The 56,130-nt window shown below is 69.4% G+C and carries 58 protein-coding genes and 4 tRNA genes (2 of these 62 cut by a window edge); 31 read left to right on the forward strand and 31 right to left on the reverse strand.

Annotated features, from left to right (window positions below; translation table 11 throughout):
* The 7 genes in view from rplV to rpsJ are tightly spaced (at most 41 nt apart) and all read right to left on the reverse strand, a layout consistent with a single transcriptional unit that may run on beyond the window.
* Positions 1–92: the 5' portion of a 50S ribosomal protein L22 gene (gene rplV, locus ACZ6MA_RS30340; RefSeq protein ID WP_004571827.1), read on the reverse strand. 256 nt of this gene lie to the left of the window's left edge; only the first 92 of its 348 coding nucleotides appear in the window; the start codon lies at positions 90–92; the stop codon falls past the left edge of the window.
* Between the two features lie 41 nt (positions 93–133).
* Positions 134–415 carry a 30S ribosomal protein S19 gene (gene rpsS / locus ACZ6MA_RS30345; protein WP_030890751.1) on the reverse strand — a complete coding sequence of 94 codons (282 nt, stop codon included), beginning with the start codon at positions 413–415 and terminating at the stop codon, positions 134–136.
* A 12-nt stretch (positions 416–427) separates the two neighbouring features.
* Positions 428–1,264, reverse strand: coding sequence for a 50S ribosomal protein L2 (gene rplB / locus ACZ6MA_RS30350; RefSeq protein ID WP_184733898.1), 837 nt, complete (start codon positions 1,262–1,264; stop codon positions 428–430).
* A 40-nt stretch (positions 1,265–1,304) separates the two neighbouring features.
* Positions 1,305–1,637, reverse strand: a complete 333-nt coding sequence (gene rplW, locus ACZ6MA_RS30355) for a 50S ribosomal protein L23 (RefSeq protein ID WP_469437689.1) — start codon at positions 1,635–1,637, stop codon at positions 1,305–1,307.
* Entirely contained in the window at positions 1,637–2,311 is a 675-nt protein-coding gene (rplD, locus tag ACZ6MA_RS30360; RefSeq protein WP_418100846.1) for a 50S ribosomal protein L4, read from the reverse strand. The genes rplW and rplD overlap by 1 nt, the downstream gene beginning before the upstream one ends.
* 7 nt (positions 2,312–2,318) lie before the next feature.
* Positions 2,319–2,963, reverse strand: a complete 645-nt coding sequence (gene rplC, locus ACZ6MA_RS30365; RefSeq protein WP_086567349.1) for a 50S ribosomal protein L3 — start codon at positions 2,961–2,963, stop codon at positions 2,319–2,321.
* 13 nt (positions 2,964–2,976) lie between these two features.
* The gene (gene rpsJ, locus ACZ6MA_RS30370) at positions 2,977–3,285 is read right to left on the reverse strand and encodes a 30S ribosomal protein S10 (RefSeq protein WP_003948644.1); all 309 of its coding nucleotides are present in this window, start codon (positions 3,283–3,285) and stop codon (positions 2,977–2,979) included.
* 617 nt (positions 3,286–3,902) lie between these two features.
* On the opposite strand from rpsJ, the gene ACZ6MA_RS30375 reads away from it, so the two are divergent.
* Positions 3,903–6,038 (forward strand): PIG-L family deacetylase, encoded by a 2,136-nt coding sequence (locus ACZ6MA_RS30375; protein ID WP_469437692.1) that lies wholly within the window; start codon positions 3,903–3,905, stop codon positions 6,036–6,038.
* A 127-nt stretch (positions 6,039–6,165) separates the two neighbouring features.
* A complete protein-coding gene (locus ACZ6MA_RS30380) occupies positions 6,166–7,314 on the forward strand; it encodes an acyltransferase domain-containing protein (protein WP_469437694.1) in 1,149 nt (382 codons plus the stop codon).
* Between the two features lie 21 nt (positions 7,315–7,335).
* On the opposite strand, the gene ACZ6MA_RS30385 is transcribed toward ACZ6MA_RS30380, so the two are convergent.
* From ACZ6MA_RS30385 to ACZ6MA_RS30410, 6 genes are all read right to left on the reverse strand, one after another.
* Positions 7,336–8,889 carry an SDR family NAD(P)-dependent oxidoreductase gene (locus ACZ6MA_RS30385; protein WP_469437696.1) on the reverse strand — a complete coding sequence of 518 codons (1,554 nt, stop codon included), beginning with the start codon at positions 8,887–8,889 and terminating at the stop codon, positions 7,336–7,338.
* Between the two features lie 231 nt (positions 8,890–9,120).
* Complete coding sequence (tuf, locus tag ACZ6MA_RS30390; protein ID WP_130878980.1) at positions 9,121–10,314, reverse strand: elongation factor Tu; 1,194 nt, start codon at positions 10,312–10,314, stop codon at positions 9,121–9,123.
* 169 nt (positions 10,315–10,483) lie between these two features.
* Positions 10,484–12,607, reverse strand: coding sequence for an elongation factor G (gene fusA, locus ACZ6MA_RS30395; RefSeq protein ID WP_361701896.1), 2,124 nt, complete (start codon positions 12,605–12,607; stop codon positions 10,484–10,486).
* A gap of 38 nt (positions 12,608–12,645) precedes the next feature.
* Positions 12,646–13,116 (reverse strand): 30S ribosomal protein S7, encoded by a 471-nt coding sequence (gene rpsG, locus ACZ6MA_RS30400; protein ID WP_130878978.1) that lies wholly within the window; start codon positions 13,114–13,116, stop codon positions 12,646–12,648.
* Positions 13,117–13,118: 2 nt separating this feature from the next.
* The gene (gene rpsL, locus ACZ6MA_RS30405; RefSeq protein WP_003948652.1) at positions 13,119–13,490 is read right to left on the reverse strand and encodes a 30S ribosomal protein S12; all 372 of its coding nucleotides are present in this window, start codon (positions 13,488–13,490) and stop codon (positions 13,119–13,121) included.
* A gap of 647 nt (positions 13,491–14,137) precedes the next feature.
* Positions 14,138–14,590 (reverse strand): helix-turn-helix domain-containing protein, encoded by a 453-nt coding sequence (locus ACZ6MA_RS30410; protein WP_469437698.1) that lies wholly within the window; start codon positions 14,588–14,590, stop codon positions 14,138–14,140.
* Positions 14,591–14,880: 290 nt separating this feature from the next.
* Between ACZ6MA_RS30410 and ACZ6MA_RS30415 the strand changes: the two genes are divergently transcribed.
* The 3 genes from ACZ6MA_RS30415 to ACZ6MA_RS30425 are packed head-to-tail and all read left to right on the forward strand — an operon-like array spanning position 14,881 to position 16,275.
* Positions 14,881–15,180 carry a WhiB family transcriptional regulator gene (locus ACZ6MA_RS30415; protein ID WP_469437700.1) on the forward strand — a complete coding sequence of 100 codons (300 nt, stop codon included), beginning with the start codon at positions 14,881–14,883 and terminating at the stop codon, positions 15,178–15,180.
* Between the two features lie 58 nt (positions 15,181–15,238).
* Positions 15,239–16,054, forward strand: a complete 816-nt coding sequence (locus ACZ6MA_RS30420) for a hypothetical protein (RefSeq protein WP_469437702.1) — start codon at positions 15,239–15,241, stop codon at positions 16,052–16,054.
* Complete coding sequence (locus ACZ6MA_RS30425; protein WP_469437703.1) at positions 16,051–16,275, forward strand: hypothetical protein; 225 nt, start codon at positions 16,051–16,053, stop codon at positions 16,273–16,275. Before ACZ6MA_RS30420 ends, ACZ6MA_RS30425 begins: the two co-directional genes overlap by 4 nt.
* 133 nt (positions 16,276–16,408) lie before the next feature.
* Here ACZ6MA_RS30425 and ACZ6MA_RS30430 read toward each other — a convergent pair whose 3' ends face one another.
* A complete protein-coding gene (locus ACZ6MA_RS30430; RefSeq protein ID WP_469437705.1) occupies positions 16,409–16,768 on the reverse strand; it encodes a hypothetical protein in 360 nt (119 codons plus the stop codon).
* A gap of 292 nt (positions 16,769–17,060) precedes the next feature.
* Between ACZ6MA_RS30430 and ACZ6MA_RS30435 the strand changes: the two genes are divergently transcribed.
* Entirely contained in the window at positions 17,061–17,699 is a 639-nt protein-coding gene (locus ACZ6MA_RS30435; protein ID WP_469437707.1) for a hypothetical protein, read from the forward strand.
* Positions 17,700–17,957: 258 nt separating this feature from the next.
* The gene (locus ACZ6MA_RS30440) at positions 17,958–18,797 is read left to right on the forward strand and encodes a DUF3592 domain-containing protein (RefSeq protein WP_469437708.1); all 840 of its coding nucleotides are present in this window, start codon (positions 17,958–17,960) and stop codon (positions 18,795–18,797) included.
* A 59-nt stretch (positions 18,798–18,856) separates the two neighbouring features.
* Here ACZ6MA_RS30440 and ACZ6MA_RS30445 read toward each other — a convergent pair whose 3' ends face one another.
* On the reverse strand, positions 18,857–19,216 hold the full coding sequence (locus ACZ6MA_RS30445; RefSeq protein ID WP_469437710.1) for a cupin domain-containing protein: 360 nt from the start codon (positions 19,214–19,216) through the stop codon (positions 18,857–18,859).
* Positions 19,217–19,474: 258 nt separating this feature from the next.
* Between ACZ6MA_RS30445 and ACZ6MA_RS30450 the strand changes: the two genes are divergently transcribed.
* The 19 genes from ACZ6MA_RS30450 (at position 19,475) to ACZ6MA_RS30540 (ending at position 34,790) form a co-directional block, all read left to right on the forward strand.
* Entirely contained in the window at positions 19,475–20,449 is a 975-nt protein-coding gene (locus ACZ6MA_RS30450) for a peptidoglycan-binding domain-containing protein (protein WP_469437711.1), read from the forward strand.
* 257 nt (positions 20,450–20,706) lie between these two features.
* Positions 20,707–20,964, forward strand: coding sequence for a hypothetical protein (locus ACZ6MA_RS30455; RefSeq protein WP_469437713.1), 258 nt, complete (start codon positions 20,707–20,709; stop codon positions 20,962–20,964).
* Positions 20,961–21,341, forward strand: coding sequence for a PIN domain-containing protein (locus ACZ6MA_RS30460; RefSeq protein ID WP_469437715.1), 381 nt, complete (start codon positions 20,961–20,963; stop codon positions 21,339–21,341). Before ACZ6MA_RS30455 ends, ACZ6MA_RS30460 begins: the two co-directional genes overlap by 4 nt.
* A gap of 269 nt (positions 21,342–21,610) precedes the next feature.
* The gene (locus ACZ6MA_RS30465) at positions 21,611–22,018 is read left to right on the forward strand and encodes a hypothetical protein (RefSeq protein WP_469437716.1); all 408 of its coding nucleotides are present in this window, start codon (positions 21,611–21,613) and stop codon (positions 22,016–22,018) included.
* A 105-nt stretch (positions 22,019–22,123) separates the two neighbouring features.
* Positions 22,124–22,699 (forward strand): phage tail tube protein, encoded by a 576-nt coding sequence (locus ACZ6MA_RS30470; RefSeq protein WP_469437718.1) that lies wholly within the window; start codon positions 22,124–22,126, stop codon positions 22,697–22,699.
* 114 nt (positions 22,700–22,813) lie between these two features.
* Positions 22,814–23,104, forward strand: coding sequence for a hypothetical protein (locus ACZ6MA_RS30475; protein WP_469437719.1), 291 nt, complete (start codon positions 22,814–22,816; stop codon positions 23,102–23,104).
* 65 nt (positions 23,105–23,169) lie between these two features.
* Entirely contained in the window at positions 23,170–23,520 is a 351-nt protein-coding gene (locus tag ACZ6MA_RS30480; protein ID WP_469437721.1) for a hypothetical protein, read from the forward strand.
* Between the two features lie 605 nt (positions 23,521–24,125).
* A complete protein-coding gene (locus ACZ6MA_RS30485; RefSeq protein WP_469437723.1) occupies positions 24,126–24,896 on the forward strand; it encodes a hypothetical protein in 771 nt (256 codons plus the stop codon).
* Between the two features lie 20 nt (positions 24,897–24,916).
* A complete protein-coding gene (locus ACZ6MA_RS30490) occupies positions 24,917–25,990 on the forward strand; it encodes a phage tail protein (RefSeq protein WP_469437725.1) in 1,074 nt (357 codons plus the stop codon).
* Between the two features lie 42 nt (positions 25,991–26,032).
* Positions 26,033–27,211 (forward strand): phage tail family protein, encoded by a 1,179-nt coding sequence (locus ACZ6MA_RS30495; protein ID WP_469437727.1) that lies wholly within the window; start codon positions 26,033–26,035, stop codon positions 27,209–27,211.
* Positions 27,212–27,260: 49 nt separating this feature from the next.
* Entirely contained in the window at positions 27,261–28,187 is a 927-nt protein-coding gene (locus tag ACZ6MA_RS30500; protein ID WP_469437728.1) for a phage distal tail protein, read from the forward strand.
* 59 nt (positions 28,188–28,246) lie between these two features.
* A complete protein-coding gene (locus ACZ6MA_RS30505) occupies positions 28,247–29,365 on the forward strand; it encodes a hypothetical protein (protein WP_469437729.1) in 1,119 nt (372 codons plus the stop codon).
* The gene (locus ACZ6MA_RS30510) at positions 29,362–30,480 is read left to right on the forward strand and encodes a hypothetical protein (protein ID WP_469437731.1); all 1,119 of its coding nucleotides are present in this window, start codon (positions 29,362–29,364) and stop codon (positions 30,478–30,480) included. Before ACZ6MA_RS30505 ends, ACZ6MA_RS30510 begins: the two co-directional genes overlap by 4 nt.
* Positions 30,481–31,191 carry a hypothetical protein gene (locus ACZ6MA_RS30515; protein WP_469437732.1) on the forward strand — a complete coding sequence of 237 codons (711 nt, stop codon included), beginning with the start codon at positions 30,481–30,483 and terminating at the stop codon, positions 31,189–31,191.
* 37 nt (positions 31,192–31,228) lie between these two features.
* Positions 31,229–32,710 (forward strand): phage tail protein, encoded by a 1,482-nt coding sequence (locus tag ACZ6MA_RS30520; protein ID WP_469437734.1) that lies wholly within the window; start codon positions 31,229–31,231, stop codon positions 32,708–32,710.
* A 30-nt stretch (positions 32,711–32,740) separates the two neighbouring features.
* Positions 32,741–33,067 (forward strand): hypothetical protein, encoded by a 327-nt coding sequence (locus ACZ6MA_RS30525; RefSeq protein WP_469437736.1) that lies wholly within the window; start codon positions 32,741–32,743, stop codon positions 33,065–33,067.
* An 84-nt stretch (positions 33,068–33,151) separates the two neighbouring features.
* On the forward strand, positions 33,152–34,195 hold the full coding sequence (locus tag ACZ6MA_RS30530) for a peptidoglycan-binding protein (protein WP_469437737.1): 1,044 nt from the start codon (positions 33,152–33,154) through the stop codon (positions 34,193–34,195).
* A gap of 47 nt (positions 34,196–34,242) precedes the next feature.
* The gene (locus tag ACZ6MA_RS30535) at positions 34,243–34,521 is read left to right on the forward strand and encodes a hypothetical protein (RefSeq protein ID WP_469437739.1); all 279 of its coding nucleotides are present in this window, start codon (positions 34,243–34,245) and stop codon (positions 34,519–34,521) included.
* Positions 34,518–34,790 (forward strand): hypothetical protein, encoded by a 273-nt coding sequence (locus ACZ6MA_RS30540; protein WP_469437741.1) that lies wholly within the window; start codon positions 34,518–34,520, stop codon positions 34,788–34,790. The genes ACZ6MA_RS30535 and ACZ6MA_RS30540 overlap by 4 nt, the downstream gene beginning before the upstream one ends.
* 144 nt (positions 34,791–34,934) lie before the next feature.
* Here ACZ6MA_RS30540 and ACZ6MA_RS30545 read toward each other — a convergent pair whose 3' ends face one another.
* The 9 genes from ACZ6MA_RS30545 to ACZ6MA_RS30585 form a co-directional block, all read right to left on the reverse strand.
* Entirely contained in the window at positions 34,935–38,834 is a 3,900-nt protein-coding gene (locus tag ACZ6MA_RS30545; protein ID WP_130878955.1) for a DNA-directed RNA polymerase subunit beta', read from the reverse strand.
* 122 nt (positions 38,835–38,956) lie between these two features.
* Positions 38,957–42,439, reverse strand: a complete 3,483-nt coding sequence (gene rpoB, locus ACZ6MA_RS30550; protein ID WP_469437743.1) for a DNA-directed RNA polymerase subunit beta — start codon at positions 42,437–42,439, stop codon at positions 38,957–38,959.
* 605 nt (positions 42,440–43,044) lie between these two features.
* Positions 43,045–43,431: a 50S ribosomal protein L7/L12 gene (rplL, locus tag ACZ6MA_RS30555; protein WP_356449001.1), complete on the reverse strand. Its 387-nt coding sequence runs from the start codon at positions 43,429–43,431 to the stop codon at positions 43,045–43,047.
* Between the two features lie 108 nt (positions 43,432–43,539).
* Positions 43,540–44,100 (reverse strand): 50S ribosomal protein L10, encoded by a 561-nt coding sequence (gene rplJ, locus ACZ6MA_RS30560; protein ID WP_469437745.1) that lies wholly within the window; start codon positions 44,098–44,100, stop codon positions 43,540–43,542.
* Positions 44,101–44,579: 479 nt separating this feature from the next.
* Positions 44,580–45,296 (reverse strand): 50S ribosomal protein L1, encoded by a 717-nt coding sequence (gene rplA, locus ACZ6MA_RS30565; protein ID WP_130878951.1) that lies wholly within the window; start codon positions 45,294–45,296, stop codon positions 44,580–44,582.
* A 75-nt stretch (positions 45,297–45,371) separates the two neighbouring features.
* Entirely contained in the window at positions 45,372–45,806 is a 435-nt protein-coding gene (gene rplK / locus ACZ6MA_RS30570) for a 50S ribosomal protein L11 (RefSeq protein WP_130878950.1), read from the reverse strand.
* Between the two features lie 163 nt (positions 45,807–45,969).
* Positions 45,970–46,920, reverse strand: coding sequence for a transcription termination/antitermination protein NusG (nusG, locus tag ACZ6MA_RS30575; RefSeq protein WP_469437747.1), 951 nt, complete (start codon positions 46,918–46,920; stop codon positions 45,970–45,972).
* Positions 46,921–47,000: 80 nt separating this feature from the next.
* Positions 47,001–47,291 carry a preprotein translocase subunit SecE gene (gene secE, locus ACZ6MA_RS30580; RefSeq protein ID WP_469437794.1) on the reverse strand — a complete coding sequence of 97 codons (291 nt, stop codon included), beginning with the start codon at positions 47,289–47,291 and terminating at the stop codon, positions 47,001–47,003.
* Positions 47,292–47,399: 108 nt separating this feature from the next.
* Positions 47,400–47,472 (reverse strand) — tRNA-Trp (locus ACZ6MA_RS30585).
* Positions 47,473–47,734: 262 nt separating this feature from the next.
* Here ACZ6MA_RS30585 and ACZ6MA_RS30590 point away from each other — a divergent pair.
* Together ACZ6MA_RS30590 and ACZ6MA_RS30595 are read left to right on the forward strand one after the other, a co-directional pair.
* Positions 47,735–48,973, forward strand: a complete 1,239-nt coding sequence (locus ACZ6MA_RS30590) for a pyridoxal phosphate-dependent aminotransferase (RefSeq protein WP_469437748.1) — start codon at positions 47,735–47,737, stop codon at positions 48,971–48,973.
* Between the two features lie 184 nt (positions 48,974–49,157).
* A complete protein-coding gene (locus ACZ6MA_RS30595) occupies positions 49,158–50,213 on the forward strand; it encodes an adenosine deaminase (RefSeq protein ID WP_469437750.1) in 1,056 nt (351 codons plus the stop codon).
* Positions 50,214–50,317: 104 nt separating this feature from the next.
* Here the strand turns inward: ACZ6MA_RS30595 and ACZ6MA_RS30600 are convergent, their stop codons facing one another.
* The 6 genes from ACZ6MA_RS30600 to ACZ6MA_RS30625 form a co-directional block, all read right to left on the reverse strand.
* Positions 50,318–51,373, reverse strand: coding sequence for a UDP-N-acetylmuramate dehydrogenase (locus ACZ6MA_RS30600; protein WP_469437752.1), 1,056 nt, complete (start codon positions 51,371–51,373; stop codon positions 50,318–50,320).
* Positions 51,374–51,678: 305 nt separating this feature from the next.
* Positions 51,679–52,110, reverse strand: coding sequence for a MaoC family dehydratase (locus tag ACZ6MA_RS30605; RefSeq protein ID WP_469437754.1), 432 nt, complete (start codon positions 52,108–52,110; stop codon positions 51,679–51,681).
* Positions 52,110–52,562, reverse strand: a complete 453-nt coding sequence (locus tag ACZ6MA_RS30610) for an FAS1-like dehydratase domain-containing protein (RefSeq protein ID WP_469437755.1) — start codon at positions 52,560–52,562, stop codon at positions 52,110–52,112. The genes ACZ6MA_RS30605 and ACZ6MA_RS30610 overlap by 1 nt, the downstream gene beginning before the upstream one ends.
* Positions 52,563–52,651: 89 nt before the next feature.
* Positions 52,652–52,816, reverse strand: a complete 165-nt coding sequence (rpmG, locus tag ACZ6MA_RS30615; protein WP_087927546.1) for a 50S ribosomal protein L33 — start codon at positions 52,814–52,816, stop codon at positions 52,652–52,654.
* An 85-nt stretch (positions 52,817–52,901) separates the two neighbouring features.
* A tRNA-Met gene (locus ACZ6MA_RS30620) sits at positions 52,902–52,974 on the reverse strand.
* A gap of 51 nt (positions 52,975–53,025) precedes the next feature.
* Positions 53,026–53,098 (reverse strand) — tRNA-Thr (locus tag ACZ6MA_RS30625).
* A 216-nt stretch (positions 53,099–53,314) separates the two neighbouring features.
* On the opposite strand from ACZ6MA_RS30625, the gene ACZ6MA_RS30630 reads away from it, so the two are divergent.
* Both ACZ6MA_RS30630 and ACZ6MA_RS30635 read left to right on the forward strand, forming a co-directional pair.
* Positions 53,315–54,589 (forward strand): amidohydrolase family protein, encoded by a 1,275-nt coding sequence (locus ACZ6MA_RS30630; protein ID WP_469437757.1) that lies wholly within the window; start codon positions 53,315–53,317, stop codon positions 54,587–54,589.
* 101 nt (positions 54,590–54,690) lie between these two features.
* Positions 54,691–55,353, forward strand: coding sequence for an NAD(P)H-binding protein (locus tag ACZ6MA_RS30635; RefSeq protein ID WP_469437759.1), 663 nt, complete (start codon positions 54,691–54,693; stop codon positions 55,351–55,353).
* Between the two features lie 79 nt (positions 55,354–55,432).
* Here ACZ6MA_RS30635 and ACZ6MA_RS30640 read toward each other — a convergent pair.
* A tRNA-Tyr gene (locus ACZ6MA_RS30640) sits at positions 55,433–55,514 on the reverse strand.
* Between the two features lie 187 nt (positions 55,515–55,701).
* Between ACZ6MA_RS30640 and ACZ6MA_RS30645 the strand changes: the two genes are divergently transcribed.
* Positions 55,702–56,130, forward strand: partial view of a YajQ family cyclic di-GMP-binding protein gene (locus ACZ6MA_RS30645; protein ID WP_030368439.1) — the 5' portion only. Its footprint extends 60 nt past the window's final position; the window shows 429 of its 489 coding nt (coding positions 1–429); its start codon is at positions 55,702–55,704; its stop codon lies beyond the right edge, outside the window.

Genomic DNA, 56,130 nt, shown 5'->3' on the forward strand with positions numbered 1-56,130 from the left:
TCCGTGGCATCCATGCCACGGATAAGGTCCACCACGCGGCGGGCCTTCATGGGCGTGACGCGGATGTACCGCGCCTGGGCCCTGGCTTCCATGGTTGTCCCTTCGGTGTCGTTCATAGTCTTCGCACCCCGCCTTAGCGGCGCTTCGACTTGCGGTCGTCCTTGACGTGGCCGCGGAAGGTGCGGGTCGGCGCAAACTCGCCGAGCTTGTGGCCGACCATGGACTCGGTGACGAACACCGGGACATGCGTCTTGCCGTTGTGCACCGCGAGCGTGTGGCCGAGCATGGCCGGCACGATCATGGAGCGACGGGACCAGGTCTTGATGACGTTGTGGGTACCTGCTTCGTTCTGTGCGTCCACCTTCTTGATGAGGTGGTCGTCGACGAAGGGCCCCTTCTTGAGACTACGCGGCATCTAAACCCGCTCCTAGCGCTTCTTGTTCGTCTTGCGGCGGCGGACGATGTACTTGTTGGACGCCTTCTTCGGCGAACGAGTACGACCCTCCTTCTGACCCCACGGCGAGACCGGGTGGCGACCACCGGAAGTCTTGCCTTCACCACCACCGTGCGGGTGGTCAACCGGGTTCATCGCGACACCGCGGACGGTCGGGCGAACGCCCTTCCAGCGCATACGGCCGGCCTTGCCCCAGTTGATGTTCGACTGCTCGGCGTTGCCGACCTCGCCGACCGTGGCGCGGCAGCGGACGTCGACCAGGCGGACCTCGCCGGACGGCATGCGCAGGTGGGCGTAAGCGCCCTCCTTCGCCAGCAGCTGCACGGACGAACCGGCGGAGCGGGCGAACTTGGCGCCACCACCGGGACGGAGCTCGATCGCGTGGATCGTGGTACCGACCGGGATGTTGCGCAGCGGGAGGTTGTTGCCCGGCTTGATGTCGGCGCCAGGGCCGTTCTCAATCCGGTCGCCCTGGCTCAGCTTGGCCGGAGCGATGATGTAGCGCTTCTCGCCGTCTGCGTAGTGCAGGAGCGCGATGCGCGCGGTGCGGTTGGGGTCGTACTCGATGTGCGCGACCTTGGCCGGCACGCCGTCCTTGTCGTGACGACGGAAGTCGATCACTCGGTAGGCGCGCTTGTGGCCACCGCCCTGGTGGCGAACGGTCACACGACCGGCGTTGTTACGGCCGCCCTTGCTGTGCAGGGGGCGGACCAGCGACTTCTCCGGCGTGGACCGCGTGATCTCGACAAAGTCGGCGACGCTGGAGCCACGACGGCCCGGGGTCGTCGGCTTGTACTTGCGGATACCCATTTCTCAGTCCTCGTCCGATACTCGGACGACTCGGACTCCGTTAGGAGACCGGGCCGCCGAAGATGTCGATTCGGTCGCCCTCGCGGAGGGTCACGATGGCGCGCTTGGTGTTGGCGCGCTTGCCGAAACCGGTGCGGGTGCGCTTGCGCTTGCCCTGACGGTTGATCGTGTTGACCCCGGTGACCTTGACCGAGAAGACCGCCTCGACGGCCTGCTTGATCTGGGTCTTGTTGGCGCGCGGGTCGACGATGAACGTGTACTTGTTCTCGTCCAGCAGCGCGTAGCTCTTCTCGGAGACCACCGGCTTGACCAGGATGTCACGGGGGTCCGTGTAGGTCTTGCTGGTGATGACCGCTGCAGTCTGCTCGCTCATCAGGCGTCGCTCCCTTCGAGCTCAGCCTCGGAAGCGGTGGCCTTGGCGGCCGCGGCGGGACCCGCCACGAAGCGCTCGAAGGCAGCCTGCGTGAAGACCACGTCGTCGGAGACGAGCACGTCGTACGTGTTCAGCTGGCCCGGCTCCAGGATGTGGACCTGGGGCAGGTTGCGGGCGGACAGCCACGCGGCCTCGTCGGCGCGGTCGACGACCAGGAGCAGGTTCTTGCGCTCCGAGATCTTGCCGAACAGCGTCTTGGCGGCCTTGGTGGAGACCTCGCCCTCGACCACGCCGGTGACGACGTGGATACGGCTGTTGCGGGCCCGGTCGGTGAGGGCACCGCGCAGGGCGGCGGCCTTCATCTTCTTCGGGGTCCGCTGCGAGTAGTCACGCGGCACGGGACCGTGCACGACGCCACCACCGGCGAACTGCGGGGCGCGGGTCGAGCCCTGGCGCGCGCGGCCGGTGCCCTTCTGGCGGTAAGGCTTCCTGCCACCGCCGCGGACCTCGCCACGAGTCTTGGTCTTGTGCGTGCCCTGTCGGGCAGCGGCCAGCTGTGCGACGACGACCTGGTGGATCAGCGGAACGCTGACCTTCGCGTCGAAGATCTCCGTGGGGAGCTCGACGGTCCCGGCCTTGTCGCCTGCCGGCGAAAGGATGTCAATGGTGCTCATCGTTACCTCAGGCCCCCTTGGCCGCGGTACGGACCAGGACGAGGCCGCCGTTCGGACCAGGAACCGCGCCCTTGATGAGGAGCAGGCCCTTCTCCGCGTCAACGGCGTGGACGGTCAGGTTCTGGGTGGTGACCCGCTCGTTGCCCATACGGCCCGCCATGCGGAGGCCCTTGAACACGCGGCCCGGGGTGGCGCAGCCACCGATGGAACCGGGCGAGCGGTGCTTGCGCTGGGTGCCGTGACCGGCGCCGAGGCCCTTGAAGTTGTGACGCTTCATGACACCGGCGAAGCCCTTGCCCTTGCTCTTGCCGGTGACGTCGACCTTGACGCCCGACTCGAACACGGCAGCGGTGATCTCCTGGCCGAGCGTGTACTCGCTGGCGTCAGCGGTACGCAGCTCCACCAGGTGGCGGCGCGGGGTGACGTCGGCCTTGGCGAAGTGACCCTTGAGGGGCTTGTTCACCTTGCGCGGGTCGATCTCGCCGAAGGCGATCTGGACCGACTCGTAGCCGTCGCTGTCGTTGGTGCGGACCTGGGTGACGACGCAGGGCCCGGCCTTGACGACGGTCACCGGGACAACCCGGTTGTTCTCGTCCCAGACCTGGGTCATGCCGAGCTTCTCGCCCAGGACGCCCTTAATGTTCTTAGCCATCTCGCGCGTCACCTCAGAGCTTGATCTCGATGTCGACGCCCGCCGGCAGGTCGAGGCGCATGAGCGAGTCAACCGTCTTCGGCGTGGGGTCGAGGATGTCGATGAGGCGCTTGTGCGTGCGCATCTCGAAGTGCTCGCGCGAGTCCTTGTACTTGTGCGGCGACTTGATGACGCAGTACACGTTCTTCTCAGTGGGCAGCGGCACCGGGCCCGCGACCGACGCACCAGTGCGAGTCACCGTCTCGACGATCTTCTTCGCCGAAGAGTCGATGACCTCGTGGTCGTAGGCCTTGAGCCGGATGCGGATCTTCTGTCCCGCCATGGCTACTTCGTAGTCCTGTCTCTCGTAACGCTCTGGGACTCGGTGTGTCGCGCCTCTGCTGCAAGCGCCGCCCTCCTCCGACCCACGCGGTCGGGCGTGTCGCGCCCCTTCCAGTAAAATCTCCCGAAGGAAATTCCCTGATGAAGGGGGCTGTGGGGGAAGGGCACCCACCGAGCGCCTGGCCGGGGCCACGCTGACACTTCCCGGAAGATTCCCGTACTTCCACCCCTCAAGAGGGGTGACGAGTACTGCGGGACTCGCTTCCAGTCCTCCCGGCGGGAGGCGCGCAGCATTGGCACTCAACCGAGCAACCTGAACAGTGTGCCATACGTGCGGGAAGGTACGCCAATCGCAGCCGAAGAAGGTACCCCGACCGGCGCAGTTGTCAAACCACCCCGCCGACATACGGGACACTATGGGGCTTGAGTTTGCCGTAGCCCCGGCTGCCTCGTCCAGCTCGCCCGTATCGTCCGACGCGGCCGCTCGACCCGAAACCTTGCCCAATCCGTTAACAGGCATTGTCGGGACTTGGGCAACCGACGCGATTCCCTCGCCGTCCCCTAACACGCTGGGGCAGCCGGGGACCAGGCGCTGCACGACGGGACGGAGTCACGGAGTTGAAGATCTCACCGCGCTGGGCCATCTCCCGCAGGGCCGCGCTCACCGGTGTGGCGGCCACCACGCTGGTCACCGCGGTGGGCTGCAGCGCCGGCGACTCCCGGAAGAACAGGCCCGAGGGGAAGCCCACCCGGGCCGTCGACCCCCGGGCCACCCAGTCCTTCGACGACGGCAAGCAGCCGCTGCTCCTGCAGATCATGGCGCACCCCGACGACGACCTCTATTTCATGAACCCCGACGCGGAGAACATCGCGAGAGCCGGTGTCCCGGTCGTCTCCGTCTATGTGACGGCCGGCGAGGCGGTCGGGCGGAACTGGATCGAGGGGATGCCGAAGACCAAGCCGGACAAGGCCGCCTACGCCTCCGCCCGGCACCAGGGGCTGCGCCAGGCGTACGCCGAGATGATCGGCATGGACAAGTTCTCGGCCTGGAAGAAGTCCGTCATGGACCTCCCCGGCGGGGTGAAGGCCGAGACCAACGAGCTGGGTGACGGCAAGCGCCACGTCCGGCTGATCTTCTTGAACATCGCCATGCAGTCCGCGAACAACGTGCGCATCCCGCATCTGTGGGAGGACCCGCGCGCCGCCATGCAGAGCCTGGTCTCCACCGGCTCGCCCTGCACCACCACCAGCACCTACCGGCACGACACGCTGGTGGACGCACTGGCCGCGATCATGGACCGGTTCCGGCCGACGGTGATCCACACCCTGGATCCGGACCCCGACTACCAGGTCCACGACGCCACCCACCCCAAGGACAACGACTACGGGGCGTGCTCGGACCACCGCGACCACACCCCGACCGCGCTGTTCTCCTGGAAGGCCATGTCCCAGTGGACGGCCGACGCGACCAAGCGCGACGGGCGGGCGCCCCGTTTCACCACCACCGCCTTCCGCGGCTACTACAACCAGCGCTGGCCGCACAATCTGCCGCAGGACGTCGTGGACACCAAGCACCGCCTGGTCCAGGCGTACGGCGGGGACCCGTCCTGGGAGTGCTCCAACGCCGCCGGCTGCGGTGACTACGGCCAGGGCGGCGACCGCCCGCTGAAGAACCGCAAGGGCTGGATCCGCTCCACCCACTACCGCTACCCCGGCGCGATGCCCGTGGCCGACACCGACAAGGCCGGGCGTCTGGAGGCGTACGGCGTGCTGGGCACCCAGGCCGTGCACTGGCTGGAGACCTCCCCCGGCAGCGGCCGCTGGGGCGCCCCGCAGAACCTCGGCGGCGGCCCCCTCGCCCCCGCCCTGGCCTCGGTCAAGGACACCGCTGGGCGCCGGCTGCTGTTCGGCCTGCGGTTCTCCGCCCTCGACAGCCGGGCCAACACCCGCGAGATCGCCCTGCTGGAGCAGCGTGAGCCCGGCGGGGCCTTCAAGGCGTGGACGGGCCTCGGCAACCCCGAGCGCAAGCCCGACCGGGGCCGCCGCGTCGGCATGCCGGCCGCCGTCGCCACCCCCGACGGACGGGTCCACCTCTTCGTCCGCAACGCCGGCAAGGGCCTCTCCAGCCGGGTCCGTGAGGCCGACGGCCGGTGGGGGAAGTGGCAGAGCCTGCACGGCCAGGAGATCCAGGACGGGCTGACCGTCGTGCTGGACCGGGAACACCGCGTGCACGTCTTCGGCGCGGGCCGCGACACCGTGCACCACTGGGCCCAGGACGAGCCCTCCGGGCCGGTGCGGCACCAGCCGCTCACGGGCCTGCCGCAGCCCGGCGACCAGCCCGCCGCGGCCGTCGGCCCCGACGGCGGGCTGAACGTCGTCTACCGCACCCCGGCGGCCCGGGAGCCGGTCGTCTACCGCTTCGTCCCCGGCGGCGGCGGGGGGCAGCAGGTCTCGGCCGAGCAGGTCAGCGGCACCGGCCTGGAGAACTTCGCGGGCTACGGGCCGATCGTCGCGCGGGCCGTGGCCGCCCGCGGCAAGGACACCGTGATGGTCCTGGGCCGGGCCGTGAGCGGCGAGATACAGCTCCAGGACGCCTCGGACCCCGGCTCCGAGCCCCGGCGCGCGACGGGCGGGCTCGTGCCCGTGGGCACGCCCTCGCTGCTCACGGACTCGCAACAGCGGCTGTGCGCGGTGGCCCTCGGCCCGGACGCCACCCCCTGGGTCTGGCGCGCGGGCCCCGCCGCGGGCGGCTGACGGCCGCGCTCCCCCGGCCGGAGTGACCTCCCGGGGCCGCCGGCGGTTCTCGTCCGTGTACGCGCCGCCCGGCGGGGCACCGGGCGGCGCCCGGCCCGCCGGGCCCCCGGACGAGAGGTGCCCGGAGATGACCATGTCGCTCGATCCGGTGGCCGTGGGCACGGCTCCCGCCGCGCCCGCGCCGGGACGCGAGGAGGCCGGGCACGAGGGGGCCGGGCACGAGGGTGCCGGGTCCGGCGGCAAGCTCGCCCTCGTCTTCGCCGGGCAGGGGCACCAGTGGCCCGGCATGGGCCGGGAGCTGCTGCGCACGGAGGCGGTGTTCCGGGCGGCCGTGGAGCGCTGTGACGCCGCGATCGCCCCGCACACCGGCTGGTCGGTCGTGGACCGGCTCACCCGCGACGACACCGGGCCCCGGGCGCGCCGCACCGACGTCCTCCAGCCCACGCTGTTCACCGTGCAGGTGGCGCTCGCCGCGCTCTGGCGCTCCTGGGGCGTGGTGCCCGACGCGGTGGTCGGCCAGAGCATGGGCGAGGTCGCCGCGGCCCACGTGGCGGGCGCCCTGACCCTGGAGGACGCCGCGACGGTCCAGTGCCGGCGCGGCGCGCTGCTCCAGCGGATCGCCGGCAAGGGCACGATGGCCGTGGTGGAGCTGCCCGCCGCCGAGGCCGCCGCGCTGATCGCGGACACCGGCGAAAGGGCCGTCGTCGCCGGATACGCCGGCCCCACGACGACGGTCCTGGCCGGCGACCACGGCACCCTCCGGGCGGTCCTCGGCCATCTGGCCGCCACCGGTGTGCACGCCGCGTGGATCCGGGACACCGCGCCCTCGCACAGCCCCTACGTCGACGAGCTGCGCGACGAACTGGGGACGGCACTGGCCGGCCTCCGGCCCCGCCGGGCGGCCGTGCCCATGTACTCCACGGTGACCCTCCGCCGGATCGCGGGCCCGGAGCTGACGGCCGGATACTGGATCGACAACCTGCGCGAGCCGGTGCGGTTCGCCCCGGCGGTCCGGCAGCTCGGCTTCGCCGGGCACGGCGTGTTCCTGGAGATCAGCGCCCACCCCGTGCTGACCGGTGCGGTCCGCCAGTGTCTGGAGCACGCCGGCCGCCGGGGCCTGGTCCTGCCCTCCATGCGCCGCGACGCGGAACGCGACGCGCTGCGCGTCTCACGGGCCACCCTGCGCGCCCTGGGGCGCCCGGGCCCCGCCCGCACCCGCCGGAGCGAGCCGACCCCCTACCAGGCGGCGGTACTGCCGGCCCTGCTCGCCCGCTGACCCCGGTTGGGCCACCGGCCGTCACCTGGCCGCGCCGGTGCCCGTCAGGGGCGCGGCCACCGAGGGGCGGGCCCGGGGATCCGACGGCTCCTCGCCGAGGCCCAGCCGGTTCAGGAGGACGTCCTCGGCGGGCAGGGCGAGCACCTGCGTCTCTGTTCCGGCCAGGGTGCGCAGGACGGTGTCCCAGCCTTCGCGCGGCGCGATGGAGCGGTAGCCCTGCCGGGTCAGCCGTTCGCGGTGGCCCTCGCCCGCGACGGCGCCGACCGTGCCCCAGTACCCCCAGTCGATGCTGCGCACCGGGAACGGCAGCCGCCGGTCGAGGGCGTGCGCGTAGGCGTCCTGGAACGCCGACCCGGCGGCGTAACCGGCGAGGCCGGGGTCGCCGAGGAAGGACTGTGCGGAGGAGAAGAACAGCAGGAAGTCCAGCGGTTCGGCGCGGAAGGCCGAGGCGAGCGCGACACTGACCCCGCTCTTGGCCGCGAGCCCGGCGCGCAGCGCGCCCTCGTCGAGGTGGCGGACCAGGGCGGTGGAGTGGTCCAGCGCCGAGTGGAACACGCCGCGTACCGGCCCGAGCCGCTCGTGGATCACGGCGAGTCCGGCCCGCAGGGCGTCCTCGTCACGGGCGTCGGCCCGGACGTAGAGCAGCCGCGAGCCGTCGGGGTCGGCGCCGGCGATCCGGCGGCGGCGTTCCGCGTCCGGCGCGGACCGCCCGATCAGCGCCACCCGGGCACCGTGGTCGCGGGCCAGGAACCGGGCCATCTCCAGACCGATACCGCCCGCGCCGCCGACGACGGCGTAGGTGCCGCCGGTGCGGATCACGGCGGGGTCGGCGGCCGGAAGGGTGAGCGGGCGCAGCGCCTGCCGGTAGCGGACGCCGTCGCGGTGGGCGATCCGGGCGCCGCGTCCGGCCGGTTCGGCGACGACGAGGGCGGCGAGTGCGTGCCGGCGGGGGTCGTCGGGGCCGGGGAGGGGGCCGGGGAGGTCGATGACGGGGACGCTCCAGCGCCGGTGCTCGTTCTCCAGCACCCGGGCCAGGCCCGTCAGGGCCGCCGCGTACGGGTTCGTGACCCGGCCGCCCGCGACCGGCCAGGCGTCATTGGTGACGATCTTCCAGTCGGTCTCCCGGGTGGCGGCCGAGGGGATCACCAGGTGCCTGGCACAGCGGAACAGGGCCCGTACGCCGTTCTCCTCGGCCCGCTCCAGCTCCGCCGGGGAGTCCGGTGCGGCGTCACGCAGCCCGCCGAGGAAGTACACGGTGCGCGGCCTGGGGAGCGCCTCGCGCAGGGCGGCCGGTGCGTCGGGGGCGGTGGCGTCGAGTTCCCAGCGGCCGGGGGCCGTCGGCCGGGTGACCGTGCCCAGTTCGACGCGGACGACGTCGTCGGAGCGGTGCCGCGCGGCGATCGCGTCGGCCAGGGGGCGCCCGGCGGGGGCGTACAGGATGAGCACCGGACCGGCCGGGGTGCCGGTGGCCGCGCCCGTCAGGGGGGCGGGCTGCCAGGTGCCGGTGTAGGTGAACTCACCGGGGTGCTCCCCGCGCGGGCGCGCCGGCGCGCGACGCACGTTCCTGAAACCCACGTTTCCCCCTTGAATGCCTGTCACCGCGCTCGTGGGGGCCCGCGCCACGCCGGGCCTCCCGGTCGCATTCGACCAGAGAAGACACCCGGTGAATCCCTTGATTCCGGTGCTCCCGTGATCCGCCGGACGGGCCCTGGGCCCGGACACGAAAAAAGGCGGGCCCCGCACATCGGAATGATGTGCGGGGCCCGCCCCGATCCTTCGGCAACACTCGGCCCGGAGGCCGCGTGATTACTTGTTGATCTTGACGACCTGGCCGGCGCCGACGGTGCGGCCACCCTCACGGATGGTGAAGCGCAGGCCCTCCTCCATCGCGACGGGCTGGATCAGGTTGACGGTCATCTCGGCGTTGTCGCCGGGCATGACCATCTCCGTGCCCTCCTTGAGGGTCACAACACCGGTCACGTCAGTCGTACGGAAGTAGAACTGCGGACGGTAGTTGTTGAAGAACGGGGTGTGACGGCCACCCTCGTCCTTCGACAGGATGTACGCCGTGGCCTCGAACTCGGTGTGCGGCGTGACCGTACCGGGCTTGATGATGCACTGGCCGCGCTCGACGTCCTCGCGCTTGATGCCACGGAGGAGCAGACCGACGTTCTCACCGGCCTGGCCCTCGTCGAGCAGCTTGCGGAACATCTCGATACCGGTGACCGTGGTGGTGGTCTTCTCGGTCTTGATGCCGATGATGTCGACGGTCTCGTTGACCTTCAGGACACCACGCTCGATACGACCGGTGACGACGGTGCCACGACCGGTGATCGTGAAGACGTCCTCGATCGGCATGAGGAACGGCTTGTCGACGTCACGCTCGGGCTGCGGGATGTTCTCGTCCACGGCCTTCATGAGGCCGAGGAGCTTCTCGCCCCACTCCTTGTCGCCCTCGAGCGCCTTGAGAGCCGAGACCTGGACGACGGGGCAGTTGTCGCCGTCGAACTCGTACTCGGAGAGGAGCTCACGGACCTCGAGCTCGACGAGCTCCATGATCTCCTCGTCGTCCACCATGTCGGCCTTGTTCAGGGCGACGACGATGTACGGAACGCCGGACTGGCGGGCCAGGAGCACGTGCTCCTTGGTCTGCGGCATCGGACCGTCGGTCGCGGCGACCACGAGGATCGCGCCGTCCATCTGGGCGGCACCGGTGATCATGTTCTTGATGTAGTCCGCGTGACCCGGGCAGTCGACGTGGGCGTAGTGACGCGACTCGGTCTGGTACTCAACGTGAGCGATCGAGATCGTGATACCGCGCTGACGCTCTTCCGGCGCCTTGTCGATCTCGTCGAACGGCGTGAAGGGGTTCAGGTCCGGGTACGCGTCGTGCAGCACCTTGGTGATCGCCGCGGTAAGAGTCGTCTTACCGTGGTCGACGTGACCGATGGTGCCGATGTTGACGTGCGGCTTAGTCCGCTCGAACTTCGCCTTCGCCACTGTTCCTCCTACGGAGTGGTTCTGTACGCCTTACTTCAACGGCGCCAGGTGATCTTTGCTGGGGTGCCGTCCGCCGGGGCATCCGCCGCGTTCCTTTCGGATTGCTTCGGTATGCCCCGACAGTCGGTGTAAAGCCTAAAGCGTGGGCTTCGCGTGCGAAGACGCGGAGTTACTCGCCCTTGGCCTTCGCGATGATCTCCTCGGCGACGTTCCGCGGAACCTCGGCGTAGGAGTCGAACTGCATCGAGTAGCTTGCGCGACCCGAGGTCTTGCTGCGGAGGTCTCCGACGTAGCCGAACATCTCCGACAGCGGAACCAGGCCCTTGACGAGCTTGGCGCCGTGACGGTCCTCCATGGCCTGGATCTGGCCACGGCGGGAGTTGATGTCACCGATGACGTCACCCATGTAGTCCTCGGGGGTGGTGACCTCGACCGACATCATCGGCTCGAGAAGAGCCGGGGACGCCTTGCGAGCACCCTCCTTGAACGCCATGGAACCGGCGATCTTGAAGGCGAGTTCGGACGAGTCGACGTCGTGGTAGGCGCCGTCGAGCAGCGTCACCTTGACACCGGTCAGCGGGTAGCCGGCCAGCACGCCGAACTCCATGGCCTCCTGGCAACCCGCGTCCACGGACGGGATGTACTCCCGCGGGATACGGCCACCGGTGACCTTGTTCTCGAACTCGTAGCCGTCGCCCTCGAGGGGCTCGATGGCCATCTGCACCTTCGCGAACTGGCCGGAACCACCAGTCTGCTTCTTGTGCGTGTAGTCGATACGCTCGACGGCCTTGCGGATCGTCTCGCGGTACGCGACCTGCGGCTTGCCGACGTTCGCCTCGACGCGGAACTCACGGCGCATACGGTCGACCAGCACGTCGAGGTGCAGCTCGCCCATACCCGCGATGATGGTCTGGCCCGTCTCCTCGTCCGTGTGGACCTGGAAGGACGGGTCCTCCTCGGCGAGACGCTGGATGGCGACACCCAGCTTCTCCTGGTCGCCCTTGGACTTCGGCTCGATGGCGACCTGGATCACCGGGGCCGGGAAGTCCATGGACTCGAGGATGACCGGCTTGCTCGCGTCACAGAGGGTCTCACCGGTGGTGGTCTGCTTCAGACCCATGACGGCGACGATGTCACCGGCACCCACCGACTCGATCTCCTCACGCTTGTTCGCGTGCATGCGGTAGATCTTGCCGATGCGCTCCTTCTTGCCCTTCACGGAGTTCTGCACCTGGGTGCCGGTCTCCATGCGGCCCGAGTAAACCCGGACGAAGGTGAGCTTGCCGAGGTGCGGGTCGCTCATGATCTTGAAGGCAAGACCGGCGAACGGCTCGTCGTCGGAAGGCTTGCGCTTCACGACCTCGTCGGGGTTGTTGACGGCGTGGCCCTCAACAGCCTCGATGTCGAGCGGCGACGGCAGGTAGCGCACGACCGCGTCGAGCAGGGGCTGGACGCCCTTGTTCTTGAACGCGGTGCCACAGAACACCGGGGTGACGGTGACGGAGTCGGCGCTGCCACGCGAGGCCAGCGTGATGCGGCGGATGGCCGCCATCAGCTGCTCCTCGGTGGGCTCCTGGCCCTCGAGGAAGAGCTCCATCATGGCGTCGTCGTGCTCGGCGACACCCTCGAGGAGCTTGCCGCGCCATTCCTCGGCGGCCTCGGTGTGCGTGGCCGGGATGTCGACGACGTCGTACATCTCGCCCTTGGCGGCCTCGGCGGACCAGACCAGAGCCTTCATCTGGACGAGGTCGACCACGCCCTTGAAGTCGGCTTCGGCACCGATCGGCAGCTGCATGACCAGCGGCACCGCACCGAGGCGGTCGACGATCATGTCGACGCAGCGGTGGAACTCGGCGCCGGTGCGGTCGAGCTTGTTGACGAAGCAGATACGCGGCACGCCGTAGCGGTCCGCCTGACGCCAAACGGTCTCGGACTGCGGCTCAACACCGGCGACGCCGTCGAACACCGTCACGGCACCGTCGAGGACGCGCAGCGAACGCTCCACCTCGACGGTGAAGTCGACGTGGCCCGGCGTGTCGATGATGTTGATCGTGTGATCGACGTCGTTCAGCGGCCAGTGGCAGGTCGTCGCGGCAGACGTGATCGTGATGCCGCGCTCCTGCTCCTGCTCCATCCAGTCCATCGTGGCAGCGCCGTCGTGGACTTCACCGATCTTGTACGAGACACCGGTGTAGAACAGGATCCGCTCGGTGGTGGTCGTCTTGCCCGCGTCGATGTGGGCCATGATCCCGATGTTGCGGACCTTGGCCAGGTCAAGCGAAGTGGTGGCCATATGGCTCAGTCTTCTCTCGGTCTCGATGTGGGTAGCGACTACCAGCGGTAGTGCGCGAAGGCCTTGTTGGACTCGGCCATCTTGTGCGTGTCCTCACGCTTCTTGACCGAAGCGCCGAGACCGTTGGAGGCGTCCAGGAGCTCGTTCATGAGGCGCTCGGTCATGGTCTTCTCGCGACGGGCGCGGGAGTAACCGACGAGCCAGCGCAGCGCCAGGGTGGAGGCGCGGCCCGGACGGACCTCGACCGGCACCTGGTAGGTGGCGCCACCGACACGGCGGGACTTGACCTCGAGGGCCGGCTTCACGTTCTCAAGCGCGCGCTTGAGGGTGATGACCGGGTCGTTGCCGGTCTTCTCGCGCAGACCTTCCATGGCGCCGTACACAATGCGCTCGGCGGTGGAACGCTTGCCGTTCAACAGGATCTTGTTGATCAGCGAGGTGACAAGAGGAGAGCTGTAGACCGGGTCGATGATGACCGGGCGCTTCGGGGCGGGGCCCTTACGAGGCATTCTTACTTCTCCTTCTTGGCGCCGTAGCGGCTGCGAGCCTGCTTGCGGTTCTTGACGCCCTGGGTGTCGAGCGAGCCACGGATGATCTTGTAGCGAACGCCCGGCAGGTCCTTCACACGACCGCCACGCACGAGCACGATGGAGTGCTCCTGGAGGTTGTGGCCCTCACCCGGAATGTAAGCGGTGACCTCGATGCCGCTGGTCAGACGCACACGCGCGACCTTACGGAGCGCCGAGTTCGGCTTCTTCGGGGTGGTCGTGAAAACGCGCGTGCAGACGCCGCGACGCTGGGGCGAACCCTCGAGTGCGGGCGTCTTGTTCTTCTCGACCTTGTCCTGCCGGCCCTTTCGGACCAGCTGCTGGATCGTAGGCACCGTTTCTCCGGTTTCTGTGTGCCGATCACGATAAAACTAACCTGGGGTTTCGCCGACCCACGCGGTCGGGTGTGTCGAAGACTGCAGGCCCCCGCCGGACGACGGGATGGTGCAGATTTCGGTGTCTCTGACCGCTACGGTCTGGGCCCCTCGTACGGTCAAAAGGCACGCACGAGAGCCCAGGGACACCCCAGGCACAAGGTCAGAGCGTACCTACCGCATGGGCTGCGGTCAAAACAAATGCACACGCGGAGGCCACCCTGATGTGCGGCGTATGTCGCCGGTCAGGGAGCCCGCGCGGCTCCGGTCCGCCCCGCCCCACCGTACCGCCGCCGCCCAGGCGCCCCAAGGGTTCCGGCCGACCGGTAGCGGACGGACCGGCTCCGGTCAGGGGCGGCGTGCCGCCCCGGCGACGGGCCGTCGGCCGCACCGGCCGGGCGGCCACGCGACACGGCTCACAGCGGCGCGCGCCCAAGCGGGCGGCGGCGCTCACGGATGACCCCGGGAACGGCGGGCACCGGGCGCTACGGGTGACACACGGGGATGGTCACGCGAGACGGCGCCACCGGGCGGGTTCGTCACCCGGAATCGGTCAATCGTGACAAACGACTACGCCCAACGGCTGACCCGGCCGATCGGAGCGCCGCTCAGCGGCTGGCCGAGACGCCCCGCTGGATGCCCTGCGCTCCGGCCGGGCGCACCCCGCCCACCGCGATGATCATCTCGGTCATTTCGACGAACTGCCGCCGGTGACTGTCGGGGATGCCGAGCAGGTCGGCCGCCTCCGCGGGCGTCACCCGGCCGGCACCGGGGCCCGAGGCCGCCGCGCCGCTCCGGCCGGCGCCGGGCAGCGGCAGGTCCTCCGCCGTCACCCTGCCGGACTCGATCAGCATGTCGCGCAGCCCCACGCCGAGCACGCGCGCCAGGGCGCGCATCGTCTCCAGGTCCGGCAGGCTCTGCCGCTGCAACAACCGCGTCACCGCGGCCCGGTGCACACCGGCGTCCTCCGCCAGGCGGGATCTGCCGCCACCCCGCGGGCTGTCGATGTCGTATCCGCGCTCCCGCATCAGACCCTCGACCCAGCTCGCGAAACGCTCCATATCCGAGCCTTTTTCGCCCATAACACGCTCTCCCTCCGCAACAACAGACCCTACCGTCCGATCGCGCGCGCAATAACCAGAATGCGGTGCGCGCGCGCAACTCGCTACCCCATAGCGTCAAATTCGCGCCACTTGACTAGTAAATGCCCCTCCGGATCCGTGGCGAGCGGCACACCTCGATCGTTTGTTGCGCTCTCGCACGCAAGCTCGCTACTGTTGATTGCGCAACCGCAACAAGGGTCACAAGGGCCTCCGCAACCCCTCCCGTGCCCTGAGAGGGACCACTCGCCATGCCCGCTTCCGCACTCGTCCACACCACCTTCCACGGGGACGCCTACCCCGCCCCCGCCCGCCCAGCCGACTGGCGCACCCACGCCGCCTGCGCCGGCCTCCCGGACGAGGCCGTCTTCGCCCGCCGCCCCAAGCCCGCCCTTCCCGCCCTGCGCGCCTGTGCCGTCTGCCCCGTACGCCGCCGTTGCCTGGAGACCGTCGCCCCGGCGGAGAACTGGTTCGACGGAGTGAGCGGCGGGCGCCTGTGGCGCAACGGCAGGGAAGTGCGGATCCCGGCCGAGCTGGATCCGGAGCGGTAGCGCTCCGGGCCGGGCCCGACCATCCACCGTTCGTAGGAATCACTCACAGGGAGCAGCCATGACCCACCGCCCAGACCGCTCCGACGACACTCCCCCGCCCGCCGGGCCGGGCCGGCCGGACCGGCCCGGCGAGTCCGGCCGTGACGACCGTGATCGCCGGACCGGCCGTGATGGCCGTGATGGCCGTGATGGCCGGGCTGGCCGGGCTGGCCGGGCTGGCCGGCCCGACCCGGCGGGTGTCTGGCTGGGCATCCTGCTCCGCCAGTTCCCCGAACTGAGCCAGGAACTCGCCCCCAGCCGCACCGCGCGCCCCTCCCTTACCGGCGGTGGCCGGGGCGGAAGGCCGTCGGCCCCCGGCGCCCCCATCCGCCTGTTCATCTCGGACACCATCCGCGACATCACCGACGGTGTGGTGGAGCTGGAGGAAGCGGTCTGCGAGAAGCTGCGCGTCCCACGCCCGCAGCGCGGCACGGTGGAGCAGCGGCTGACCCGTCTGCTGGGCCTGCTGGACCGCGTCTCGGCCCAGCCGGTCCTCGCCGAGCACGTACGGGGCGAGGCGCGCCGCATGGCCCGCCGCTGCTCCCTGGCCCTGGGCGACGCCGAGACACCGGTCCGCGTCAGCGGCCGCTGTCTGCACTGCGACTCGGTCTCCCTGCGCGTCTTCCCGCACCGCGAGACGGTCCTGTGCGTCAACCCCGGCTGCCGCTGCGCCGACCCGGCCTGCACCTGCCGCACCGACCACCGCCACCGGCACTCCTGGGTCCGCGCGGAGTGGCGGCAGCTCGCGGAGGCGACGGACGGCGATCTGTCGGAACTGACGGCGGCCCAGGACGACGCCGAGGACCAGGCCGAGAACCAGGGGGGTTCCCGATGACCACAGCACCACCTACGTACGTACCGGCGTCCGCTCTGGTGACGACGGCGATGGCGGCGGAAGAGGCGGCGGTGGTCCCGGACACCATCCGCAAGTGGGTCCAGCTCAACCATCTGACCCCGGCGGGCCGGCGGGGCCGGTCCCATCTGTTCCGCCTGGAGGACGTCTTCGCGGCGGAGCGCGCGACACGCAGGGCGCACGAGCGCCGCGCGCGGGCGTGATCCCTGTCCCCTATATACGCGGGCACATACGCAGGACGTCTATATAAAGGAGCGCCCCGCGGCCGAGAAGGCCGCGGGGCGCTCCTTACGTACTACTCCGCGTACGGCTCCGCGTACGGCTCCGGGCCGGCCCCTAACGGACCCGGGGCGGCGAAGAATCGTTCCCGCCGGTGTTTCCGCTGGCGTTTCCGCCGGAGTTCCCGTTGGCGTTCCCGCTGGAGGAGCCGCCTCCGCTCATGACGCCCCACGAGGACATCCGCACCACCTGAGCACCCGCCGAGGCGTCCTCCCCCACCGCCTCGATGGCCTCCTGCCACCCGCTGACGAAGCCACTGAGCGCGGCGGCGTCGACGGCCCGGTCCGCCACCTTGCCGACGACGGCGGCCAGCGCCTGGGCAACCTCGTCGGTGAACACTCCGGCGGACCCGGATTCGGCGGCCACCTCCACGGTGGCGGCCACGACCTCCGCGAGCCGCTCGCTGTGGACACTCACCGCGTGATTCCTCCGCACCCCACGACCGACTCGCTCATGCCACCCCCAGGTGCTATTGGCCGACTCATATGCCCCTCCGTGACGCCTCCAGTGCATCTGTCGTGAGATACCCGGGAGTGTGCGCGATCGCCCATTAATCTAACCCGGCGGTCTGACACTCCGTCTCGTCAGGGGGACAGTCCGCGACATCGCCCGCACGGCCCCTTCTCGAACGTAAGATCGTTTCATGCGTGCAAGGGGCACGGAAGGGTAGGGGGCGGACATGTGGGGACGGCGGCGCACGAGGAGCCAGGTGGATGCGGAGCAGCACCTCGCGGATCGGATGCGCGCAGCGAGCGAAGCCCAGCTGAGGCTGCAGCAGGGCTTCGAACGATTCGACGAGGTGCGAGGGGAGGTCGAGTCCGTTCTCGGCCGCGGGGATGGGCTGCCCGCGAGGGCCGTACGGGCACAGCTGCGGGAAGCCGGGGAACTTTGGAACTGGTTCCACGAGAGCACAGCGCTGTACGAGCGGATGCGCGGCCTCTGGAGCGACCTGGACAGCGGTGGGGACCTCGAGGCTGTGGCAGCGGCATCGGAGTACTTCTCGGAGCACTGCGACCACTGCGCGTCTCATATCGCCGAGCTGGACGGCGCCATCAACAGCTTCCTTGAGCTGCGGAGCAAGTTGGTGGAGCTGCGCGAAAAAGTGGCCCCGATCCGTGACCGGGCACACACCTCCCTGGCCGCCGCCAGAAGCGAACTCGAACACGCAGTTTCCGTCCAAGGGAAGTTCGCACTGACAGCGCGAATCAACGCGGTCAGTGATCGACTGAGCGATCTGGACGCAGGACGCGTGGAGCCAGACCCCAACCGTAAGGTCACCGACTGGTACCGCGACGTGGAGGCAGAGATCGCGGAAATCCGCGACGGGATAGTGCGACTGACGTACTGACCCGTATCGGTGGATCCGAAGGCACCATGTAGGGCCGCGACCTCTTCCGCATGGCGGATGACGCGTACGGCATGGGTGGGGCGAGACGCTCGGCTTCTTCGACGACATGCAGCGCGAGGGCGGGGATCTGCTGGGCCGGGGGACGGCCTGCCCGACGAAGACGGTGCATGCGAAGCCCGCCGAACACGCGAAGATCCGGCGGCTGCCTGCTGACATCACGCGGATCCTCCACGAATTTTCGGCTCTTATGATCACGCCATGACGCAGATACCGAGTGGTGTGGTGTTACGGGGGCGGGGCGTCGAATTTCGGCTGGAGAACGCCATGGTGACGGTCGTACGCGGCCGCACGACGTGGACCGTGCCGCCGGAAGCGATCGCCGACGTCGTGCGCGACGGCACTGCGGTGCGCATCCGGTTGTCCGGTGGCGGCACAACCGACGCGATGTCGTTGACCACCCGAAACTTCACAGCCGCCGACACGTTCGTCCAATCCCTGCGATCAGCCCTGATCGACGTGCGGCGGGTGCCGCATGGGCCGTCCCTGGTGACCACCCAAGTGCGGCGTCCTTCTTGGCTGCGGTGGCTGGACCGGCCGGGCCTGCTGAAATACGGCCTCTTGGCAGCGGGCTACCTGGCCTTCGCCGCCGCGGCGTTGTACCGGGCAGGTCAGGAAGAGGTCGTACCGCCGGTCCACATGGTGCTCTGGCTCGGCCCCATCGGAGCCTCGCTGGTCGCCCAGTCATGGCGCGAGGTGTTTCGTGACGCGTCGATTCTGCGGCGCAGGGGCATCACCGTCCCCGGTCGCGTCGTCAGGTACGAATGGGTCAGCTCGGAGGAGGAGTACCGCCCGATCTATGAGTTCCGGACCGTGGAGGGCCGCAACGTCGTGGCCCCGTCCAACGTCCTGGTGACCCAGTACTTCAAGTCCCCGCGCCTGGACGTGACATACGACCCGGAAGAGCCCCAACGAGCCCGGGGCGTGGGGCGAGCCGGAGGCATGGTGCGGGGTGTACTCCTGGCCTTCTTCGGCACGCTCATGACCTTGTCGTTGGCCCTACCGCTGTTCTTGGTCCTGGCGCCGCTCCTGCCGGGCTGACCAGGGCGGGGCCGGGGGGCTCTGAATGTGATGGCAAGCCCACTCGTACCGACTCACCCTCACTGCGACTTCAAGTGGGTGATCACCTCGTTGAACGTCTCCGTGGGCGAGAAATCGACGAACTCGCAGTCCTCAAGTGCTTCCGGCGCGTGCCCGGGGGCCCAGTAGAAGGCCTGGCCCGCCTCGTAGACCTCGTCCCCGTGCTTCGTCTTCAGCTTCAGCCGCCCCTTGAGCATGTAGCCCCAGTGGGGACAGTGACAGAGGTCGTCCGGCAGCCCCTTGAGGGCCGGCTCCAAATCCGCCCCTTGGGGGAAACGGATGAAGGCGGCGCCCATATCGCCGCCGAGGTCCTGTAGGCGCAGCTCCGTACCGTCGCCTTCGAAGGCGATGGGAGCGTCGTCCCGCGTCGTGGACGTCATGACTCCTCCCTTCCCGGCCCAGGAGGGGGCCTGAGAAGACTTCTCCTTCCAGTCTGGTCCCGTGGACCGCGGTACGCGATATGGGAGCGGGCGCCGAGATCGCGTGCGTGCCGGCCTTGTGGGCGGCTCACACCGCCCCGGTGGGTTTGCCGTGTTATGCCCGGCAGAAAAGGCCGTCGAAGCGCTTTGTCGCAGGTCAGGCCTGTGCAGAACGGAATCCGGTCTGCATAATCGCTGCCATTCGACGGAGGGACGACAGTGACGGCACAGCGCTGCCCTGACTGCGGTACGGAACGGGGCGCGGACGGCGGCCCCGGCTGCGGGTGCGCGCCGCGCGCGGACGACGGCGCGGACTCCGGCGCCGTGACCGGGGGCTTCGATCCGCTGCGGATCCGGCCGTACGTCGCGCGGCCGGAGGCCGCCCCGTACGAGGACGGTCCTCGCACGGCACCTGTCGCCGCACCGGCCGTGGGCGTCGCGCCGGATCACGGGTCCGGGGCCGCCCCGGAGGACCTGGGCCTGTTCGCCCACCCCGTCACCCCCGTCACCGGCGAGACGGGGCCGCGGCGCGCCGACAGCCCGCGCGGCCGCCGACGCGGCCGGAAGCGCCCGGTGGCCGCGGTGGCCGGGACGGCGGTGGCGGTGGTCGCCGTCTGCGGTGGTCTGCTCGCCGTCAGCCTGTTCGGTGGCGTCAACGACGGCGACCGAGCCCGCCCCGACGACCTCGCGGGCGGCCCCACGGCGACCGCACCGACCGGGGACGCGACCGGCGGCCCGGCGCCGTCTGGCTCCGCCGCCACAACGACCGCGAAGGCATCGGCCTCCGCGTCACCGTCGGCGGGCAAGAGCGCCGGCGCGAGGACGAGCGCGTCACCCTCGGCCTCGGGAGCCCACCCGGCGTCGGCGAAGACGCCCGTCCGCGCCGACGCCTCGGCCCGTGTCACGACACCGCCCGGTTCCACCGCACGCACCGCTCCGCCGTCGGGCGACACGGCGGGCACGCTGAAGCAGGGCATGCGGGGCCCGGAGGTCCTGGAGATGCAGCAGCGACTGAACGAGGAGGGCGGCTGGCTCCTGGATCCGGACGTCGTCCGGGAGGACGGTCACTACAGCGGCGAGGACAGCCACGCGGTGGCGGACTTCCAACGGGCCAACGACATCAAGGGCGACCCCGCGGGCGTCTACGGCCCGAACACGCGCCGCGCGCTGGAAGCGACGACCAGCGAGCCGTGACCCCGGCGGCTGCCGGGCCGGGCAGTGGTACGGCTCGGCCGGACCGGTACGGCACTCAGACACCGAGCCCCAGCCCACCGCACTTCTTTTCCCATCGGGCCTCAGTGGACGACAGCCGCGATTCCGAACGTTCAGCGTCATGGCGCCAGAAATAACGGCACGCATCAAGACCAAAGCGGAGGCCGGAGACACCGCCCAGCCTGGACGGGTACGGGTGCGTACCCGTACCCTGGAGTCGCCAGCGGAAGGAGTTCACCATGCCCGATGCCAACATCCGCATCCCCACGGACGCGCGCGACCGGCTCGCCGAGATAGCTGCCGCCGAAGGTTTGTCCCTGCGGGCCTACCTCGCCCGGCTCGCCGACAACCTCCTCACCCCGGCGGAGCGTGCCGAGCGGGCTGAGCAGGCGCGCGCCGCCCTGCGGGAATGGAACGGCTACGACCCCACCGACGCCGAGCAGGCGGACCTGGACGCCGAACTCGACATGCGCCTAGCCAAGGCAGTCGCCCGGTGACCGACAGTCTGCACATCATCCTGGACGACACCGCGATGACCGCCGCAGGACGCGGCAACATCCTGGCGTCCCGCCTGATCCACCGCGCGCACGCGGCGCCAGGCTGGTATCTGTACGCGCCGGTGTGCGCCCTGGTGGAGGCCGACCGATCCCACCGCGGCACGGCCGAGCACATCGCCGCCCTCCCCGGGATCACCGTCCTCGACCTAGACTTGCCGGCCGCCCTCGCTCTCGCGCGCGACACCGCCTGGGCCGCCTCACACACCCTCTACTCGGCTCAGCCGACCCTCGACCGCCCGGACGGTGCGGTCGTCGCCACCACCGAGCCCGACCGATGGAAAGGGCAGTCGGTGCGTGTACTCGACCTCGCCCCCTGAGCCCTCCTGATTGCGGGCTCGAAACTTCTAGTTGCGCGCCCGCGCGACCTCGTTCACAATAAGTGCAGCGGCGGAGCTGCGCCCACAACAGGGCGGCGGCTACCGCCGCTTCGCGTTGGGCGGCCGGTACGTACGGGCCGCGAGGGCAGCCCGCTCTCCCTACCGCACCCGCTCCCCACCGCGCCGTGCCGCACGCGCCGGGCGCCCAACGCACACGCCGTCCGCTCTCGCGGTCGGCGTCGGGAGCGTCTCTCGAAAGGAGACCGCATGTGAATGAGGCACTGCTCTCGTTCCCCAATGTGGAACGCCTCATCGTCGACAACCTGAAGTACCGGCCGGAACTGGCCGGGGTGGTGGTCGACAACCGTCCGCCCAACGACTTCGACGGTACGCAGAAGGCCGTGCTGGTCTCCCGGACCGGCGGCGCCTGGGTCGACGATCTCCATCTCGACCAGCCTCTCGTCGAGTTGGAGGTCTACGGACCGGACAAGACGACGGCACACACCGTGTCGCTGTCCGTCCGCGCCGCGCTCCTCCAGCTCCGCGGCGTCGTCTACGGCACCGCGGTCGTCACCGACGTCGTCGAGACCGAGGCCGTGCGCTGGCTGCCGGACTACAACCGGCCCGCCGGCAATCGCTACCTCACCACGGTGCGGTTCTCACTCCGTCCGGCCTGACCGGACCGAGTACCCGCGCCTTCCCCACAGGCCCTGCCGCACTCCGGCGGTGCCTTTGTCGTACCCCGCACCACCTCACACATCACTCTCATCAAGGAGAACCCCATGCCCGGTATGAACCCGAGCGAGATCCGCGTTGCCGGCACCGGCCGCATCCTCGTCGCCAAGGTCGGCACGGACGCCCCCCTCGACACCACCACCGAGTGGAGCCCGGCCTGGCACGACCTGGGCTACACCAGCACCGACGGTGTGAAGTTCGGCCGTAAGGGCAAGACCGCCAACATCGACACCTGGCAGTCGCTGACCCCGGCCCGCACGATCTACACCGAGCGTGAGCTGACCCTGAAGTTCGGCATGCTCCAGCTCAACGAGGACACCCTGCCGTTCTTCTTCGGTGGTGGCGACGTCGCCGAGACCGCCCCGAACTCGGGCATCTACAAGTACGAGATCCAGAGCGACCAGGGCGAGGACGAGCGCGCCCTGGGTCTGGAGTTCACCGACGGCGCGGACGTCCGCTACCGGTTCGTCGTGCCGCGCGGTCTGGTCACGGTCAGCGATGACATGGACCTCAACCGCAAGGGCGCGGTCAAGCTGGGTGTCACCTTCACGGCGATGGCCTCGAAGGCCGGCGCCCCGCTGGCGACCTGGCTGATGAAGGACAAGGCGTTCGCGGCCAAGTAAGGCCTCGTTGAGCCTCTCCTCTCGCGCCACCTGAACAGGGCTGCCGCCCCGCGCCTTCCCCGGTGCGGGGCGGCAGCCCCTCTCTCCACTTCTCTTCACCCAAGGAGCAGCAACATGTCCGGATTCGACGTCAACGCGGCCCGTGCCCAGCGCATGGAGGCCCACGGCAAGGCGTGGTCCTTCCAGCTCGACGGCGACACCTTCGAACTCCCCACCGAGATCGGCCACCGCACGGCACGTGCTCTGCGCGACCTCGACGACAACGACGTCGACGGGCTGCTGGGGCTGCTGCTGGGTGAGAAGCAGTTCAAGCTCTTCCTGGAGCACGACGTGACGATGCAGGACATCGCCGCGATCCTGGAGGCGTACGGCAAGGAGACCGGGCTCGGCCTGGGGGAAGACTGAGCCTCGACGCGTTCGTAGAAGAACACGCCGAGGCTCTCGAAGCCGATCTGCTGCGGCATTACGGCGTGGACTTGCTGGACTGGCACCGGGGGTCGCTGTCGACGCGACGGCTCTCGGTGCTGGTCAAGCACATGCCACGGGATAGTGCCGTGAATCGTGACTTGCACGGGGAAGCCGTGGAGTGGGATGCCTCGACGCATTTGCTTGCGGCGGCGGTTGATCACCTGGCGGTGGCCAACTGGATGACAGGCACGCTCAACAGCGACGAAGAAGCCGAACCGCTGGACTATCCGGAGCCGGTGCCCAGGCCGGGCCTCGATTCGTCTGAACCAGATGACGACGAGCCCGCCGGGGATCCCTTGGGCGAACGGGTCCATAACCCGAGCCCTAGCGATCTATCCGCCTTCTTCGCATAGTGGCCTGCGGCGCCCCGCCTGTTTCCCTGATTTCCAGGCTTCGCGCGTGCAAGGCGGGCCGGAACTACATTTGTCCCGCGAAATGCGAGGCAACGGCCACACATATGACGGCGACAATGGTAGCGACAGCGAGGACCCCCCAGGCCCAGGACGGCACCGTCATCTCTTGCCGCATGCGCGAACGCCAAGGCTTTCCCTCCTCGTAGAGGACCTCAACGCTGTCCCCGGCGAAAACCTCCGGTATGTCAACCGGGTCCCCCCGCTTGACCCACTTCTGCCCGGCTTCTTTGTCCACGTACTCGTAGCAACAGAACAGGGTCCCTTCGGGGTTCTCATATCCCGTGCACGTACCCATCACCGCGACACCATGACGCCGCAGGCGATAGCGCACATAGAAGGGGCGTCCGGCGAATCCGAGGAGAGCGGCCGGGGCAACAAGGAGCAGGGCGACTATAAACCACACAAAATGTCCCAAACCGAGCATAATGAAGCGGACAAAACATCTTCCGCCATTCTATCCAGAGCAGTGATCACTTCACAAGACACTCCGGACAAATGGCCTGCGCATTCTGATCTCGATTTGACGGACAGGCATGGAGGAGAATATGGCCGACCCAAACAGCGGCGGACCTTCCGGGACTCTGCACGTAGCAGGTGTACCGACTTGGTTCAATGAGGACGAGTACATAGAGACCAAGCGGGTCGCCTATGGGGCGATGCACTCGGCCACTGCACTCAAGGCAGACCTCACCGCGGCCAAGGGCGAGCTCGCAGCCATTGCGATCGGAATGAGCCTGTTTAAGTTCGACTACACCTTCCTCAAGATTGATGAGAAGGGGGTTCATTACCGAGGCAAACAGCTTTACGCGACCAAGAGTTCGGATGCCAAGAAGCATTTCGAGGCCAAAATAAATCGCCAACAGAGGAGATTCGCCCAGAAGCTCGGCAAGGCGGAGCGGCGAATGGCCAAGCTCGAGACCGCCACCGCCAGGAAAAGCACGGCAGGAGATAGAGCCGAGTCGGCACGGAATGCTGCGGGCGCAGCCAAGGACAGATGGAGGCGAACCAAGGCGCCCGGATCCCTCAGTGAGATGCTCAGGCTGGAGCAGGAAGCCAAGAGGGCGGAAAAGGGGGTCGAAAAGGCGACACGACGGCTGCGTATGCACAAGGTGTATACGGAGAGTGCATTTAAGAGTGCACTCAAGGCCAATAGCGAAGCGAAGAAAACCGAGATAACACTGGCCAAGTTGAAGAAGGCAGCCAGCGAGGCGGATAAGGTAAAGAAAGACGTGGGAACCAACTATAAGCAAGTGCAGGGAAATTTGAACGGCCTCGCCAGGAGCGTAAGGGCCGTCCGCACCGAACTGGGTGGATAACTAGGCGGATTGGGTAAAACATGTCACTGGTCCAATCCCTCACCAGAGCCTCCGGCGCAGCCCGAGGTTTCAAAACCAGCCTAGACGGCGCCGGCCGCTCCGCCGGAACCCTCGGCAAGCAAGCCGGCACCGCCCATACCAACGTCGGCAGGATAAAGAACTCCGCCAAGCAGTCCACCCGCGAACTCAAGGGCATGAAGACCGCCGCCGACCAGGCCGCCAAGTCGGTCGCCAAGGTCGGCAAGGAGGCCGGCAAGGGCGGCCAGTCCATGGGGAAGTTCCAGGGCGGGCTCAAGAAGGCCGACGGTGGGTTCAAGGGGCTCAACAAGTCCATGAAGGGCAACGTCATCGGGATGTTGCTCGAACTCTTCGCACCGCTCATCGAGAAGGTCGTCACCATGGCGTCCAAGTCGAAGGCGATGCAGAAGATCATGAAGGTGGCGTTCGACGTCATCGGCAAGGTCGTCTCGTCCGTCATGAAGGCCATCGGGCCCCTCATGCGGACCACCGGCAAGATCATCTCCAGTGTGTGGAACGGCATCAAGGCCGCGATCCTGCCCATCGCCCTGTGGATCGGCTCCGCCATCCCCGGGGCGTTCAACACCGTCAAGGACGCGCTCTCCAGCGCCTGGGGCGGGCTGTCCCGGTTCGCGGGCGGGGTGTTCGACGGGATCATGTCGGCGGTGAAGTCCCCGCTCAACGGGGTGATCAGCCTGATCAACAGCGCCATCGGCGCGCTGAACGGGATCAAGGTCTCGATCCCCGGCTGGGTGCCTCTCGTCGGGGGGAAGACCTTCGGCGTCAGCATTCCGCGGATCCCGATGCTCGCCGAGGGCGGCATCGTCGCCCCGCGCAGCGGCGGCGTGCCCGCGATCGTCGCGGAGGCCGGTGAGTCCGAGGCGGTCATGCCGCTGTCGAAGCTCGACCGGCTGCTGACCCGTACCGCCGTGCAGTCCCGCCTCGCCTCCGCCGGAGCGCTCGGGAGCCGGGGCAACGGCGACGGGTTCCACATCGAGAACTACTACGCCACGTCGTCCAGCGACCCGCAGGACACGGCCAGGGCGCTGATGTTCCTCGCCAAGGCCCGCGGATGAGAGACCTGATGTCCCCCACGCCAGAGGGGAGGGAAGCCCGCCATGGCAGCGGCCACAGCGCTCGCCCGAGCCCCCGGAAACCCACTCGCCAACTCCGCCGGAGCCTTCCGTAACTTCGGCACCGCGCTCGCCCAGGCCGCCCGCGCCGTCCGGACGAGCCAGACCGGCATCCGCAACGCCGCCCGCGCCGCCGACCGCATCAAGTCCTCCACCGGCCAGGCCGGCAAGGACCTCAAGCAGTTCGGCACCGGGGCCACCGCCGCCGGCCGCGCCGCCACCGCGCTCGGCAAGCAGGCGACCACCGCCAATACCGGCATCCTGAAGTCGCGGACCGGCACCCAGCAGGCCAACCGGCTGCTGAAGAACATCAAGCGGCAGTCGGACGGCGCCGGCAAGTCCATCGCCCTGCAGGGCAAGGGCGCGGGCGTCATCGGGCGCATCACCGGTGTCCTCGGCGGCAAGCTCAACATCGCGTCCAAGATCATGACGGCCGTCAACCTGGTCATGAAGACCAACCCGTTCGTCCTGGTCCTCACGCTGCTCGCCCCGTTCGCCGAGCAGCTCATCGAGTTCGCGCTGGAGTCGGAACTCGGGCAGCAGCTCATGGAGACGGTCTTCAGTGCCGTCGGGACGTTGATCGAGTCGGCCATGACCGTCGTCATCCCGGTGATCTCGGCGTATCTGACGGTGGTGACCGGGTTCTGGAAGGGCGTGAGCAACGCCGTCAAGCCCGTCGTCAAGTGGGTCACCAAGTCCGTCCCCGACGGGTTCCACAAGGTCAACTCCGCGATGGAGAAGGCCCTGCACGGCATGGGGGACTTCCTCCAGACCGGATTCCAGATGGTCGTCGGCGTCGTCAAGGGCCCCCTCAACGGGCTCATCGCCTTCGCCAACTGGGTGATCGACGGCCTCAACAGCCTCAGCTTCAGCCTGTTCGGCAAGAAGTTCGGGGTGCATCTGTCGAAGATCCCGATGCTCGCCCAGGGCGGCGTGGTCACCCCCCGCGACGGTGGTGTGCCCGTGATCCTCGCCGAGGCCGGCGAGGCCGAGGCCGTTCTGCCGCTCTCCGCCCTCGACCGGATGCTCGCGCGTACGGCGGAGGCGGCCCGGGCCACGGGCGCTCCCCGGCGGGCGGCACGCATCGAGAACTACTACGAGCCCGAGCACCGCGGCGCTCACGGCATCGCCGAGGACCTGCTGTTCCTGGCGCACACGACGTAGCGCACACGACGCCCACGACGTACACGAGAAGGTGAGGGCCACCCCACCCATGCCCCCGACACAAATGAACACCGCCACCGCACCCCCCGGCTCACTGATCACCCGTGATGGGCAGATCCAGTGGGCCGGACTGCTTTTCGGCCCCGGCACCGACTACGAGATCGCCGACAGCGGCCTCACCGGCTGGGCCGACCTGCCCGGCCTCGACAGCGGCGACGTCCTGCGCCCCGACCAGCACGGCGCCTGGCCGGGCTCGCAGTGGTCGCAGGCCCGTACCGTGACCGCGCCCATCTGGCTGCTGCCCGACCACCCGTCCCGGGCGGCGGCCGTCGCCGCGCAGTTCCGGGCCGCCACCGCCGTGCACGGCGGCGAGCAGTGGCTCGCCGTGCGGCTGCACGGCGAGACCCTCGCCTGCCGGGCCCGGGTCAGCCAGCGGGCCATCCCCCAGGACCGGATGTTCGTCACCCACGGCGCCGCGAAGGCGACCGTGCAGTGGGTCTGCGCCGATCCCCGCCGCTTCGCCGTCGACGAGCAGACCGAACAGACCGGGCTGCCCACCCCCGAGCGGGGCCTGTCCTGGGACCAGGAGCGGGGCCTGAACTGGCCGCTGAACTGGGGAGACATCAACTCCACCGGCATGGTCACCGCCCTCAACGGCGGCGATGCCCCGGCGAACCCCGTGATCGAGTTCCGCGGCCCGGTGCGCCGCCCGTCCCTGACCCGGCTCAGTGACGGCCTGCGGATCGAATACGACATCCGGCTGGCCGCCTCCGACGTGCTGACGATCGACACCAGCGCGGGCACGGTCACGCTCAACGCGTCCGCCTCCCGCATCCACACCGCCACCCCCTGGTCGACGCCCGAGCAGCTCTTCCAACTGGAGCCCGGATCAACGGCGTTGGCGTTCCGGGCCGCGCCCGGGGTGGTCGACCCCGGCGCCTCGGTGACCGTCACCTGGCGCAACGCGCACTGGTAGGCCCCGCCGCGCCCCGACGCCGCGCCCCCGCACCATCCGCACACCACCTGGAGAACGGTATGAACATCCGCAGTGCTTGGCTGCTCAACTCCACCGACGCCGACGGCGGCCAGACCCGGGTCGACACCCGGCTCGCCCCGCTCGGCACCATGACCCCGAACGGCGTCCTGTCCTCGCGCGACGGGGTGATCCCCGGTTCGGCCGGCGGCACCGAGGCCATCTCCGGCCTGCGTGTCTTCGGTGACACCGCGGGCATGAGCGCCAAGGTGGCCCCCGGCCGCGCGATCGTGCAGAGCACCGAGGTCGCCGGCGCCTACCCCGTCTTCACCACCGAGCACACCAGCATCACCTTCGCGGACGGCGACCCGGGCTACCCCCGCGTCGACCTCGTGGTGCTGCGCGTGTACGACGCCCAGCAGGACTCCTCCAACCAGACCACCGCGGTCGTCGAGATCGTCCAGGGCGTACCGGCGGCCAACCCCGTCGCGCCCAAGACGCCGCTCGGTTCGCTGGCGCTGGCCGAGGTGACGGTGGCCAAGGCCGCCTCGTCCGGAACCGGCGGCATCAACTGGGCCACCGCCGTGAAGGACCGGCGCCGGGCGACCGTCGCGGTCGGCGGCATCATCCCGCTCGGCTGGGGCCTGGGCTTCGACGGCGCCTACCCCGGCCAGTACCGCGACACCGGTGCGGGCCTGGAGCGCTGGGACGGCCAGAAGTGGATGCCCTACCCGCAGCGCCCGTCCTGGCAGGACTACACGCCGGTCTGGAAGGCGACGCAGGGCCCGCAGGTGAACCTGGGCAACGGCTCCGTGTCCGGCCGCTACATCCAGGACGGCCCCATCGTCCACTTCCGCGCCGAGCTGACCATCGGCACCACGACCACGTGGGGCGGCCCCGGCAGCAACGGCAACTGGTACCTCAGCCTCCCGGTCCGTCCGGTCGCCAAGCCGGTCCACACGGTCAACTTCCGGGCCCGCATCGGCGGCGAGGCCAACGGCTACTTCCACGGCGGCGCCGAGATCAGCGCCTCGTACGAGGAGAAGGGCATCGCCCGCAACTGGTCCGCCGTGCAGGCCTCCGGCAAGCCCACCGGCTTCTGGGTCGACGGTGACGACCCGATGCCGCCCGTCGCCAAGAACTGGTACGAGGTGTACGGCACCTACGAGGCCGCCGTATGACGCGGACGACGCCGTCGGCGGACGTCACCTACCGCGCCCTGTTCTGCGATCTCCGTACCGACCGGGTCATCGACTCCCTGCCCCTCACCGAGGTCGAGTTCGACGACTTCATCGGCAAGCCCGGGCAGTTGCGCGCCACGGTCCCGCTCCCCGACACGGCCCTCGCGCAGCGGGCCCGCGCGGCGCTCCAGCCCGGCCGCACCGCGGTCTGGCTGGAGCGCGGCTCCGACATCTGGTGGGGCGGCATCCTGTGGACGTGCACCCCGTCGGGGGACGAGCGGGGCCGGCTGGACGTACAGATCCAGGCGGGCACCTTCGACTCCTACCTCGACCACCGCATCCTGGGCCGGGACCGGAGCTTCTCGACCGTCGACCAGTTCGAGATCGTCCGCGCCCTCGTCCGGCACGTGCAGTCACAGCCGGGCGGCGACATCGGCATCACCTACGGGGACGACTTCTCCGGCGTGGTGTGGAACCTCCGTTATGCCTACACGGACCTGGCCCGGGTACGGGAGCTGATCGACCAACTGGCCGCCATGCAGGACGGGTTCGAGTGGCGCATCCAGTGCTACCGCGACCCCGAGACGGGTGCGCGGGTCAAGAAGCTCCAGCTCGGCCACCCGAAGATCACGACCGGTGACGCGGACATCGTCCTCGACCGGCCCGGCCAGGTCCTCACCTACAGCCTGCCGGCCGACTCGACCGTGCAGGCCAACGTGTGGGTCGCCCGGGGCGAGACCGCCAACCGCAACCAGGCCTCCGACTCGCTCCCGGAGACGTCGGCGCCCGCCGTCTCCACCGAGGACCTCGACGCGGGCTGGCCGCGCCTGGAGAGCACCTCGGACCACAGCGGGATCTCGGACAAGGCGGTCCTGGACGGCGCGGCGCGGGCCGAGCTGGCCCGCGCCCGCAGGCCGCAGATCATCCCCGAGGTGACCATCCGCGTGGACGGCCGCATCACCCCCGCGCTCATCGGCGCGTCCGTGCGGCTGCGCATCCGCGACGGGTGGCACGTGGACGGCCCGGACCTGCGCTACCGCGTCGTCGGGCTGACCGTCACCCCGCCCGCGCGCGGCAAGAGCGAGACCGCGAAGCTCTATCTGGAAGAGGCATAGATGGCCGCGATCCCCACCGATCTCCTCGACCGCATCCGCTCCCTGGAGCGGCAGGTACGGGCGCTCATGGGCAGTGCGAACACCCGGCCCGCCATGGACCGCGTCAGCGGCGGCAACGTCGTCATCAGCGACGGCGGCCAGCTCGCCGTCCGCAACCGCGACGAGCAGAAGGGCGCGGAACTCCTCTACATCGGCCAGGTCTCCCCCGCCCGCCCCGACGGTGAGCAGCAGGGCTTCTTCGTCCGCCGCGACGACGGTTCGAAGGCGCTGACCGTGCACGCCGAGGCCCCCGACCTCCAGCCGAGCCAGTCGGTGAAGGTCTTCGACCGCAAGGGCAACGCCCTCTTCGCGGACGACACCACGGGAGAGGGGCTCGCCCGCCCGTACATCCCGTACCCGACGCCCACGCCGGAGAGCACCGCCCACTGGGAGTCCACCGGCTCCACCGAGTGGACGACGCTCTACAGCGCCGAAGCCATCGCCCAGCACCCGAACGTCTACTGCCGCCTCGCCGCCACGGCCGGCGGCGAGGTCCGGCTGCTGGCCAACGACCTCCAGGTCGGCCCGGCCGGCCCGGGGCCGCTGGAGTTCACGGCGCCCGTCGGGGTCCCGTTCGACAGCCGCGTGACCTTCAAGGTCCAGGCCCGCGCGACCACCGCCGGGAGCGCCGTCTCGTGCAGCCCGCGCGCGCTGTACGGCGTCCAGTCCTGACCGCCACCGCCTCCTCAACACACCAGGAGCCACCCACGTGTTGCCCAACAACATCCCCACGGTGACCGTCACCGCCCGCTACCTCACCCCGGACGGTCTCGCCCTCACCGGCAACGTCATCTTCCAGACGCCCACCTTGCTGACGCACACCGGCAGCGACGTCATCCTCGGCGGCCCGATCGTCGCCCCGCTGGACGCGGACGGCCGGATCAAGGCCGTCCTGCCCGCCACGGACGCGCCGGGCATGAACCCGGTCAAGTGGCAGTACACCGTCACCGAGCAGCTGTCCGGGCTGCCGGTGAACCGCACGTACAACATCGTGCTCCCGGCCGCCCAGCCGACCGTCGACCTCGCCGACATCGCCCCGGTCAACCCCGAGGCCCCCGAGTACGTCGCCGTCCCCGGGCCGCCCGGCCCGGCCGGTGCGCCCGGCCCGGCGGGCCCGGCGGGGGCACCGGGCCTCGTCCGGTCCGTCAACGGCAAGAGCACGGCCGACATCACCCTCGCGGCCGCCGACGTCAAGGCCGTCCCGGCCGAGTCGGTCGGTGCGGCGAACGGCGTGGCGGGCCTGGACGCGACCGGCAAGGTCCCGGCCGCCCAGCTGCCGCCGGGGGCGGTCGCCCCGGTGTCGTCCGTCAACGGCAAGAAGGGCGCGGTCGCCCTGACCGCCGCCGATGTGGGCGCGCTCGACCAGGCGGCGGGTGACCTGCGGTACGTGCGGCCGGGCGACGCGCCGGTCCAGTCGGTGAACGACCGGAAGGGCAAGGTCGTCCTGACCGCCGGTGACATCGGCGCCGTGCCGGCGGACACCGCGGTGCTGCTGACCGGCTCGCAGGCGGTCGACGGCAGCAAGACGTTCATGACGCCGCCCCTCTCGCTCGGCACGCCGACCAACGCCGGTCATCTGGTCCGGAAGGACTATGTGGACGCGCTCTCCACGCCCGGCACATGGGGCCCGGGCGACCTCGGCTTCAAGGCGTGGACGTTCGACCCGGCCACCGCGTCGATGTCGACGTCCACCGCGAAGGAACAGTCACCGCAGTACTGCTCGACCGGCAACGTGTACCTCATGGGCGTCGTGATCCGTACGCCCACGCAGATCAACAAGCTGGCGTTCTACGTCCACGGCTACGTGGGCAACACGCTCAGCAACGCGTCGTACGCGGGTCTGTACAACGCCGAGGGCACCCGGGTGGCCGTGACCCCGTCCCTGAAGGACATCTTCCCGGCGGTACACGAGGGCGCCACCGTCGCGTTCCCGCTCACCGCGCCGTACGTCGCCCAGCCCGGGACCTACTGGGTCGCCTTCGTGTTCAACGGCCCGACCGCCAAGACGGACGGCCCCGGCTTCGCCGTCGGTTCGAACTTCGGCCTGCGCCCGTCCTGCGCCGCCCGGATGCCCGGCTTCTTCCTGCGGCACGGCCGCCTCCCCGCGACCGGCCAGACCTCGCTGCCCGCCTCCTTCACCCCGTCGTCCGTCATCGACGACGCCAACGCCATCTGGGCGGCCGTCGCCTAGGGCGGCCCCCATGCCGAAAAAGAGGAAACCATGACCACGCGAGCCATGTTCACCGGCGCCATCAAGACCATCGAGTCGCTCACGCGCACGTTCACCATCACCAGCCACTTCGAGCGCGGCCCGTTCACCGTGCGCATCCCCGAAGGGGGAATGCTGCTCGGCGCGGGCCAGCGCCTCACGATGCTGACGGCCGGGGCGTACTTCGACGGCGACCACCGCCTAGACGGTCAGCCGACTACCGACGGTCAGGGCTGGGACGTCACCCTTCCCGACTCCTTCACCGTCCGCGGCACCGAACCCGGCGCCGGGTGGAAGGCCGACGTGGCCATCACCGTCACCTACGCCGTCCCCGCCTGACCCCTCCCCACCCACGCGAACGCCCCAGACCGCCACGCGGCCCGGGGCGTTCGCGTACCCCCTCACACCTCTGGAGCGAAGCACATGGCTACTCCCCTCTCCGCCGACCAGTTCGTCGCCGCCCTCCGCGCCGAGGGCGTGCGCGTCGTCGAGGTCGGCGACTGGCGTGAGCACAACCGCAATCACAAGGGCGCCTGGGGCCCGGTCAACGGCGTGATCATCCACCACACCGTGACCAGCGGCACGCAGGAAAGCGTCGACCTCTGCTACGACGGCTACGACGAGCTGCCCGGCCCGCTGTGCCACGGCGTCATCGACAAGGCCGGCACCGTCCACCTCGTCGGCAACGGCCGCGCCAACCACGCCGGCAGCGGCGACGGCGATGTTCTCCAGGCCGTCGTCGCCGAGTCCGCCCTTCCCCGGCCCACCTCGATGGACGTCGACGGCAACGCGCGCTTCTACGGCTTCGAGTGCGTGAACCTCGGTGACGGCGCCGACCCCTGGCCGGCCGCCCAGCTCGACGCCATCGAGCGGGTCTCCGCCGCGCTCTGCCGCGCGCACGGCTGGGGCTCCGCGTCCGTCATCGGACACAAGGAGTGGACCGACACCAAGATCGACCCGGTCGGTTTCTCCATGGACGGCATGCGCGGCAAGATCGCGAGCCGCCTCGGGGCCGCGCCGGCGAAGCCGACCACGCCGCCGAAGGACGACCCCGCCAAGGCCACCCAGCCCTACACCGTCCGGGCCGGTGACACCCTGACCGGCATCGCCGAGTCCCACGCGACCACCGCGCCCGAGCTGGCCACGCTCAACGGCCTCAAGGACCCCGACGTCCTGCACCCCGGCCAGGAGCTGAAGGTGCCCGCAGCGGGCAACGCCTACGAGCCCTTCCCCGGTGCCGACTTCTTCCGGGCCGGGCCCAGCTCCCCCGTCGTCACCGCCATGGGCCGCCGGCTCGTCGCCGAGGGCTGCTCCGCGTACACCGAGGGCCCCGGCCCCCGGTGGACCGACGCCGACCGCGACTCCTACGCGAAGTGGCAGCGCAAGCTCGGCTTCGACGGCCCGGACGCCGACGGCTGGCCGGGCCGCAGCTCCTGGGACGCGCTCAAGGTCCCGCGCTCCTCCTGATCACCCGCCCCACCCCGGAACACCGGGAACACCGGAAAGGCCGTCCCTTGTCCGACGCCATCAAGCGGACCCTCCGCACCGTTCTCCAGACCGCCGTCGGTCTCGCGGTCGTCCTGCCCGCGATCGTCGACGCCTCCGGCGTCCCCGCGACCCTCCCCTGGGTCGCCGGGGCGCTGGCCGCCGCGGGCGCCCTCGCCCGCGTCATGGCGCTGCCGGCCGTCCAGGCCCTGCTCCCGGGCTGGCTCCGCACCGAGGCGGCGCCCCCGCCCAACGGGGACGCCGCCCTGCGCGCCCTCGCCGTCGAGGACGACCGGGGCCGCGCATGAACGACTCCGGCACGGAGGCGCCCGGCACCACCGCCATCGTCGCCCTGGAGCTGGAACGGCTCCGCGGCACGATGGAGGCCGGGTTCGCCCGGGTCGACGGCGCCCTCGCGCTGCTCGTCCAGCGCAGTGACCAGACCGACAAGCAGCTGGCCGACCACGAGGCGCGGCTCTACGCCCTGGAACGGGCCCGCTGGCCGCTGGCCAGCATCGCCGCGCTCACGGCCCTCGCCGGGCTGCTGCTCTCCGCCTGGGGGCTGGCCGCCCGATAGCGATCGGCTGAGCCCGGCGCCCAGCCCGTCCGGCGCTTGAGGACACCACGGCCCGCAGGGGGCCGACGTGCCCATCCCGGCAGGGAACGCCGCAGGGCGGCCACCTCTTTCGAGGTGGCCGCCCTGCGAGCGTGTTGTACAGACCTACTGGTTGTACGGACCGTAGTCGTAGTCCTCCAGCGGCACGGCCTGACCCGAACCCGTCCCGAAGGGCGAGTAGTCGATGTCGTCGTAGCCGACGGCCGAGTACATCGCGGCCTTGGCTTCCTCGGTCGGCTCGACCCGGATGTTGCGGTAGCGGGACAGACCCGTACCGGCCGGGATGAGCTTACCGATGATGACGTTCTCCTTGAGGCCGATCAGGGAGTCCGACTTGGCGTTGATCGCCGCGTCGGTGAGCACCCGGGTCGTCTCCTGGAAGGACGCCGCCGACAGCCAGGACTCGGTGGCGAGCGAGGCCTTGGTGATACCCATCAGCTGCGGACGGCCGGAGGCGGGGTGACCGCCCTCGGTGACCACACGACGGTTCTCGCCCTCGAAGCGCGTGCGCTCCACGAGCTCGCCCGGCAGCAGCTCCGCGTCGCCGGACTCGATGATCGTCACGCGGCGCAGCATCTGCCGGATGATGATCTCGATGTGCTTGTCGTGGATCGACACGCCCTGCGAGTTGTAGACCTTCTGGACTTCGCCGACCAGGTGGACCTGGACCGCGCGCTGGCCGAGGATGCGCAGCACGTCGTGCGGGTTGGTGGCACCCACGGTGAGCTTCTGGCCCACCTCGACGTGCTCGCCCTCGCTGACCAGCAGACGGGCACGCTTCGAGATCGGGAACGCCGTCTCGTCGCTGCCGTCGTCCGGAGTGACGACGATCTTCTTGGTCTTCTCGGTCTCCTCGATACGGATGCGGCCGGCCGCCTCCGAGATCGGGGCGACACCCTTGGGCGTACGGGCTTCGAAGAGCTCGACGACTCGGGGCAGACCCTGGGTGATGTCGTCACCGGCCACACCACCGGTGTGGAAGGTACGCATCGTCAGCTGGGTACCGGGCTCACCGATCGACTGGGCCGCGATGATACCGACGGCCTCACCGATGTCGACGAGCTTGCCGGTCGCCAGCGAGCGGCCGTAGCAGAAGGCACAGGTGCCGACCGCGGACTCGCAGGTCAGGACCGAGCGGGTCTTGACCGTCTCCACGCCGTGCGCGACGAGCTGCTCGATGAGCACGTCACCGAGGTCGACGTTGGCAGGCGCGATGACCTTGCCGTCGACGACGACGTCCTCGGCGAGCATACGGGCGTACACGCTGGTCTCGACGTCGTCCGTCTTGCGCAGGACACCGTCGGCGCCCTTGGTCGCGATCGCCAGCTTGAGGCCGCGCTCGGTGCCGCAGTCCTCCTCGCGGATGATCACGTCCTGCGAGACGTCCACCAGACGACGGGTCAGGTAACCCGAGTCGGCGGTACGGAGCGCGGTGTCCGCGAGACCCTTACGGGCACCGTGGGTGGAGATGAAGTACTCCAGCACGGAGAGACCCTCACGGAACGACGCCTTAATGGGTCGCGGGATGGTCTCGTTCTTCGCGTTCGACACCAGACCACGCATACCGGCGATCTGTCGCATCTGCATCATGTTTCCTCGGGCACCCGAGTCAACCATCATGAAGATGGGGTTCGTCTTGGGGAAGTTCGCGTTCATCGCCTCGGCGACCTCGTTGGTCGCCTTGGTCCAGATCGCGATGAGTTCCTGCGTGCGCTCGTCCTTGGTGATCAGACCGCGCTCGTACTGCTTCTGGACCTTCTCGTCCTGGGCCTCGTAGCCCTTGACGATGGCCTTCTTGGCCTCCGGGACGACGATGTCCGTGACGGCGACGGTGACGCCGGAACGGGTCGCCCAGTGGAAGCCCGCGGCCTTCAGGTTGTCGAGCGTCGCCGCCACGATGACCTTGGGGTAGCGCTCGGCCAGGTCGTTGACGATCTCGGAGAGCTGCTTCTTGCCCACCGAGTAGTCGACGAACGGGTAGTCCTCGGGCAGCAGCTCGTTGAAGAGCGCGCGGCCCAGGGTGGTGCGCAGGCGGAAGGTGTCCCCCTGCTGCCACTCCGGCTCGCCCTCCTCCGCGACCGGCGGGGTCCAGCCACGCGGCGGGACGGTGCCGATCGGGAAGCGGATGTCGACCTTCGCCTGGAGCGAGAGCTCCCGGGCGTCGAACGCCATGATCGCCTCGGCGACCGAGCCGAAGGACCGGCCCTCGCCGATGACCTTGCGCTCTTCCTCGTCGGTGGTGAGGAAGAACAGACCCAGCACCATGTCCTGGGTCGGCATGGTGACCGGACGGCCGTCGGCCGGCTTGAGGATGTTGTTCGAGGACAGCATCAGGATGCGGGCCTCGGCCTGCGCCTCCGCGGAGAGCGGCAGGTGCACGGCCATCTGGTCACCGTCGAAGTCCGCGTTGAACGCGGTGCAGACGAGCGGGTGGATCTGGATGGCCTTGCCCTCGACCAGCTGCGGCTCGAAGGCCTGGATGCCGAGACGGTGCAGCGTGGGCGCACGGTTCAGCAGCACCGGGTGCTCGGCGATGACCTCTTCGAGCACGTCGTACACGACCGTGCGGCCGCGCTCGACCATGCGCTTCGCCGACTTGATGTTCTGCGCGTGGTTCAGGTCGACCAGGCGCTTCATCACGAACGGCTTGAAGAGCTCCAGCGCCATGGCCTTGGGCAGACCACACTGGTGCAGCTTCAGCTGCGGACCGACGACGATGACGGAACGCGCGGAGTAGTCCACACGCTTACCGAGCAGGTTCTGACGGAAACGACCCTGCTTGCCCTTGAGCATGTCGCTCAGGGACTTCAGCGGGCGGTTGCCCGGACCGGTGACCGGACGGCCACGACGGCCGTTGTCGAACAGCGCGTCGACGGCCTCCTGCAGCATCCGCTTCTCGTTGTTCACGATGATCTCGGGGGCACCGAGGTCAAGGAGACGCTTGAGGCGGTTGTTGCGGTTGATCACACGGCGGTACAGGTCGTTCAGGTCGGAGGTCGCGAAGCGGCCACCGTCCAGCTGCACCATCGGACGCAGGTCCGGCGGAATCACGGGGATGCAGTCGAGCACCATGCCGCTGGGGCTGTTGCGGGTCTGCAGGAAGGCGGAGACGACCTTGAGGCGCTTGAGCGCACGGGTCTTCTTCTGGCCCTTGCCGGTCCGGATGATCTCGCGGAGGCGCTCGGCCTCCTCGTCGAGGTCGAAGGACTCCAGACGCTTCTGCAGCGCGGCGGCGCCCATCGCACCCATGAAGTAGGTGCCGAAGCGGTCGCGCAGCTCGCGGTAGAGCAGCTCGTCGCCCTCGAGGTCCTGGACCTTGAGGTTCTTGAAGCGGCTCCACACCTCGTCGAGGCGGTCGATCTCGCGCTGCGCGCGGTCGCGCAGCTGCTTCATCTCACGCTCGGCACCCTCGCGCACCTTGCGGCGCACGTCGGCCTTGGCACCCTCGGCCTCGAGCTCGGCCAGGTCGGACTCGAGCTTCTTGGCACGGGCCTCGAGGTCGGCGTCGCGGCGCTGCTCGATCTGCTGACGCTCGACGGAGACGTGCGCCTCCAGCGAGGGCAGGTCGCGCGTGCGGCGCTCCTCGTCCACCCACGTGATCATGTAGGCGGCGAAGTAGATGACCTTCTCGAGGTCCTTCGGGGCGAGGTCGAGCAGGTAGCCCAGCCGCGACGGAACGCCCTTGAAGTACCAGATGTGGGTGACGGGAGCGGCAAGCTCGATGTGGCCCATCCGCTCACGACGCACCTTGGCGCGAGTGACCTCGACGCCGCAGCGCTCACAGATGATGCCCTTGAAGCGGACACGCTTGTACTTGCCGCAGTAGCACTCCCAGTCCCGGGTCGGACCGAAGATCTTCTCGCAGAAGAGTCCGTCCTTTTCGGGCTTCAGGGTGCGGTAGTTGATGGTCTCCGGCTTCTTGACCTCGCCGTGGGACCAGGTTCGGATGTCGTCCGCGGTCGCCAGGCCGATCCGCAGCTCGTCGAAGAAGTTGACGTCGAGCACTGTTCGTCAATCCCTCTTTCAGGGTTTGTGCCCCCTCGCGCCAGCGAGTTAGTGGGCTCTACATCATGGTCTGGGGGTCCGGGGACGGCCGGGGCTCCGCTAGGGAGCCCCGACCAGACCCGTCAGACCTCTTCGACGCTGCTCGGCTCGCGCCGGGACAGGTCGATACCGAGCTCTTCCGCAGCGCGGAAGACGTCCTCGTCCGTGTCGCGCATCTCGATGGACATGCCGTCCGAGGACAGCACCTCCACGTTGAGGCACAGGGACTGCATTTCCTTGATGAGCACCTTGAAGGACTCGGGAATGCCGGGCTCGGGGATGTTCTCGCCCTTGACGATGGCCTCGTAGACCTTCACGCGGCCGGTGACGTCGTCGGACTTGATGGTCAGCAGCTCCTGGAGGGCGTACGCGGCGCCGTATGCCTCCAGCGCCCACACCTCCATCTCACCGAAGCGCTGGCCACCGAACTGAGCCTTACCACCCAGCGGCTGCTGGGTGATCATCGAGTACGGACCGGTCGAACGGGCATGCAGCTTGTCGTCGACCAGGTGGTGCAGCTTGAGGATGTACATGTAGCCGACCGAGATCGGGTCCGGGAACGGCTCGCCGGAGCGGCCGTCGAACATCCGGGCCTTACCGGAGGGCAGGACCAGCCGGTCACCGTCGCGGTTGGGGATCGTGGACTCGAAGAGACCGGCGATCTCGTCCTCGCGGGCGCCGTCGAAGACCGGGGTCGCGACGTTGGTGCCGGCGGCGACATCGTCGGCGCCGATCGCCTGCAGACGCTTCATCCAGTCCTCGTCGCCCTCGACCTTCCAGCCGCGGCTGGCGAGCCAGCCGAGGTGGATCTCGAGGACCTGGCCCGGGTTCATTCGGGACGGGACACCGAGGGGGTTGAGGATGATGTCGACCGGGGTGCCGTCCTCGAGGAACGGCATGTCCTCGACCGGCAGGATCTTCGAGATGACGCCCTTGTTGCCGTGACGGCCGGCGAGCTTGTCACCATCGGTGATCTTGCGCTTCTGCGCCACGTAGACGCGGACCAGCTGGTTCACGCCCGGGGGCAGTTCGTCGCCCTCTTCGCGGTCGAAGACGCGGACGCCGATGACCTTGCCGATCTCACCGTGCGGGACCTTGAGCGAGGTGTCACGCACCTCGCGGGCCTTCTCACCGAAGATCGCGCGGAGCAGGCGCTCCTCCGGGGTCAGCTCGGTCTCGCCCTTGGGCGTGACCTTGCCGACCAGGATGTCGCCGGCGACGACCTCGGCACCGATGCGGATGATGCCGCGCTCGTCGAGGTCGGCGAGGACCTCCTCGGAGACGTTCGGGATGTCCCGGGTGATCTCCTCGGGGCCCAGCTTGGTGTCACGGGCGTCGACCTCGTGCTCCTCGATGTGGATCGAGGAGAGGACGTCGTCCTGTACGAGGCGCTGCGACAGGATGATCGCGTCCTCGTAGTTGTGGCCTTCCCACGGCATGAACGCCACGAGGAGGTTCTTGCCGAGCGCCATCTCGCCCTCGTCCGTGGACGGGCCGTCGGCGAGCACCTGGCCGGTGATCACGCGGGCGCCCTCGTCCACGACGACCTTCTGGTTGAAGGACGTGCCCTGGTTCGAGCGGGAGAACTTGGCGATCCGGTACGTGTTGTACGTGCCGTCGTCGTTGGCGACGGTGACGTAGTCCGCGGAGACCTCCTGGACCACACCGTCCTTCTCGGCCTTGATGACGTCACCGGCGTCGACCGCACAGCGGTACTCCATGCCGGTGCCGACCAGCGGGGCCTCCGCCTTGATCAGCGGAACGGCCTGGCGCATCATGTTCGATCCCATGAGCGCGCGGTTGGCGTCGTCGTGCTCGAGGAACGGGATCATGGCGGTCGCGACCGACACCATCTGGCGCGGGGAGACGTCCATGTAGTCGATGTCCGTGCCGGGCACGTAGTCGATCTCGCCGCCACGACGACGGACCAGGACGCGGTCCTCGGCGTAGGTGTTCTCGTCCGTCAGCGGGGCGTTCGCCTGCGCGATGACGAAGCGGTCCTCCTCGTCGGCGGTGAGGAAGTCCACCTGGTCGGTGACGACACCGTCGACGACCTTGCGGTACGGGGTCTCGACGAAACCGAACGCGTTGACGCGGCCGTACGAGGCGAGCGAGCCGATCAGACCGATGTTCGGGCCTTCGGGCGTCTCGATCGGGCACATGCGGCCGTAGTGCGACGGGTGAACGTCTCGGACCTCGAAGCCGGCCCGCTCACGGGAGAGACCACCGGGGCCCAGCGCGGACAGACGACGCTTGTGGGTCAGGCCCGACAGCGGGTTCGTCTGGTCCATGAACTGGGACAGCTGGCTGGTGCCGAAGAACTCCTTGATGGAGGCGACGACCGGCCGGATGTTGATCAGGGTCTGCGGCGTGATCGCCTCGACGTCCTGGGTGGTCATCCGCTCGCGGACGACGCGCTCCATACGAGCCAGACCCGTGCGGACCTGGTTCTGGATGAGCTCGCCGACGTTGCGCAGACGACGGTTGCCGAAGTGGTCGATGTCGTCGGTCTCGACGACGATCGTGGTGCCGTTCTGGCCCACGGTCTCCGTCTCGCCGGCGTGCAGCTTCACCAGGTACTTGATCGTCGCGATGATGTCGTCGACGGTCAGCACACCGGCATCGAGCGGCTGGTCCGCACCGAGCTTCTTGTTGGCCTTGTAGCGGCCGACCTTCGCGAGGTCGTAGCGCTTGGGGTTGAAGTAGAGGTTCTCGAGCAGCGTCTGCGCGGCCTCACGGGTCGGCGGCTCGCCCGGACGCAGCTTGCGGTAGATGTCGAGCAGCGCGTCGTCCTGGCCCTGGGTGTGGTCCTTCTCCAGGGTGGCGCGCATCGACTCGTACTCGCCGAACTCCTCGAGGATCTGCTCGGTCGTCCAACCGAGAGCCTTCAGGAGAACGGTCACGGACTGCTTGCGCTTGCGGTCGATGCGGACACCGACCAGGTCGCGCTTGTCGACCTCGAGCTCCAGCCAGGCACCACGGGAGGGGATCACCCGGGCGGAGAAGATGTCCTTGTCGGACGTCTTGTCGATGGAGGAGTCGAAGTAGACACCCGGCGAGCGGACCAGCTGCGACACGACGACACGCTCGGTGCCGTTGATGCAGAAGGTGCCCTTGTTGGTCATGAGCGGGAAGTCGCCCATGAAGACCGTCTGAGACTTGATCTCACCGGTCTCGTTGTTGGTGAACTCCGCGGTGACGAAGAGCGGGGCCGCGTACGTGAAGTCGCGCTCCTTGCACTCGTCGATGGAGTTCTTCGGCGGCTCGAAACGGTGGTCGCGGAAGGTCAGCGACATCGACCCGGAGAAGTCCTCGATCGGGGAGATCTCTTCGAAGATCTCCTCCAGACCGGACTTGGTGGGGACGTCTTGACCACTGTCCAGCGCAGCCTCGACGCGAGCCTTCCAGGCGGCGTTGCCGAGCAGCCAGTCGAAGCTCTCGGTCTGCAGCGCAAGGAGGTTCGGAACCTCGAGGGGCTCCTTGATCTTCGCAAAAGAGATGCGCAGCGGGGCGGTGCTGGCGCCGGTGTTCGTATTGGCAGTCGAGGCGTTGCGCGAGGCGGCCAAGAGGGGGTCCTTCCGAGGGCTCGGACTCACTACGCGCGTACCGGTCCCGCTCCGTGCATACGAGAGAAATCCCAGCTCGGGGGTTTCCATCAGCAGTGCTCGACAGCGGGCATGCCCCTGGTGACGGGCAGGGAGCAGCTAACAGGCAGCGCAAAGGGTCAGTGTAGCCACTTGGCCCACTGATGTCCAGAGCGGATTTCCGGAGACCGGTTCGATACCAACCTCTCCCTCCGGGATCCTGTTGTTCCTCGCGTCTGGCACATCGCCTGACGCAAGGCTTCCCTCTTCGTCTTCGATCCATGCCTCGGCCTTTGGATCGATGTGACGCGCGTCCTGAGAATTGCGCGCGACGTGCCGTTCGTCAAGGCCCCTCGGCCCCGGGCGGCCTTCCAAAAGCCCGTCTGTGGCCCCCACGACCCCTCCGCGGCGGCCGCCCGCGGGCCGCACGGCGGGAACAACGAAGATCACCATACTCGTCCTCGGGCCGAGGGCAAGGCACCTGCCGGGGGAACGCCCAAGGGCGACCACCCGCATGGGTGATCGCCCTTGAGTTCGCGCCGCCGGAACGTGTCCGACGGCACAGGAGAGTCAGCAGACTCCGAAGGTCACTTGACCTCGACGGAGGCGCCGGCGCCCTTGAGGGCCTCGGCGGCCTTCTCCGCGGCGTCCTTGGCGACCTTCTCGAGGACCGGCTTCGGGGTGCCGTCGACGAGGTCCTTGGCCTCCTTCAGGCCCAGGGAGGTCAGCTCACGCACGACCTTGATGACCTGGATCTTCTTGTCACCGGCGGCGGTGAGGATGACGTCGAACTCGTCCTGCTCCTCGACGGCCTCGGCGGCGCCACCAGCGGCACCACCGGCGGCGGCAACGGCGACCGGGGCGGCGGCGGTGACGTCGAACTTCTCCTCGAAGGCCTTCACGAACTCGGAGAGCTCGATGAGGGTCATCTCCTCGAACTGGGCGAGCAGGTCGTCCTGGCTGAGCTTCGCCATGATGGCGGTCCTTCCACTAAATCGGCTGGTGCCGGATGTACATTTCGGCGGGCGTACTACGGGCCCGCTGCGACCGTGACGGACGCGAGGTCACACGCTTGCGCGTGATTACTCGGCGGCCTCGGCCTCGACGGGAGCCGGCGTACCGGCACCGCCCTGCTCGACCTTCGCGCGAAGCGCCTCCGCGGTGCGGATGAACTTCGACGGCAGGGCCTGGAAGAGCGCGGCAGTCTGGGACTGCTTGCCCTTCATGGCACCCGCCAGCTTGGCGAGCAGAACCTCGCGGGACTCGAGGTCCGCAAGCTTCTTGATCTCATCGGCGGACAGCGCCTTGCCATCAAGGACACCGCCCTTGATGATCAGGTTCGGGTTTTCCTTGGCGAAGTCACGAAGACCCTTCGCCGACTCCACCGGGTCACCGGTGATGAAGGCAACCGCCGTCGGACCAGTGAAGTGGTCGTCGAGCGTGGTGATCCCGGCCTCGTTGGCCGCAATCTTGGTCAGCGTGTTCTTCACCACGGCGTACTGGGCGTTCTCACCGAGCGAACGGCGCAGCTCCTTGAGCTGTGCCACGGTGAGACCGCGGTACTCGGTCAGCACGGCGGCGTTCGAGCTGCGGAACTGGTCCGTCAGCTCGGCAACCGCGGCAGACTTGTCGGGCCTCGCCATGAGCCTCGGCCTCCTTCCGGGTGATTCGGACCGCATAGACACGCGAAGGGACCTGGGCAAAACGAAACGCCCCGGCGCAGGCGCTCGGGGCGTGTACTCGACCGTCCGGACCAGGGGTCCTCACGGGAGTTCATCCTCAAATCACCTGCGCAGGTCGCCCGCAGCTAGCGGATCCTTCGGCCACCACACCTTCTTGCGAAGGCACAGCAACGACCAGCGGTCTTTGGCTTCTGGCTCAAGGTACGTGAAGGGGGCGGCCGGAAGCAAATCGCCTCCCGCGGGGTGGTTTGAGCCCTGCTCGGCGGGGGTGTGAGGGTCTCCCGCGAGCGGCCCTTCCCTTCGGGCGGTCGGCCGCCGCCAGGCGCCCAGAAGGCCCGCCAGGCGCCTTTGCGCACGCATACGAAAAGGCCGGGCCCCGCACTCCCGAAGGGGTGCGGGGCCCGGCCCGGTAACGATCGCTCGCTACGAGAACGCGTCTATCAGACGGTCTCGTCCTCCGCGAGGAGGTTGCGGGTGCGGTTGGAGTCCAGCGGGATGCCGGGGCCCATCGTCGTGGTGAGGGTCGCCTTCTTGATGTAGCGGCCCTTGGCGGCGGACGGCTTCAGACGAAGGATCTCGTCCAGCGCCGCGGCGTAGTTCTCGACCAGCTTCGTCTCGTCGAAGGAGACCTTGCCGATGATGAAGTGCAGGTTCGAGTGCTTGTCGACGCGGAACTCGATCTTGCCGCCCTTGATGTCCGTGACAGCCTTCGCCACGTCCGGGGTGACCGTGCCGGTCTTCGGGTTCGGCATCAGACCACGCGGACCGAGCACGCGGCCGAGGCGGCCGACCTTGCCCATGAGGTCCGGGGTGGCGACGACGGCGTCGAAGTCCAGACGGCCCTTCGCAACCTCGTCGATCAGTTCGTCGGAGCCGACGATGTCGGCGCCGGCGGCTTCCGCGGCCGCAGCACGGTCACCGGTCGCGAAGACCAGGACCCGGGCGGTCTTACCGGTGCCGTGCGGAAGGTTCACGGTGCCACGGACCATCTGGTCGGCCTTGCGCGGGTCGACGCCCAGACGCATGGCGACCTCGACGGTGCCGTCGAACTTGGTGGCGGAGGTGTCCTTCGCGAGACGGACGGCCTCGAGGGGGGCGTACAGGCGCTCCGCCTCGACCTTGGCGTCCGCAGCGCGGAGAGTCTTGCTGCGCTTCACTGCTTCTCCTCAGTGGTTATGGAGTCGTGGTGCGGACCAGCGCTGGTCCTCCCACGGGTACTGCGACGGGGCTGATCAGCCTTCGACGGTGATGCCCATGGAACGGGCGGTGCCGGCGATGATCTTCTCGGCGGCGTCCAGGTCGTTCGCGTTCAGGTCGGGCATCTTCGTGGTGGCGATGTCACGAACCTGGTCGCGGGTGATCTTGGCGACCTTCTTGACGTGCGGCTCGCCGGAGCCCTTCTCCACGCCCGCGGCCTTGAGGATCAGCTTCGCGGCCGGCGGGGTCTTCGTCACGAAGGTGAAGGAGCGGTCTTCGTAGACCGTGATCTCCACCGGCACGACCATGCCACGCTGCGACTCGGTCGCGGCGTTGTAGGCCTTGCAGAACTCCATGATGTTGACGCCGTGCTGGCCCAGCGCGGGGCCGACCGGCGGGGCCGGGTTGGCGGCACCGGCGCTGATCTGGAGCTTGATAAGCCCCGTGATCTTCTTCTTCTTGGGAGGCATTGCTCTCTCCGGGTCCTAGTGAGAGTTTTTTTGCCTGCGCACAGAGCGCGCAGGCATACCGCACCACGATAACGGGTAACATGCTGCGGCCAAAAACCGAGCAGGTCAGACAGGCTGCAAGCAGCCCGTCTGACCTGTTCGGAGGCTTGTGTCCCGGAAGAAACTAGTTCTTCTGGATCTGGTCGAAGCTCAGCTCGACCGGGGTCTCGCGACCGAAGATCTCGACGAGGCCCTTGACCTTCTTCGAGTCGGCGTTGATCTCGTTGATCGTCGCCTGCAGCGTCGCGAACGGGCCGTCGGTGACGGTGACCGAGTCGCCCACCTCGAAGTCCAGCACCTGGACCTCGACCTTGCGGGAGGGGGCGGGCTTGCCCTCGGCCTCGGCGGCCTCGCGGGCGGCCTTCTCCTCGGCCTCCGGGGCGAGCATCTTGACGATCTCGTCCAGGGTCAGCGGGTACGGGTCGTAGGCGTTGCCCACGAAGCCGGTGACGCCGGGGGTGTTGCGGACGACGCCCCAGGACTCGTTCGTCAGGTCCATGCGCACCAGCACGTAGCCGGGGAGCTTGTTCTGGCGGACGGTCTTGCGCTCACCGTTCTTGATCTGCGCGACCTCTTCCTGCGGCACCTCGGCCTGGAAGATGAAGTCCTCGACGTTGAGCGAGACGGCGCGCTGCTCGAGGTTGGTCTTCACACGGTTCTCGTAACCCGCGTAGGTGTGGATGACGTACCACTCGCCGGGCAGACCGCGCAGCTCGTCGCGGAGGGCGGCGACCGGGTCGACGGGGGCCTGCTCCTCGGCGGGCTCCTCGACCTCGTCCCCGGCCTCGTCGGACAGCTCCGCCTCGTCGGGCAGCTCGGCCTCGACGGCGGCCTCGGCCTCGGCCGCGTCCTCCTCGGAGAGCGCGACGTCCTCGTCCTCGACGTGGACGGCGGCCTGCTCGGCCGGCTCGCCGGCGGCGTCGTCCTCGGCGTCGAGCTCGTCGACGCCGTCGGCGTTCTCGACGATCTGAAGCTCGGTGTCGTCGCCGACCTCGTCCGAGGCAGCCGGCGCGTCCACGTCGGCCGCTGCCGCCTCGACGGGCTCGACGGCGTCGTTCAGGTTCGGGTCAGACACGTGGCTGCTTCTTCCTGGCTTCAAGGGGTGGAACGTGCGAAGGGGCGGCTCTCCTGAGAGCAGCCGCCCTACGCGCGGGTTCAGCCGAAGACGTACTTGACGGCGTTCTCGAACCCATAGTCAATCACGGTCACCAGACCGATGACGATGAGGACAAAGACGATCACCACGGTGGTGTACGTCGAGAGCTGGCTCCTGGTGGGCCAGACGACCTTGCGGAGTTCCGCGACTACCTGACGGTAAAAGAGTGCGAGGCGCCCGATGGGGCCCTTCTTCCCGCGCTTCCCACCGCGGCGGCCCTTCTTGGAGGCCACCTCGTCCTCGGGACGACCGCTCTCAGGCGTCGCGGTGGAGCCAAGGGCTTCCGTCACTACGTCCTCACCTGAATCCGGGTCGTGGCCGTGCCGCGCCCGGTTGAGCCGCACGGCGGTGCATTTCAGTACGTACGCATGCACGCACCCTGGTGACGATGCGTGTAGCAGGGCCGAAGGGACTTGAACCCCCAACCGCTGGTTTTGGAGACCAGTGCTCTACCAATTGAGCTACGACCCTTTGTGGTTCCCCCAACGTACCGCATCCACTCGGGTGCACGGTGTGCACGGAGCGGAGTCGCCTGTGAGGGGCCAACGACGCATGAGTGTACGTGCTCCGGAGCCCAGCGTCGAACAGCCGGGGTTCGGGGCGCCTGGATGGAGCCGTGAGAAGGACGTGGGAGCGGCGTGGGAGGGAGGTGAGCGGGAGGGCCCGGCCCGTCGCCGCGGCCGTCCGTGAAACCCGTGCGCCCGGTTCGTTCCGGGTCTGGGACGATGCCCTCATGACCGCTGCCACTCCTCCCGCACAGTCCCCCACCGACCGTCGGGTATCGGCCCGCATCGGGTCGATCTCCGAGTCCGCGACCCTCGCCGTGGACGCCAAGGCGAAGGCCCTCAAGGCCGCCGGGCGTCCGGTGATCGGCTTCGGCGCGGGCGAGCCGGACTTCCCCACGCCCGACTACATCGTCGAGGCCGCCGTGGAGGCCTGCCGCAACCCGAAGTTCCACCGCTACACCCCGGCCGGCGGGCTCCCCGAGCTCAAGGCCGCGATCGCCGCGAAGACGCTGCGCGACTCGGGCTACGAGGTCGACGCCTCCCAGGTGCTCGTCACCAACGGCGGCAAGCAGGCCATCTACGAGGCCTTCGCCGCGATCCTCGACCCGGGTGACGAGGTCATCGTCCCCGCCCCGTACTGGACCACCTACCCCGAGTCGATCCGCCTCGCGGGCGGCGTCCCGGTGGACGTCGTCGCGGACGAGACGACCGGTTACCGCGTGTCGGTCGAGCAGCTCGAGGCGGCCCGTACGCCGAACACCAAGGTGCTGCTCTTCGTCTCCCCGTCGAACCCCACCGGTGCGGTCTACACCCGCGCGCAGGTCGAGGAGATCGGCCGCTGGGCCGCCGAGCACGGCCTGTGGGTGCTGACCGACGAGATCTACGAGCACCTGGTCTACGGCGACGCCGAGTTCTCCTCGCTGCCCGTCGTGGTGCCCGAGCTGCGCGACAAGTGCGTCGTGGTCAACGGTGTTGCCAAGACGTACGCGATGACCGGCTGGCGAGTGGGGTGGATCATCGGCCCCAAGGACGTCGTGAAGGCCGCCACGAACCTCCAGTCGCACGCCACGTCCAACGTCTCCAACGTGGCGCAGATGGCCGCCCTGGCCGCCGTCTCGGGCGACCTGACGGCCGTGGAGGAGATGAAGGTCTCCTTCGACCGCCGCCGCCGCACGATCGTCCGGATGCTCAACGAGATCGACGGCGTGCTCTGCCCCGAGCCGGAGGGCGCGTTCTACGCCTACCCGTCGGTGAAGGAGCTGCTCGGCAAGGAGATCCGCGGCAAGCGGCCCGCCACCTCCGTGGAGCTGGCCGCGCTGATCCTCGACGAGGCCGAGGTCGCGGTCGTCCCCGGTGAGGCCTTCGGCACACCGGGCTACCTGCGTCTGTCGTACGCCCTGGGCGACGAGGACCTGGTCGAGGGCGTCTCGCGGATCCAGAAGCTGCTCGCCGAGGCGAAGGCGTAACGCCTGACGGCTGTGTGGTGAACGCGGGTCCCCGGCTGCGGCCGGGGGCCCGCTTCCCGTTCCGGCGCCTGCGGCCTCACCGCCGTGCGTCCGTCTCCGCCGTGCGTTCGTCTTTGCTTTCGCCCCGGCCCTCGTTCAGGTATTTCCCCTACCGCTTGCCACACGTATACGGCAAGATCTTGGGATGCGGCAGTCTTCCGGGGAGCAGCCCCCGTACCCCAGCGAAACCGTCCGTGACGTCCGTCTGCTGCCGAAGGCCCATCTGCATCTGCACTTCACGGGCTCGATGCGGCCCTCGACCTTGATCGAGCTGGCGGACAAGTACGGCGTGCACCTGCCGGAGGCGCTGAGCGGCGGCGAACCGCCCCGGCTGCGCGCCACGGACGAGCGCGGCTGGTTCCGCTTCCAGCGGCTGTACGACATCGCCCGGTCCTGTCTGCGCTCCCCCGACGACATCCGGCGCCTGGTGCGCGAAGCCGCCGAGGAGGACGTCCGCGACGGCTCGGGCTGGCTGGAGATCCAGGTCGACCCCACGTCGTACGCGCCCCGGCTGGGCGGGCTGATCCCCGCGCTGGAGATCATCCTGGACGCGGTGGAGAGCGCCTCGCGGGAGACCGGGCTGGGCATGCGGGTGCTCGTCGCCGCGAACCGCATGAAGCACCCGCTGGACGCCCGTACCCTCGCCCGCCTCGCGGTGCGTTACGCCGACCGGGGCGTGGTCGGCTTCGGACTCTCCAACGACGAGCGGCGCGGTCTCGCCCGCGACTTCGACCGGGCCTTCGAGATCGCCCGCGAGGGCGGTCTGCTGGCCGCCCCGCACGGCGGCGAGCTGTCGGGGCCCAGCAGCGTGCGCGACTGCCTGGACGACCTGCACGCGGGCCGGGTGGGCCACGGCGTGCGCGCCGCCGAGGACCCGCATCTGCTGCGCAAGCTCGCCGAGCGCGGTGTGACGTGCGAGGTCTGCCCCTCGTCGAACGTGGCCCTGGGCGTCTACGAGAAGCCGGCGGACGTACCGCTGCGCACCTTGTTCGAGGCGGGCGTGCCGATGGCTCTGGGCGCGGACGACCCGTTGCTCTTCGGTTCCCGCCTGGCGGCCCAGTACGAGCTGGCCCGCGAGCACCACGGCTTCACGGACGCGGAGCTGGCGGAACTGGCGAGGCAGTCGGTACGGGGGTCGGCGGCGCCGACGGATGTCCGCGAGACGCTGCTCACGGGTATCGACAAGTGGCTGGTGTCTTGACGGCGTTGTTCTGACGGTGTTGTTTCCTCAAGCGCCGGACCGCTGGAAAGTGAGACCGGCCCGATCGAGCCCGTCCGGCGCTTGAGGCCGAGGTCAGGCCGAGGTCAGAGAGTCACGCCTACGGTCACCGGTTCGTTCACCAGCGTCACCCCGAACGCCGCGAACACCCCGTCCCGGACCTCCCGCGCGAGCGCGAGCAGGTCCTCGGTCGTGGCCTCGCCCCGGTTGGTCAGCGCGAGCGTGTGCTTCGTCGAGATCCGGGCCGGGCCGGAGCCGTACCCCTTCGTGAAGCCCGCCTTGTCGATGAGCCACGCCGCCGACGTCTTCGTGTGTCCGTCCCCCGCCGGGTAGGCGGGCGGTGTGACGTCCGGCCCCAGCCGCTCGGCCGCGCGGGCCAGGAAGGCCGTGTACTCGGCCTCGGTGAGTATCGGGTTGGTGAAGAAGGATCCGGCGGACCACGTGTCGTGGTCCTCGGCGTCGAGGACCATGCCCTTGCCCGCGCGCAGCTTCAGCACCGTCTCGCGGGCCGTGGCGGCGGGGACCCGCTCGCCGGCCCGGACGCCGAGGGCGCGGGCCGTCTCGGGGTACTTCAGGGGGGCGGACAGCCCGCCCGCGTCCTCCAGCTCGAAGCGGACGCGCAGCACGACGTGGCGCGTGGGGTCCTGCTTGAAGCGGCTGTGGCGGTAGGAGAAGCCGCAGTCGGCGTTGGGGATGGTGACGATCTCGTCGGCACGGCGGTCGTAGGCGACGACCTCGGTGATGGTCGCGGAGACCTCCTGGCCGTACGCCCCGACGTTCTGGATCGGGGTGGCACCGGCGGAGCCCGGCACGCCGGCCATGCACTCGATGCCGGCCAGACCGGCCTCGACGGTGCGGGCCACGGCGTCGGACCAGTTCTCGCCGGCGGCCAGCTCCAGGCGGGTGCCGTCGAGGCGGAAGCCGCTGGTGGCGATGCGCAGGGCGGTGCCCTCGAAGCCCTTGTCGGAGATGACCAGGTTGCTGCCGCCGCCGATGATCAGCAGCGGGGTGCCGCTCGCGTCGGCCTCGCGGACGACCGCGATGACCTCGTCGTCGGTGGTGGCCGTGACCAGCCGGGTCGCGGGGCCACCGAGGCGGAAGGTGGTCAAGGGGGCGAGGGGGGCGTCGTGGAGTTCCTGCACGTGCACAAGAGTACGGGGGCGCTGCGCTGGGCTTGTGGGGGTGCGGTTCCCTGGCCGGGACCTCGGTGCGGGGCTCGGTGCGGGCCGGTGGTCCTGGGCCGGGCGCCGGGGTCGCAGGGGGCGTCCCGGAATCGGATATTTACGGGCGGGGAGCCCTGGGGCGCGACGGTGCCCCGAACTGCCGCCCACAAATATCCGGCAGCATTCCGGGACGCCACCTGGGAACCCGTCACCCTCCGTCACCGTCAGGCATGCGTAAGGGGCACCCGCCGTTGTCGGGTGCCCCATTACTTGCCGGCTGTGGCTCAGGGCAGGCGGACCGTGGCGCGGGACATGCCCAGGACCTTCTGGCCGTCGCTCTTGGCCACCAGGTCCACGCGGACCGTGCGGGCCTCGTCGTCCTTGGCGGCGACCTTGGCGCTGACCTCGATGAGCGCGCCCTTGCCGTCGTTCGGCACGACGACCGGCTTGGTGAAGCGCACCCCGTACTCGACCACGGAGGACGGGTCGCCGGTCCAGTCGGTCACCACGCGGATCGCCTCGGCCATGGTGAACATGCCGTGCGCGATGACGTCCGGCAGTCCGACCTCCTTGGCGAACTTCTCGTCCCAGTGGATCGGGTTGAAGTCGCCGGAGGCGCCCGCGTACCGCACGAGCGTGGCGCGCGTCACGGGGAAGCTCTGGGCGGGCAGCTCGGTGCCGACCGCTACCTCGTCGTAGGTCATCCGGGCGGTCATCACGCCTCCTCGGCGGCGCGGGCCACCAGCATCGTGTGCGCGGTCACCACGTGCTCGCCGCTCTCGTCGTGGACGTCGCCACGCACCGACAGCACGTCGTTGCCCGCCAGGGACTTGATCGATTCGATCGTGGAGGTGACCGACAGCCGGTCACCCGCGCGGACCGGGCGGGTGTAGGCGAACTTCTGATCGCCGTGCACCACGCGGTCGTAGTCCAGGCCCAGCTGCGGGTCCTGGATGACCTGACCGGCCGCCTTGAATGTGATCGCGAACACGAAAGTCGGCGGGGCGATCACGTCCGAATGACCGAGCGCCTTGGCGGCCTCGGGGTCGAGGTACGCCGGATTGGCATCGCCGACGGCCTCGGCGAATTCGCGGATCTTCTCCCGGCCGACCTCATACGGGTCGGTGGCCGGGTAGGTCCGTCCGACGAAGGACTGGTCGAGCGCCATCGGCTCGGCACCTCCAGAGTGACTGGGTCGGGATACGCCGTGAGGCCGCCCCCAAAAAATGGGGACGGCCTCACGAACGAGCCTGAGTGTTATCGCGTTTCGCGGTGCGCGGTGTGCGCCTTGCAACGCGGGCAGTGCTTCTTCATCTCCAGTCGGTCCGGGTCGTTACGCCGGTTCTTCTTGGTGATGTAGTTCCGCTCCTTGCACTCCACGCAGGCCAGCGTGATCTTCGGGCGGACGTCGGTGGCAGCCACGTGAGTGCTCCTTGACGGAATGGACGGATGAACGCATAAAAGAGTAGCCGATCGGAGGACCGACCCCACAATCGGCTACTGTGTGTAGCGGTGACCGGACTTGAACCGGTGACACAGCGATTATGAGCCGCTTGCTCTACCGACTGAGCTACACCGCTTTGATGCGAGAGAGTTCCTCGCCCTCACAGGCGAGGAACCTCACACACCAGAGCCCCAATACGGAATCGAACCGTAGACCTTCTCCTTACCATGGAGACGCTCTGCCGACTGAGCTATTGGGGCGAGCGAGGAAGACATTACACGGTCTGCGGCCGAAGGTGAAATCCGTATCCGGCCGCCCTACGCGGGGCCTTCCGGCGGGTCTCTGCGCGCCCCTTCCCGAGGGCCTCACGGGCCACACCGGTACGACTATTGGCCGCCTCCTCGAAGCCGCCCCACCCGCGCCCTAGGCTCGGTCCAGCTGCGTGATCATGTTCGCCACCGGCCCGGAGGAGCGCCATGCCCGACAGCCAGCCGCAGCCGCCGAGGAAGCCCGACGGCGACGCCGTCGGCCCGCCCCCGCACGGCGGGGGCGCCCTGGTGCTCTGCGGCGCCCGGCTCGCCGACGGCCGGACCGTGGACGTACGGCTCAGCAACGGCCGCATCGAGGCCGTGGGGACGGCCGGCAGCCTCGTCCCCGGGCCCCGCGTCGACCTCGGCGGCTATCTGCTGCTGCCCGCCCCCGCCGAGCCGCACGCGCACTGCGACACCGCGCTGACCGCCGACATCGGCGGCCCCGTCTCGTACGGGCTCGAGGACGTGCAGCGGCGCACCACGGAGGCCGCGCTGCTGCAACTCGGCCACGGGGCGACCGCGCTGCGCTCCCACGTCCGGATCGGCGACGTCCAGGGGCTGCGGTCGCTGGAGGCGGTGCTGCAGGCGCGCCGGGCGCTGCGCGGCCTCATCGATCTGACCGCCGTGGCCGTGCCCCGGCTGCTGACCGGTGCCGCCGGGGCCGACGGGCTGGCCATGCTGCGGGACGCCGTGAAGATGGGCGCGTCCGTCGTCGGCGGCTGCCCCGACCTCGATCCCGACCCGACGGGCTACGCCGAAGCGGTCCTGGACATCGCCGCCGAGCACGGCTGCGCCGTCGATCTGCACACGGACGGTGACGACCCGGCCCGGCTCGCCCGGCTGGCCGCCATGGCCGGTGGCCTGCGGCCCGGCGTCGCCCTCGGCCCCTGCGGGGGGCTGGCCCGGCTTCCCCGCGAGCCGGCGGCGCGGGCGGCGGAGCAGCTCGCGGCGGCGGGGGTGACCGTCATCTGCCTGCCCCAGGGCGACTGCTGTGCGTCGGGGTCGCAGCGGGGGCGGGTCTCGGCGTGTGCGCCGGTGCGGCTGTTGCGGGCGGCGGGCGTCGCGGTGGCGGCGGGCAGCGGCGCGCTGCGGGACGCGGCCAATCCGGTGGGGCGGGGGGATCCCATCGAGGCCGCGTTCCTGCTGGCGTCGCGTGGTGAGCTGCGGCCCGAGGAGGCGTACGCGGCCGTCAGCGACCGGGCGCGGGCGGCGATGGGCCTGCCGGAGGTGCGGGTCGAGGCGGGCTTCCCGGCGGAGCTGCTGGCCGTGCGGGGCGACGGGGTCGCGGGGATGCTCTCGCTCGCGTACAGCCGCCTGGTGGTCCACGAGGGGCGCGTGGTGGCCCGTACGAGCGCGGTGCGGGAGTTCCGGGACTCCCGGGCGGTGGTGGCCCTGGACCTGCCCCGGCAGTCCTCTCGGGGCGGCGGCGAACCGGGCTGAGCCGGCCGGTCGCGACCGGCGACGACCGGCCACGACCGGGGTGGCCGATCTTGTCCGTGCGTCCGATGGCGGCCCGGCGCACGGGGCGTACGGTCGAAGACATGCGCATTGTCATCGCTGGTGGACATGGTCAGATCGCGCTGCGGCTGGAGCGTTTGCTCGCCGGGCGCGGTGACGAGGTAGCGGGTGTGATCCGCAAGCCGGAGCAGGCGGGTGATCTCCTCGCGGCGGGCGCCGAGCCGGTTCTGTGTGATCTGGAGTCGGCGTCGGTCGCGGACCTCGTCCGGCATCTGGAGGGCGCGGACGCCGCCGTCTTCGCGGCCGGGGCGGGGCCGGGCAGCGGCACGGACCGCAAGGACAGCGTGGACCGGGGCGCGGCGGCCCTCTTCGCCGACGCGGCGGAGGCGGCCGGGGTCCGCCGCTTCGTGATCGTCTCGTCCATGGGGGCCGACCGCGAGCCGCCCGAGGGCACCGACCCGGTCTTCGCGGCGTATCTGCGGGCGAAGGGCGCGGCGGACGACGACGTGCGCTCCCGGGCCGGTCTGGACTGGACCGTGCTGCGCCCGGGCCGGCTCACCGACGAGCCCGGCACGGGCCGGGTGACGCTGGCGGAGTCGACGGGCCGGGGCGAGGTGACCCGGGACGACGTGGCGGCGGTCCTGGCGGCGCTCCTGGACGAACCGGGCACGGCGGGCCGCACGCTGGAGCTGATCGGCGGCGACAGCCCGGTGGAGGAGGCGGTGAAGACGGTCGTGTCGGGGTAGCCGGGCGAACGGGATAGCCGGGCGGAGAAGCCGGGCAACGAAAGAGACCCCCGACCAGAAGGTCGGGGGTCTCGTTCCGTGGCGGCGCCAGGGTTCGAACCTGGGTAGGCTGAGCCGGCAGATTTACAGTCTGCTCCCTTTGGCCACTCGGGCACACCGCCAAGGGTTGCTGCCGGGATTCCCGCCTCGCGGCGGTTGTCCGTGGCAACGACGTAAACCATACCCGATGACCAGGGGTGGTCCGCCACTCGATTCGCGGCCCCTCGATCGGGCCCCGGGTGACTAGGCTGGCAGCGGCCCTCCGGGGCCGTACCCCTGATGGATCTACGTACGAGGAGCCAACTCAATATGGCCGACTCCAGTTTCGACATCGTCTCGAAGGTCGAGCGGCAGGAGGTCGACAACGCCCTCAACCAGGCCGCCAAGGAGATCTCGCAGCGCTATGACTTCAAGGGCGTCGGCGCCTCGATCGCCTGGTCCGGCGAGAAGATCGAGATGCGCGCCAACGCCGAGGAGCGGGTCAAGGCGGTTCTCGACATCTTCGAGACCAAGCTGGTCAAGCGCGGTATCTCACTGAAGTCGCTGGACGCGGGCGAGCCGCAGGCCTCCGGCAAGGAGTACAAGATCTTCGCCTCCATCGAGGAGGGGATCTCGCAGGAGAACGCGAAGAAGGTCGCGAAGATCATCCGCGACGAGGGCCCGAAGGGCGTCAAGGCGCAGGTCCAGGGCGACGAGCTGCGGGTCAGCTCCAAGAGCCGTGACGACCTCCAGGCCGTC

The organism is Streptomyces sp. NPDC042259, assembly GCF_055582085.1.

Excerpts from the sequence above, each read along its gene's own strand:
- rpsS (WP_030890751.1), bottom strand. The coding sequence starts at position 415 with ATGCCGCGTAGTCTCAAGAAGGGGCCCTTCGTCGACGACCACCTCATC.
- rplB (WP_184733898.1), bottom strand. The coding sequence starts at position 1,264 with ATGGGTATCCGCAAGTACAAGCCGACGACCCCGGGCCGTCGTGGCTCC.
- rplW (WP_469437689.1), bottom strand. The coding sequence starts at position 1,637 with ATGAGCGAGCAGACTGCAGCGGTCATCACCAGCAAGACCTACACGGAC.
- rplD (WP_418100846.1), bottom strand. The coding sequence starts at position 2,311 with ATGAGCACCATTGACATCCTTTCGCCGGCAGGCGACAAGGCCGGGACC.
- rplC (WP_086567349.1), bottom strand. The coding sequence starts at position 2,963 with ATGGCTAAGAACATTAAGGGCGTCCTGGGCGAGAAGCTCGGCATGACC.
- rpsJ (WP_003948644.1), bottom strand. The coding sequence starts at position 3,285 with ATGGCGGGACAGAAGATCCGCATCCGGCTCAAGGCCTACGACCACGAG.
- ACZ6MA_RS30380 (WP_469437694.1), top strand. The coding sequence starts at position 6,166 with ATGACCATGTCGCTCGATCCGGTGGCCGTGGGCACGGCTCCCGCCGCG.
- fusA (WP_361701896.1), bottom strand. The coding sequence starts at position 12,607 with ATGGCCACCACTTCGCTTGACCTGGCCAAGGTCCGCAACATCGGGATC.
- rpsG (WP_130878978.1), bottom strand. The coding sequence starts at position 13,116 with ATGCCTCGTAAGGGCCCCGCCCCGAAGCGCCCGGTCATCATCGACCCG.
- ACZ6MA_RS30410 (WP_469437698.1), bottom strand. The coding sequence starts at position 14,590 with ATGGAGCGTTTCGCGAGCTGGGTCGAGGGTCTGATGCGGGAGCGCGGA.
- ACZ6MA_RS30415 (WP_469437700.1), top strand. The coding sequence starts at position 14,881 with ATGCCCGCTTCCGCACTCGTCCACACCACCTTCCACGGGGACGCCTAC.
- ACZ6MA_RS30420 (WP_469437702.1), top strand. The coding sequence starts at position 15,239 with ATGACCCACCGCCCAGACCGCTCCGACGACACTCCCCCGCCCGCCGGG.
- ACZ6MA_RS30425 (WP_469437703.1), top strand. The coding sequence starts at position 16,051 with ATGACCACAGCACCACCTACGTACGTACCGGCGTCCGCTCTGGTGACG.
- ACZ6MA_RS30440 (WP_469437708.1), top strand. The coding sequence starts at position 17,958 with ATGACGCAGATACCGAGTGGTGTGGTGTTACGGGGGCGGGGCGTCGAA.
- ACZ6MA_RS30445 (WP_469437710.1), bottom strand. The coding sequence starts at position 19,216 with ATGACGTCCACGACGCGGGACGACGCTCCCATCGCCTTCGAAGGCGAC.
- ACZ6MA_RS30455 (WP_469437713.1), top strand. The coding sequence starts at position 20,707 with ATGCCCGATGCCAACATCCGCATCCCCACGGACGCGCGCGACCGGCTC.
- ACZ6MA_RS30470 (WP_469437718.1), top strand. The coding sequence starts at position 22,124 with ATGCCCGGTATGAACCCGAGCGAGATCCGCGTTGCCGGCACCGGCCGC.
- ACZ6MA_RS30475 (WP_469437719.1), top strand. The coding sequence starts at position 22,814 with ATGTCCGGATTCGACGTCAACGCGGCCCGTGCCCAGCGCATGGAGGCC.
- ACZ6MA_RS30485 (WP_469437723.1), top strand. The coding sequence starts at position 24,126 with ATGGCCGACCCAAACAGCGGCGGACCTTCCGGGACTCTGCACGTAGCA.
- ACZ6MA_RS30490 (WP_469437725.1), top strand. The coding sequence starts at position 24,917 with ATGTCACTGGTCCAATCCCTCACCAGAGCCTCCGGCGCAGCCCGAGGT.
- ACZ6MA_RS30495 (WP_469437727.1), top strand. The coding sequence starts at position 26,033 with ATGGCAGCGGCCACAGCGCTCGCCCGAGCCCCCGGAAACCCACTCGCC.
- ACZ6MA_RS30500 (WP_469437728.1), top strand. The coding sequence starts at position 27,261 with ATGCCCCCGACACAAATGAACACCGCCACCGCACCCCCCGGCTCACTG.
- ACZ6MA_RS30505 (WP_469437729.1), top strand. The coding sequence starts at position 28,247 with ATGAACATCCGCAGTGCTTGGCTGCTCAACTCCACCGACGCCGACGGC.
- ACZ6MA_RS30510 (WP_469437731.1), top strand. The coding sequence starts at position 29,362 with ATGACGCGGACGACGCCGTCGGCGGACGTCACCTACCGCGCCCTGTTC.
- ACZ6MA_RS30515 (WP_469437732.1), top strand. The coding sequence starts at position 30,481 with ATGGCCGCGATCCCCACCGATCTCCTCGACCGCATCCGCTCCCTGGAG.
- ACZ6MA_RS30525 (WP_469437736.1), top strand. The coding sequence starts at position 32,741 with ATGACCACGCGAGCCATGTTCACCGGCGCCATCAAGACCATCGAGTCG.
- ACZ6MA_RS30530 (WP_469437737.1), top strand. The coding sequence starts at position 33,152 with ATGGCTACTCCCCTCTCCGCCGACCAGTTCGTCGCCGCCCTCCGCGCC.
- ACZ6MA_RS30540 (WP_469437741.1), top strand. The coding sequence starts at position 34,518 with ATGAACGACTCCGGCACGGAGGCGCCCGGCACCACCGCCATCGTCGCC.
- rplL (WP_356449001.1), bottom strand. The coding sequence starts at position 43,431 with ATGGCGAAGCTCAGCCAGGACGACCTGCTCGCCCAGTTCGAGGAGATG.
- rplJ (WP_469437745.1), bottom strand. The coding sequence starts at position 44,100 with ATGGCGAGGCCCGACAAGTCTGCCGCGGTTGCCGAGCTGACGGACCAG.
- rplK (WP_130878950.1), bottom strand. The coding sequence starts at position 45,806 with ATGCCTCCCAAGAAGAAGAAGATCACGGGGCTTATCAAGCTCCAGATC.
- ACZ6MA_RS30590 (WP_469437748.1), top strand. The coding sequence starts at position 47,735 with ATGACCGCTGCCACTCCTCCCGCACAGTCCCCCACCGACCGTCGGGTA.
- ACZ6MA_RS30595 (WP_469437750.1), top strand. The coding sequence starts at position 49,158 with ATGCGGCAGTCTTCCGGGGAGCAGCCCCCGTACCCCAGCGAAACCGTC.
- ACZ6MA_RS30605 (WP_469437754.1), bottom strand. The coding sequence starts at position 52,110 with ATGACCGCCCGGATGACCTACGACGAGGTAGCGGTCGGCACCGAGCTG.
- ACZ6MA_RS30610 (WP_469437755.1), bottom strand. The coding sequence starts at position 52,562 with ATGGCGCTCGACCAGTCCTTCGTCGGACGGACCTACCCGGCCACCGAC.
- ACZ6MA_RS30630 (WP_469437757.1), top strand. The coding sequence starts at position 53,315 with ATGCCCGACAGCCAGCCGCAGCCGCCGAGGAAGCCCGACGGCGACGCC.
- ACZ6MA_RS30635 (WP_469437759.1), top strand. The coding sequence starts at position 54,691 with ATGCGCATTGTCATCGCTGGTGGACATGGTCAGATCGCGCTGCGGCTG.